Raw genomic sequence first — 48,491 nt, forward strand, 5'->3', positions numbered from 1 at the left:
AGATTCTACATTACAGGAAAAAAGAGAAAGATGGCATAAAGATTTAAGTCGTGATGTTTATGTTGAAGAAGCTATTAATGTGCTTTCTGATATCAAAAGGAATAACATGAAGCATAAAGTAGCAGATTCAGATAAATTTAAAGACTAACACATCTGAAGCGATATTATAATAAAACGCCCAAAGTTTTTTTAACTTTGGGCGTTTTTAATTTTATAGGTTATGAAACGAAAAATTGTTTATCCTTTTTTGATTTTAATCGTTGCAGCCGCTCTTTTGATAGCCGAGCGCTGTACCATGTAAATTTTAATATTGCTTAAGAAATGCTGTGCCCTTGCCATTTTCAGCATAGGTTTTTATGATCTTGTTTCTTGCAGTAAGAAAGTCTTTAAGGTACCTTTTCAGGAATAAGAAGTCGGCCAATTTTCCTAAAAAACTTAGTGGAGCTTCGTAAACTAGAATATCTATTACCAGTGTTTTTTCTTCGGAAATTACTTTGAAATGATGCTCGAGTCTAAAGGATTTAAATATTCCTTTTTGCATTTGGTCGACAAATAAAAATGGAGGCTGAAATTCGATAATTTTGGATGTGAATTTCTGTCTTAATCCAAGATGTGTAGCCTGCCAGGTAACTTGTTCACCTAATTCAATTAAACCTTTAGTTTTGCCAGCAATTGCTTTTTCTTTGGTGTTTTCCGTAGAAATAAGATGAAGTTCTATACTTCTGGAAAGATCGAAGACTAGCTCGATTTTAGCATTAATTTCAGTAGTGATTTTTATTTTCGGCATTAGAAGGAGAGTCGGTCAGAATCCAATCTTATAAAGATAAATAATAAGATCGTAAATCCCCATAATCCCGAGCCTCCATAGCTAAAAAACGGCAACGGAATTCCTACCGTTGGGAAAATACCAATCACCATCCCAATATTCACCATAAAGTGAAGAAAGATAATACCCACAACACTGTAACCATAAATTCTATTGAACTGTGATTTTTGCCGTTCTGCAAGAAAAATTAACCTGAGCAATAGGCAAACAAATAAAAATACTACAAGACCGCTGCCTACAAAGCCCCATTCTTCTCCAACAGTGCTAAAAATATAATCGGTGTGCTGCTCTGGTACAAAATGACCTTTGGTTTGAGTGCCCTCTGTCCAACCTTTACCTGTCCATCCACCACTGCCGATAGCAATTTCACTTTGGTTAGTGTTATAACCAATTCCGCGGCTATCTACTTCTTTGCCAAGAACAATATTAAAACGGTCGCGGTGGCGCTGTTCAAAAACATTATTGAAAATATAGTTTACCGAGAAGGATAAGCCTATGCAAGCCACAACAATAAAAAGTAACAAAGGGATTCCCGGGCGTTTCTTTTTCTTTATTAGAAAACTTAATGCTGCTAAAGTGACTACTGCAATACTTACCCAGGCCGGGCCAATTAATAAGGTACCAACAAAAATTAGAACGCCGGTTAAAGCCAAGACCAGGTACAGCGCAGAAATCCCTTCTCTGTAAAGGGGGAAAAAGAATGCAGCATAAACCATAGCGCTTCCTGGATCTGGTTGAGGTACGATTAATAATGCGGGCAAAGCGATTATAATAAAGGCTTTAAACTGATGCGAGATAAGCTTAATATTAGTTTGTATATCGCTTACATATTTTGCGAGCGCGAGAGCTGTTGCTATTTTTGCAAATTCTGAAGGCTGTAATCTAAAAGATCCAATGGCATACCAGGATGTAGCACCAGAAATGGTTTTACCAAAAACAAAAAGCCCTGCAAGCAGGAAGAGAGCGGTAAGGTAAATGACACTTGAAAACCGCTGGTAAAATTTTACTTCGATGGCAAGGATTACAACGATTAGAAAAATACTAAGGCCAATCCATAAGGCTTGTTTTCCGTAAACTTCGTTAAGATCGAAATAGCTTCCAGAAGGATCAGAGCCAAGTGAGGCTGAATAAATATTAGCCCAACCAAAACATACCAGTAAAAAATAAATTAAAATCGTTAGCCAATCATAGCCAGCCGTTTTTCTTGCCATCATTGATTAAGAAAGGTTCTCCACTATAGGGTTTTTCGTATTCGTCTTCTAAACTGTTCTTAGGATCCATTACAAAGTCTTCAAGATCCTTACGTGTAATTTTTCCTTTTAGGTATTTTTCGATCATTAGAGTGGCAATTTTCCCACCGTAACGGCCTCCCCAATATCCATTTTCAACAAAAACTGCGATAGCTATTTTAGGGTCGTCTACAGGTGCAAAAGCAACAAAAATTGAATGATCTGTTAGTTGCATTCTTCTACCATCAACTTTTACAAAGTTTTCTGCGGTTCCAGTTTTCCCGGCAATTTCAATTCCTTCTACCTGCATAGAGCTTGCTGTACCATTTTTATACACCTGATGCATTCCTTCTATCACCGGTTCGAAATTTTTAGTATCGATTGTGGTGTGATGTTTTTTAGTAAAGCGTTCGTCTTTTATAGGTTTGCCATCAATCTCTTTTATCATATGCGGAGTATAATACCAGCCTTTATTGGCGATAGTAGCCGTCATATTTGCAAGTTGTATTGGAGTTAGAAGAACTTCTCCCTGGCCAATGGCATTAGATAATGTGGCTGTAGCATACCATCTATAAGTTGGGTAATCGTAAATTTGATTATAGTATTCTGAAGTTGGTATTTTTCCTGGTCTACCCGTGCTTAGATCATTTCCTAAATAATCGCCAAGACCAAAACTTCTTACATGTTTGTTCCAGGCGTCCATTCCTTCTTGCGGAGTAGGATATTTTTCGATGATCTTACGATAAACCTGAGCAAAATAAGAGTTGCAGGATTGTGCGATTCCCTGATTCATATTTACAGGGCTAGAATGTGCGTGGCATCCCATTTTACGTCCACGACCATAGCTATAACCATGATGGCAAGAGAAAGTATCGTCGGTATCAACAACGCCTTCTTGCAGCGCGATCAATGCATTCATTGTTTTGAATGGAGATCCCGGTGGATATTGCGCTAAAATACTACGATCGTAAAGCGGCCTTGCGGTCGAATCCAACCACATTTTACTGAAATTAGATGATCTTTTTCTTCCTACTAAATCGGCAGGATCGTAGGTTGGTGCAGTAACCATAGATAGAATTTCACCAGAAGAAGGTTCGATAGCGATTATTCCTCCGCGTTTGTTGGTCATGAGATACTCACCATAAGCCTGTAAATCTGAATCTACCGAAATAGTAACGTCTTTACCACGTTCTGGTAAAGTATCATAAATTCCGTCCTTATAAGGGCCAATATCACGATTCAGTTTATCTTTCTGAATATATTTTACACCTTTTACACCACGTAAAGTATCTTCGTAAACGCTCTCAACACCTTTTCTTCCTATTAAATCTCCACTGTTATAGTAAGGATTCTTTTTAACCGTTGCAGGAGCAACTTCAGCAATAAAACCTAAAACATTAGCGCTATGATCTACATGATAATCTCTTAAAGATCGTTTTTGAATATAAAAACCTTCGTAATTACGCATTTTCTCCTGTAAGAAAGCATATTCACTTTTGGTAAGTTGGGGCACAATTACTGAAGGTAAAAATGGAGAATAGATCTTAGCTTTATCTAATCTACGTTCTAATTCTTTACGTTCTAAGCTTACAATTTCACAAAGTTCTGTAGTGTCGAATGGCTTAAGATTACGCGGAATTACCATAACGTCATAAGACGGTTGGTTAGAAACCATAAGTTCACCATCACGATCGTAAATATAACCGCGTTGTGGATAATCGTAGATTACTTTTACCGCATTGTCATTAGATCGAACGGCAAAACTGTCGTCTACCACCTGAAGGTAAAACAGCCTGCCCAGAAAAACGAATCCGGTGGTAAGTATGATTACATATAATAATATTCTCCTCATCGATATTTTTTGCTGAAAAGTGCGATACTCAGTAAAATTACAAGTACAGTAAATATACCTGAAAATAACGTCTTCTTAAGTACTAGTATTATATGACTAAAGCTAAACATTTCCAAAGAAAATAATACTAAATGATGTATCGCTACCATAAGTACCACATAGCTTATCCTGGCTCCAAGCGGAGTGGCCGATAAACGAAGTGTTTGATGGTCGTAACTTATACCAAAAGAAAACCGAAGTAAATTAGGCCTTACAAAAGCAGCAACTAAACAGGCAGCAGCATGTATGCCACCACTATCTTCAAAAATATCTACAGATAATCCTAGTAAGAAAGCAAGGAATAAAAATAAACTTTGGTTTGTATTAAAAGGATATAAAAGTAAAAAGAGAATATAAAGGTATGGATTTACATACCCTATAAAATTAATGTTGTTAAGTACAAGAACCTGAATTAAAATTAGGCCCACAAAACGTAGAATATTAGATATTAGGCTGCTATTCATTTTCGTCTCCTTCTTCTAAAGAAAGAATTTCTTCCTTGTTCTTATTCTCAATTACATAAACATAACCAATATTGGTCATATCGTTGAATAGCTTTACGTTTATCGTAAAATAACTCTCTGTATTATCTAATTTGAAATCCTGAATGGTGCCAATTTGTATGCCTTTTGGGAAAATCAAACTTTTCCCGCCAGTAATAATAGTGTCACCTTTTGCAACAGGAGCTTGTTTAGGAACATCTGTAAGTTGCATTAAATTAGGATCTTTACCATCCCATATCAAACTACCAAAATGATTAGATTTTTTAAGCTGAGCGTTAATTTTAGATTGGGAGTTTAAAATAGAAATAACACGGGAGTAATTTCTATTTGTTCTATCAATTATTCCAATAATACCTTTACTGGTTACCACACCATTCTCTGCAGCGATACTATCTTTTTCACCTTTATCCAGGGTGATGTAGTTGTCTCTTTTAGAGAAATTATTATTAATCACATCTGCACTTCTAAATATATAATCTGAAGCAAATGTGGTGTCGGTATAATTCGGGATGGTATCTTCTCCGCTTAATTGCCTTATGATGTTTCGAAGATTTTTATTCTCTTCTACCAAACGCTGGTTATATTCATCTAAATAAAAGTAATCCTGGATGTTATTATTCCAGGAATATATGCCGCCGGTTACCCAATTGGCAGAACTTATAAATTTACTTTTATGAAATGAATGGGTTTGGATCGTAAGGAAAATAGAAAACGCCAGCAATGCCAAGAACAAAATATTATTCTTGTTCCGAATCAGAAAATTGAATATCTGCTGCATAAGCTACTGCTTCTCCTACTTGATCAATATTCCTTTATATCTATTTAGCGTTTTTAAAGTAATACCAGTTCCTCTTACCACCGCTCTTAAAGGATCTTCAGCAATATAAACCGGTAGATCTGTTTTGGTAGATAAACGCTTATCTAAACCTCTTAACATCGATCCACCACCGGCAAGATAAATACCAGTATTGTAAATATCTGCTGCTAATTCTGGCGGAGTTTGAGATAAGGTTTCCATAACCGCATCTTCAATCCTAAGAATAGATTTGTCCAGTGCTTTGGCAATTTCTCGATAAGAAATATTTACCTGTTTTGGTTTTCCTGTTAAAAGATCACGCCCCTGTACGCTCATTTCTTCTGGCGGAACTTCTAAATCTTCAGTAGCGGCACCAATTTGGATTTTAATTTTTTCCGCAGTACGTTCACCCACATAAAGGTTATGCTGTGTACGCATATAATATACGATATCGTTGGTAAAAACATCCCCGGCAATTTTGATAGATTTGTCACAAACAATTCCGCCAAGTGCGATCACCGCGATCTCTGTAGTACCACCACCTATATCTACGATCATGTTCCCTTTTGGCTGCATGATGTCTACACCAATACCAATAGCAGCAGCCATAGGTTCATGAATAAGGTAAACTTCTTTACCATTAACACGCTCGGCACTTTCTTTAACCGCACGCATTTCAACTTCTGTAATTCCAGATGGGATACAAATAACCATTCTTAGAGCCGGCGTAAACATTTTACGTTTAAGTGCGGGAATCTCTTTAATGAACATGGTAAGCATCTTCTCACTGGCATCAAAATCTGCAATTACACCGTCTTTTAACGGCCTAATAGTTTTGATATTCTCATGTGTTTTTCCCTGCATCATTGCCGCTTCTTTTCCAACAGCCGTAATTTTTCCAGAGGTACGATCACGGGCTACTATTGAAGGGCTATCCACCACCACCTTATCATTATGTATGATAAGAGTGTTGGCAGTTCCTAAATCTATCGCTATTTCTTCAATGAGAAAATCAAAAAATCCCATAGGTTATTTTATGTATTGGTAAAAGTATTCTATTAGTGTTTAAAATGGCGGGTTCCTGTCATCACCATTGCAATATCATTTTCATTACAATAATCGATACTTAATTGATCTTTTATAGAACCACCTGGTTGGATTACTGCTGTAATCCCTGCATTTCCGGCAATTTCTACGCAATCTGGGAATGGGAAAAAGGCATCACTTGCCATTACCGCTCCTTTAAGATCGAAATTAAAAGAACCTGCTTTTTCAATACTTTGTCTTAGAGCATCTACACGTGAGGTTTGTCCCGTTCCGCTAGAACAAAGTTGTTTGTTTTTTGCCAGAACAATAGTATTAGATTTTGTGTGCTTACAAATTTTTGAAGCAAACAAAAGATCTTCGATTTCCCGTTCTGTAGGTTTATTATTTGTTGCGTAGGATAAATCGTCTAAAACATCTGTTTTATTGTCTTTATCCTGAACTAAAACTCCGTTTAAACAGGTGCGAACCTGATTTTCTGGAAGTTCTGTTTCTTTTTGAATTAAAATAATTCTGTTTTTCTTTCCTTTTAAAATTTCTAAAGCCTCTTCAGAAAAAGAAGGAGCGATAACTACTTCACAAAATAAAGAATGAATTTCTTCAGCAGTAGCCTTATCAATTTCAGTATTAGCAATTAAAATTCCGCCGAAAGCAGAAACTGGATCACCAGCCAAAGCATCTACATAAGCTTGCTTTATTGTATCACGTTGAGCAAGACCACAAGCATTGTTATGTTTTAAGATTGCAAATGTTGGTGCTTCTCCTTTAAACTCGTTCATAAGAACTACTGCGGCATCAACATCTAAAAGGTTGTTGTAAGATAGTTCTTTTCCGTGGAGCTTATCAAACATTGCATCAAAATCTCCAAAAAATGTTCCTTTTTGATGTGGATTTTCACCATATCGTAAAGATTTTCCTTCCTGAATACTTTGCTTAAAAGCAGGAATTTCTTCTGAAGTATTAAAATAGTTAAAAATAGCAGTATCGTAATGCGAAGAGATATTGAATGATTTTGCCGCGAAATTTTTACGTTGCGCTAAGCTGGTTTCACCATTTCCTTCGTTTAAAATATCCAAGAAATCTGCATAATCGTTTACAGAAGATACACAAAGTACATCTTTAAAGTTCTTAGCAGCTGCACGAATAAGTGAAATACCACCTATATCTATTTTCTCGATAATATCCTGTTCAGAAGCTCCAGAAGCTACTGTTTTTTCGAAAGGATAAAGATCTACAATTACGATGTCTATTTGTGGAATCTCGTATTGAGCAATTTCTTTAACGTCACTCTCGTTATCCTGGCGGTTTAATATTCCTCCAAAAACTTTTGGGTGTAATGTTTTTACACGTCCGCCTAAAATAGAAGGGTAAGAAGTAACGTCTTCTACAGGAACAACATCGATTCCTAGATCTTTAATAAATTTCTCTGTTCCTCCGGTAGAATAAATTGTAATTCCCAGATCGTTAAGCTTTTCAACGATGGGAGCCAAACCATCTTTACTAAAAACTGAAATTAATGCAGATTTGGCTTGTTTTAAATTGCTCATTATGTTGTGTTTGTTAAAGAGGCAAAAGTAAGTATTTAAGGCAAAAACTTAAAAGTGTTTTTGCTTATTTATAAATAAATTTTGTAACGAATATTTAAGCTGTGCGTCATATAAATAATTCTGTTTAAAAAAGCAGCCGTTTTATTATGCTTATATTTCTAAGAGTACTTGGTGAGAGCTTTAATTTTGCGATTAATGCATTAAAAAATAACCTGTTGCGTACATTCCTTTCGTTGCTAGGAGTAACTATTGGAATTTTCTCTATTATAGGTGTACTTGCTGCTGTAGATTCATTAAAGAACGAAATTTCTGGATCTTTAAGCAGTTTGGATAATAGTACAACGATCGTGATGCGTTTTAACTTTGGCCCTACAGATATTCCGCGTTGGAAATGGCAACAATTTCCAGATGTTACTTACGACGAATATCAGTTCTTAAAACGAAATCTTCCAGATGCCAAAGCAGTCACTTTTACTCAAAACGTGCCTGCTGAAACTATAAAATATCAGGATGCCAGTAGCCTTGGAGTGACAGTTCAGGCTGTGGGAAGTGAGTATTACGATATTGAAGCGATTAATATTGAAGAAGGTCGATTTTTTAACGAATCTGAGGCTGCCAGCGGTTCACCTGTTATCGTAATGGGGAGCGAGATCGCAGAAAATCTCTTCGGAAGCATAGATCCAATGGGGAAACAGGTGAGAATGTACGGTAGAAAATTCACCGTAATAGGTTTGCTTAAAAAAGAAGGTTCATCGATGTTTGGACCTAGTAAAGACAGTCAGGTTTTTGTGCCCGTAAATGTTACCAGAAGAATTTATGGAGAAAATAATAGAAGCATTTTTCCTCAAATAATGATAAAACCAGAAGCAGATGTCGACAATGCAGAATTCCTTGCGGTTTTAGAACAACGCCTAAGAACTTTCCGCGGAATAAAACCCGGCGAGGTAAGTACCTTTTTTGTTAATCAGTTAAAAGGTTTTACAGAAATGATTGATAATATAACAGGAACACTAAACGTCATTGGGTTGGTTATTAGTGGATTTTCCTTGTTAGTTGGTGGTTTTGGGATTGCCAACATCATGTTTGTAAGTGTAAAAGAGCGAACAAATCTTATCGGAATTCAAAAATCACTGGGAGCGAAAAATAAATTTATTCTTTTCCAATTTCTTTTCGAAGCAATAATTCTGGCCATTATTGGTGGAGCTGCAGGTTTGTTTTTAGTGTGGATAGCCACACTTATTGCTTCTAATTTTACAGGAGATTTCGATTTTGTTCTTTCTTTCGGAAATATTATGTTGGGAACAACAGTTTCAGCATTAATTGGATTAATTTCCGGGATAATCCCGGCGATTTCAGCATCCAGATTAGATCCTGTTGAAGCTATTAGAACCGGAATGTAACATTTAGACCGCTACGCTTTGAGAGAATAGATTTTAGAGTTTAGACAAGAGAATTTTGCACTCTGAAAATATAAAAACCTCATAATCTCGATAAATATCAGGATTATGAGGTTTTAATTTTTTAAATCTATTTTACTCGATAATCGAGATTAAATGCGCCGAGGCTTGCCTCTATACAAGACGATTTTCAACAAAATGCTTCACGGGCTTGCCCTGAGGTAGTTTACTGCGCCAACTGCGACTGCAATTTTCTTACTGTAAACTGTCTACTAAATTACTGCTCCAGTATCTCGGCTACCTTTTCGTTTACAAATTCTAAGAACAATTCGTCTTCTTTAGAAAATGGATCTGGCGTATGAGAGTCGATATCAATCTGACCAATATTTTCACCATTTACGAATAATGGCACTACGATTTCAGCTTTCACGTGAATGCTACATGCGATATAGTTGTTCTGTGCTTTTACATCTGGCACCACAAAATTCTCGTTAGAAACAGCAACCTGCCCGCAAATTCCTTTTCCGAAGGGAATAATTTCATGATCGGTTGGTTCACCGGCAAAAGAGCGAAGTTTTAATTCCTCTTTATCACCATTTTTAAAATAAAATCCAACCCAGTTATAATAAGGAATGTTTTCCATCAATAACTCACAAACCTGCGTTAATCGATGATCTACAGATAATTCTTTGGTATTTAGAATGTCTTCAACCTGTGGTCTTAATTTGTCAAATGGCATAATTTCTAATTTTTAAGCAAAAGTATTTAAAATCTAAGTGCTGTTACAGCCATTTGTCTAAATTTGTTGAAACTCATTACAATTGCTTCAGCTTTTTAAAAAATATAGCGTTGTTATTCGGTTTATAGCCGTTTTCCTGGGAAGTTACTTTCTGCTTTCTGTGCTATATAATTCCTATTTAATTTATTCTGAAGCTCAAACTGAATTTTACCCCGATTTTTTCACCAATATCGTTAGCAGGCAAAGTGCTGCGATCATGGAATTTATGGGATACTCGATAAAACTTGAAGCTCACGAAACCGAAAGTGCCATAAAGGTTTTTATTGAAGATGCTTTTTTAGTCCGCGTGGTAGAAGGCTGTAATAGCATAAGTGTGATCATACTTTTTGTATCTTTTATTCTGTCTTTCTTTGCGAAAAAAAGAACCACGATTTTATATATTTTGGGCGGGAGTGTACTTATTTATGCTATGAATTTAATTCGAATCGCATTGCTTACCATTGGTGTCTATGAGTATCTAGAATACACTAATTTAATGCACGAAATTATTTTTCCGCTAATTATCTACGGTACCGTTATCATTTTATGGATTTCCTGGGTGCGGGTATATGCAAATTTAGAAAAGAATGAAGACCAGGTATAGAATCATTTTAATCGGGATCTTAGTGATCGTACTGGCGGCCATTCGGTTTTACGAAGGCAGTATTTTCTACGATCCGTTAATGCGTTTTTTTAAATCTTCAGATTACCTGCGCGATAAGATTCCAGAGTTTAAGCCTGGATTATTAATTCTGAATACATTTTTTAGATATACACTAAACAGTCTCATCTCCGTAGGGATCATCGCGATAGCGTTCGTAGATCGCAATATTGTAAAGTTTTCAGCCGTTTTATTCCTCTTGCTTTTTGGGATTGCCGGGAGCGTGTTTAGCTATTTAGTTTTTACTATTGAAAATGAACATTTTCTCGCTCTGTTTTATGTTCGTCGTTTTTTAATTCATCCGGTATTCATTTTGGTGCTTTTACCGGCCTTTTATTATTACCGAATGCACAATCGAAGAATTAAGAATTCAAATTGAAAGAATTTTCCTGAATTTTGAAATTCCAAGATTTGGTTTTCTATTATTTTTGCTGAATAAGTTGCTATTTGTCTTGTTCTAAGCTAGTTTGCTATTTTTTTGTTGTAAATTATTGATTATCGACTACTTTTGTAATAAATGAAAGAGGTTTTTGCTAAAATATTCGCTTCCACTTTAGCCGTTTTAGTGCTTTTTTCTACCTTATCTTTTACGGTAGATCAGCATTTCTGCGGAAATTTTCTTGTGGATAGTGCCGTTTTTACAAAAGCAAAGACCTGCGGAATGGAAATGAATTCAGCAACTTCAACTGAAGCTTCCGTAACAAAAGAACCTTGCTGTACCAATAAGAAAGTAGAAGTTAAAGGTCAGGACGAACTGAAGCAAAACTTCAATAATCTCGATTTTCAGCAGCAATTATTTATCACTGGTTTTGTCTATTCTTACCTTCAGGTTTTCGAGGTTTCAGAGCCAGATTTTATTCCTTTTAAAGATTATTCCCCGCCAAAACTGGTCTGCGATATTCAGTTGCAGGATCAGGTGTTCCTTATTTGATCTAAACATATTTCAATGTCGAAGCTTTATTGAGTTTCGATGATTTTGCTATGCCTTTTTTTAGGTTAGGCTCAAAGCTGAAATTATGTGTTTTTAAGATCAAATATTTCTTTTTATGCTGAATAAAAGCATTAAATTTTTAATAGAAAATAAACTGGTTGCCGTAATCCTACTTGTGGTTTTAGTAGGTTGGGGAGTCGTAAATGCGCCTTTTAATTGGGATGCAGGGTGGTTGCCACGTGATCCGGTGGCGGTAGATGCGATTCCCGATATTGGCGAAAATCAGCAAATCGTTTTTACAAAGTGGGAAGGTCGTTCGCCGCAAGATATCGAAGACCAAATCACTTATCCGCTTACCACTTCTTTGCTGGGAATCCCAGGGGTAAAAACCATTCGGAGTTCTTCGATGTTTGGTTTCTCGAGTATCTATATCATTTTTGAAGAGGATATTGAATTCTATTGGGGTCGAAGCCGAATCCTGGAAAAATTGAACTCATTACCAGGCGGATTGCTACCCGATGGCGTAAATACTTCTTTAGGGCCAGATGCTACGGCTTTAGGCCAGATTTACTGGTATACTTTAGAAGGTCGCGATAAAGATGGGAATGTAACCGGTGGCTGGGATCTTCAGGAATTGCGAAGCATTCAGGATTTTTACGTGAAATACGCCCTTTCTGGCGCCGGTGGCGTTTCAGAAGTTGCTTCCATTGGTGGTTATGTTCAGGAATATCAAATCGATGTAGATCCTGAAAAAATGCGCCAGTATAACGTCAGTTTGCAAGATGTCGTTAAAGCGGTAAAAGAAAGTAATCGTGAAATTGGAGCGCAAACTTTAGAGATCAATCAGGCCGAATATTTAGTGCGTGGTCTTGGCTACGTAAAATCTATTGAAGATATCGAGAAAGCCGTTGTTTCTTCCAAAGATTTTGCTGCACTAAAAGTTAGCGATGTAGCAAAAGTTTCGTTAGGCCCTGCAGCCAGACGCGGAATTTTGGATAAAGAAGGCGCTGAGGTTGTAGGCGGAGTAGTGGTTGCTCGTGATGGCGCTAACCCAATGGAGGTGATTAATAATGTAAAAGATAAAATTGCTTCTATAATTGGTGGTTTACCTTCTAAAGAACTATCCGATGGCACCACTTCACAACTTACGATTGTGCCTTTTTATGATCGATCTGAACTAATTCATGAAACTCTAGGGACTTTAAACGAAGCACTGAGTTTAGAGATTTTGATCACCGTTTTTGTAATTGTGATCATGGTGTTTAATCTTCGAGCTTCTATTCTTATCTCAGGATTGCTTCCGGTTGCGGTGTTGATGGTATTTATCGGGATGAAATTCTTTAATGTCGATGCTAATATTGTGGCACTTTCAGGAATTGCAATTGCCATTGGGACGATGGTCGATGTTGGGGTGATCCTTTCAGAAAATATTATTCGGCATTTAGATGAAAACGAAGCAGATCTGCCAACAAACACGGTGGTTTATAATGCTACGGCTGAAGTTTCTGGAGCCATCATCACGGCAGTATTAACAACGATTATCAGTTTTATTCCGGTGTTTACTATGGTGGGTGCTGAAGGAAAATTATTCCGCCCGCTGGCTTTTACCAAAACCATGGCGCTCACCGCTTCGATCATTGTTGCACTGTTCTTAATTCCGCCATTTGCTGCAAGTATTTTCAGAAAAAGAACACTTCGAAAAAACTTCAATTTAGCCATTCAGGGATTATTGATATTGGTCGGAATTGCAATGATTTTTTACGGATTTTGGATAGGATTAGTTTTGATAGGTTTAGGAGTAGCCGGAATTTTAAAAGCGCAAAAAATCACTTCAGAAAAGCAACATAACTGGCTTGTGGTTGGCATTATTGCGACCGCTATTGTATTTATGCTGGCTGTTTTTTGGAGACCGCTTGGCTTAGATACTTCGATCTTTTGGAATGTGATCATGGTGGCGATCATTTGTTTTGGTTTATTATTCGTTTTCAATCTTTTCAAGAGCAATTATACCCGAATCTTACATTGGGCATTAGCAAATAAGATTTTATTCCTTGTTTTTCCATTAGCGATCATCATTGCTGGATTTGCAATTATGCGAAATACAGGCGAAGAATTTATGCCTTCGCTTAATGAAGGTTCATTTTTGCTGATGCCAACATCGATGCCTCATGCAGGAGTTGCTGAAAATAAGAGAATCTTACAGCAATTGGATATGGCGGTGGCCAGTATTCCTGAAGTCGAAACAGTAGTAGGAAAAGCAGGTAGAACCGAGTCGGCTTTAGATCCTGCGCCGCTCAGTATGTACGAAAATATCATTCAGTATAAATCTGAATATATGCTGAATGAAAACGGGGAACGTCAACGCTACAAGGTTGATGACGATGGTTTTTTTATGCTGAAAAATAATAGGCTGGCTATTGATGGAAGTGCGCGTTTCACTGAAAATGAGATCCCAGATTCGATAAATTCAAGCTATAAAATTAATCGAGAACAATTAATTCCAGATGATGATGGTGAGTATTTTAGAAATTGGCGTCCTGCGATAAGCTCACCAGATGATATTTGGAATGAAATTTCAGCAGCTACAAAATTACCGGGAATTACCTCTGCGCCAAAACTGCAACCTATCGAAACACGATTGGTGATGCTGCAAACCGGGATGCGTGCGCCAATGGGAATAAAAGTAAGCGGACAGGATTTAAAGCAAATTGAAGCTTTTGGAATGAAGCTGGAAGAAATCCTAAAACAAGCTGAAGGCGTTAAAGCTGAAGCTGTTTTCGCCGATCGTATCGTAGGGAAACCTTATTTGCTAATGGATATTAAACGCGATCGATTAGCGAGATATGGAATTTCAGTAAGTGATGTTCAGGAAGTTTTGGAAGTTGCCGTTGGTGGAAAAATGTTGAGTCAGACGGTTGAAGGTCGCGAGCGATATTCGGTTAGAGTTCGTTATCCAAGAGAGCTTCGCGATTCGCCGGAAGACTTGAAAGATATTTATGTTCCGGTAGAAAATGGAAAACCGGTTCCTTTAAATGAGCTGGTTGAAATTCGCTACGAACAAGGGCCGCAGGTAATAAAAAGTGAGGATACTTTTTTAATTAGCTATGTGCTTTTTGATAAAATGGATGGTTTTGCTGAAGTTGATGTGGTTGAAAATGCACAGCGAACTATTCAGCATAAAATAGATTCAGGTGAATTAGAAGTTCCGCAGGGCATTAATTATGAATTTACTGGGAATTACGAAAATCAGCTTCGAGCAGCGAAAACTTTATCGATCGTCGTTCCACTGGCGCTGCTCATCATTTTTATGATTCTTTATTTTCAGTTTAAATCGGTTACTACGTCTTTTATCGTGTTTACGGGGATTGCGGTAGCTTTTGGAGGAGGATTTATTATGATCTGGCTTTATGGGCAGGATTGGTTTTTTAATTTCAGCTTGTTTGGTGAAAATCTTCGAGATCTATTCCAAATGCATACGATCAATTTAAGTGTTGCAGTTTGGGTTGGGTTTATTGCACTTTTTGGGGTTGCGACAGATGATGGTGTGGTAATGGCGACATATCTAACACAAACTTTTGGTAAAAATGAACCCAACACGGTAAAAGCCATTCGAGCTTCTGTGATTGAAGCCGGAGAGAAAAGGATTAGACCCTGTTTAATGACCACAGCAACGACCATTTTAGCATTATTGCCGGTGCTAACAAGTACAGGACGTGGAAGTGATATTATGATCCCAATGGCAATACCAAGTTTCGGCGGAATGCTAATCGCGTTAATTACGCTTTTTGTAGTTCCGGTGTTATTTTGTTGGAAAAAGGAATTGAAGTTGAAAAAGGTAATGAGAAGTTAGATTTGAGACCGCTTCGCTGTTAGAAAATAGAAGATAGACAAGGAAATGACGACAGGTTTGAGATACGTTTTTATGATTGGAATAGGAAACAAAACTTTAAATGAAAAATTAAAACAAGCTAATCGCTGAAAGCTGTCAGCTAATAGCAAAAAAACTGTAAACCGTGAACTGTAAACTATTAAAAAAGAAAACATATAAAATATTACCAATTTGGGTGATGTTATTTTCTTTTGCTACGAATGCTCAGCAACTAGAAAACTACATTCTGGAAGCGCAGGATAATAGTCCGGCGATTGATGCTTTAAGGACGAAATACGATATTTCCAAAGAGCAGATCAATGCAGTAAATACGTTGCCTAATACCGAATTTGCTGCGGGTTATTTTGTGAGTGAACCCGAAACCAGAACCGGGCCACAGCAAGCGAAATTCTCCGTGAAGCAAATGTTTCCGTGGTTTGGGACGATTTCAGCGAGACAGAATTATGCCAGCGCATTAGCCGAAGAAGATAATATTGAAGTCGGTATCGCTTTGCGTAAGCTAAGATTATCGGTTTCTAAGAGCTATTTTCAGTTGTATGAAATTCAGGAGAAAATTAAAGTGATTCAGGAGAATATTGAGTTATTGAAAGTGTATGAGGAATTGGCGCTTAACGGAGTAGAAGTAGGGAAAGCCAGCGCTGTAGATGTGCTTCAGCTGCAAATGCGTCAAAATAAGCTCAGAGATCAGCAGGTAACTCTGGAAAGTCAATTAAATGCCGGGAAAGTAGCTTTTAATCGATTGCTGAATAGAGAAAATAATGCTTCAGTTGAACTTGTAGATACCTTGGAGTTGCCTTCAGAAGAAATAAATATTTCAGAAATAAAAGTTCATCCAGAATTATCCAAATTCGATGAAAGTCTGGAAAGTGTTGATTTTGCTGAAGCTATTAATCAAAAAGAGTCGGCTCCGAAATTTGGTTTAGGTGTAGATTATATCAATGTTGGGACGCGTACCGATATGGCAATTCCAGATAATGGGAAAGATATTGTGATGCCAATGGTATCGCTTTCGGTCCCGATTTTTAATAATAAATATTCTTCGGTTTCTGCACAGAATGAATTGCGAAAAAAGCAAATTTCAGCAAATAAAAATCAATGTTTAAATGAACTGGAAAGCAGTTTGTCGAATGCGATTGAAATGCGGAATTCAGCTCGTAATTCCGTAGAAATTCAACTTCGTAATATTGGGTTGACAAAAGATGCGGAAGATATTTTGATGCGCAGTTACGAAAGTGAAAGTTTAGATTTTAGAGATGTACTGGATATTCAGGAAATGCAATTAGATTATCAGATGAGATTGGCCGAAGCGGTAAGTATTTATTTTCAGCAAACGGCGATGATTCAGTATTTGGTGGAATAGTAGGGAGTAGTTAGAATTGAGTATTTAGCAGGTAGAAAAGAGAATATAGAGAATAGAAAATAGATTTTGATTTTTTTTTAAGCTAATGGCTGAAAGCTGATAGCTAAAAGCTACAAAAACGATTATGAAAAAAACAATTATATACACAGGTTTGGCTTTGATCATTGGCCTTTTTGTTGGCTATTTGGTTTTTAGCGGAAGTGAAAATAAAACCGAAGAGCAGCACGCTGAACACGATGCTGCAGAAGATACGATGTGGACTTGTTCTATGCATCCACAGATCATGCAGCCTGAACCTGGCGATTGCCCGATTTGCGGTATGGAGTTGATCCCGGCAGATCAAAGTGATGCTACTATTGCAGGTTTTACGATGACAGAAAATGCGATGAAACTTGCGAATATTCAAACAAGCATTGTTGGAACTTCTAACGCTGATAAATCAATCAATCTCTCTGGAACTTTAGAAGCTAATGAAAAATTAAATGCGGTGCAATCGTCGTATTTCGCCGGGAGAATCGAACAGCTTTTTATCAATACCACGGGTGAGCAGGTTAAGATTGGTCAAATTCTGGCAACAATTTATTCACCTGAATTGGTTGCGGCGCAGCAGGAACTGTTAACGGCTTTAAAACTAAAAGAATCTCAGCCTAAATTATATCAGGCGGTGCGAAACAAGCTTAAAAATTGGAAGTTGAGTGATTCGCAGATCAATTCGATCGAAGAAAGCGGAAAAGTAAAAGAGAATTTCCCTGTTTTTGCTTCAAATTCAGGCACGGTGACTAAAAAAATGGTTAACGAAGGTGATTATGTAAATCGTGGAGAAGCTTTGTATAAAGTCGCAAATCTTACTAAAGTATGGGCGGTTTTTGATGCTTACGAGCAGCAATTGTCTAATTTAAAAGAAGGTCAAAAACTTCAAATCTTGGTAAATGCTTTTTCAGATGAAAGTTTTAGCGGAACCATAGATTTTATAGATCCTATTTTAGATAATTCGGCCAGAACTACAGAGGTTCGCGTGGTTTTAGATAATCGAGACGGAAAATTAAAACCGGGAATGTTCGTGCAGGCTGAGGTTGAGATGGAAGCTATGGAAGATTCGCAAATAAGTATCCCAAAATCTGCGGTGATGTGGACGGGTGAGCGATCTGTGGTGTATCTAAAAACAGATCCCAATACACCGCAATTTGAAATGAAAGAAGTGAAATTAGGCAGCGAAATAGGCGATTCTTATCAAATTTTAGAAGGTTTGGAAAAAGGCGATGAGGTGGTAACCAACGGAACTTTTACCGTAGATGCTGCTGCGCAATTGCAAGGAAAAAAATCGATGATGAACCGCAATGCGGTTGATAATAAAAATGAATCTATGAAGATGGAAATGAGTTTACCGAAAAGTTTCCAGACGGCACTTCAACCGCTGCTTCAGGATTATTTACAATTGAAAGATGATCTTGTGGCTAGCGATGCGACTTCAGCAATGCAGGCTGCAAAAAAAGCTTCAGCAAAAATCAGCAGTATTGAGACTGCGGAATTGGATAAAATGCTAACATCTCATTTCAAAGTGATTCAGGATAAATTTAAAGCGATAAGTGCTTCAGAAGAAATTGCAGCGCAACGAGAGAATTTTATTGCGCTTTCACAAAATATGATCGCGTTGGTATCGAATTTCGATGAAATTGAAGAGATTTATATTCAGCGTTGCCCAATGGCGAATAACAACAAAGGCGCAACCTGGCTAAGTAGAAATAAGGAAATTAGAAATCCATATTTTGGAGAGCAGATGTTAGGCTGTGGTGAAACGATACAATCCTTACCTAATTAAAAAATAAATAAGTAAACAATTAAATTAAATAGCAAGCAATTATGAAACGTATACACAGAAATCTATTTTTTATCGCTCTTTCAGTAGGGATCGTAAGTTTTACCAGCTGTAAGGAAAACAAAGAAACTTCTACTGAAACTTCACATGAAGAAATGGACATGTCTCACGACGAAGAGATGGGCGAAGAGTCTGCTATGGAAATGAGCGGGGCCGAATTTAATGATGAAAAAGTTGCAGCGAATTACGAAGCGTATCTAGATTTGAAAGACGCTCTAGTAGCTACAGATGCTGAAGCAGCCCAAACAGCAGCTAAAGAATTATCTGAAAACACAGAAGCTGAGATCATGGAAGTGGCAACTAAAATTGCAGAAGCTTCAGATATCGAAGCGCAACGTAAAGCATTTTCAGAATTAACAGCTATGATGGAGCCGGTATTGGAAAATGCGATTGCCTCTGGAGCGATCTACAAGCAATTTTGCCCAATGGCCTTCGAAGGTAAGGGCGATTACTGGTTTGCAAGTTCAGAAGAAATTAATAATCCTTATTTTGGGGATAAAATGTTGCATTGCGGTAGAGTAGAAAAAACTATTCAGTAAAATATTGTAGTCTCTCGCTCTGTTTTTGGAGCGAGAGATCTTTTAAAAACTATTGTTTTGGCAGAGAATATTGTTCATATAAAAAATGTGGTTTGTGGTCGTTGTATCGCAACGGTAGAGGATATTCTGTCTAAACTTGAGATTCCGTATAAAAATGTGAGTCTCGGAGAAGCAATTTTGCTAAAAGATCTTTCTGCGGAAGAAAACGATCTCCTAAAATTAGAATTAGAGAAAGTAGGTTTCGAACTTATTGAAACTAAAAATAAACGCATCGTAAATCATATAAAATCGGTTTTAATAGACGAGGTTTCTAATAGCACCGATCATAAAAAACTTTCTGAGATCTTAAGTGCTCAGCTTCATTACGATTACAGCCACATTACCAACTTATTTACTGCGGAAGAAGGGCAAAGCATTCAGTCATATTTCAATAAATTAAAGATCGAAAAGGCTAAAGAGCTTTTAGAATACGATGAACTTAGTATTGCTGAAATTGCGTATCAGCTTGGGTTTTCGACGGCAGCCTATTTATCTACTTCCTTTAAAAAACAAACCGGAATCACACCTTCAGAATATAAAAAAATGCAAATAAAAGGTCGAAAGGGGCTGGATTCTGTTTAAGCTTTTATAAAACTGAAATAACTTACCATAATTTTAAAAGTACTTCTGCTACTTCTCGTTTAATTTTGATAAAGAACCAAAAAATCAAAAATGATGAGAAGTGAGAAATTAGTAAATGCTTTAGTAGATTGTGTGAATCACTGTAATTATTGTGCAGATGCCTGTCTGGATACAGATGATATCGGGATGATGAAAGATTGTATTCGTACAGATAAAGTTTGTGCAGAAGTTTGTAGTGCACTCGCTAAAGTTGCTGTGATCGAAAGAGCAAATATTACCGATCTTGTAAAATATTGCGCGGCAATTTGCCAGCAATGCGCAGACGAATGTAAAAAACACGATCACAAACATTGCCAGGATTGCGCAACCGCATGTGAAACCTGTGTAGAAGCCTGTAATTCTTACTTGGCTTAAAATTGAATTAAATAATATACCGAAAACCTGAAATTGTAGGTTTTCGGTTTCTTTTCTTATGATGAAGCATAAATACCATGTAAGCGGAATGAGTTGCCAGGGCTGCAAATCTCATGTGACTAAGGCGCTCGAGAATATTCCTGAAGTAGAACAAGTTGAAGTAGATCTTGAAAAAGAAACTGCTCAAATTTCTATGAAACAACATATTAAAATTGAAGAATTTCAGCAGGCTTTAAAAAATGCTGGTGGAAATTATCAAATCTCGATGTCTTCAGAAACAAATTCTTCTGAGGATCATTTGATGACGCATAATTATCATGTAAGTGGAATGTCTTGCAATGGTTGTCGCTCTCACGTAGAAAAAACTTTAAATAAAGTTGATGGTGTCGAGAAAGCTGAAGTGGATCTTGAAAAAGCCGAAGCGAAAATCAGCATGCATCATCATATCGGAATTGAAAAGTTTCAGGATGCCTTGAAAAATACCGGTGGAAATTATCAAATCTCGATGCCCTTAGAAACAAATTCTTCTGAAGATCATTTGATGACGCATCATTATCATGTAAGTGGAATGTCTTGTAATGGTTGCCGCTCTCACGTAGAAAAAACTTTAAATAAAGTTGATGGTGTCGAGAAAGCTGAAGTGGATCTTGAAAAAGCCGAAGCAAAAATCAGCATGCATCGTCATATCGAAATTTCAGCATTTCAGGAAGCTTTAAAGAATGCAGGTGGTGGATATGAAATTCATCCGGCAGATCATAAGCATCTTCATTCAGAAAAAAGCAAAAAGAAAAAGAAGCCTAAAGCTAAAGGAAAGGGTAAGTGGTATTGCCCTATGCATTGCGAAGGGGATAAAATGTATGATGAACCGGGAGATTGTACGGTATGCGGAATGGATTTGGTGCAGGAGCAAAGTTTAAGTGCATCAAGTACCACATACACCTGCCCCATGCATCCAGAGATTGAAGAAGACGAACCTGGGGATTGCCCAATTTGCGGGATGGATCTGGTAGCTAAGGATCCCGAGCCGGATGCGGAAAATTCAACGTATCTAAAATTGCGTAAAAAGTTCTGGCTTTCTGTAGCTTTTACATTGCCAGTTTTCTTAATCGCGATGTCTGATATGCTGAATAGCAATCCGCTTTACCAGATTATGGATTTGCAATATTGGAACTGGGTACAGTTTGGTTTATCGATTCCGGTAGTTTTTTATACGGCCTGGATGTTCTTTGAGCGTGCATGGAAATCCATAGTTAACTGGAATTTGAATATGTTCACGCTAATTGGAATTGGTGCGGGTGTTGCGTGGGTTTTCAGTATTTTAGGTCTGCTTTTCCCGGATCTGTTTCCAGATCAATTTAAGACCGAAGCAGGAACGGTACACGTTTATTTTGAAGCTGCAACGGTGATTTTAACGCTGGTGCTGCTTGGGCAAATGCTAGAAGCCAGGGCGCACGATCGTACGAATTCGGCTATAAAAGAATTATTGAAACTGGCGCCTAATAAAGCTACTCGAATTAAAGATGGAAAAGAAGAAGTAGTTAACATCGATAAGATCGAAGAGGGGGATATTTTAAAGGTAAAACCTGGAGAAAAAATCCCGGTAGACGGAATTATAAAAGAAGGAAAATCGTCGATAGATGAAAGTATGATTACTGGAGAACCTGTTCCTGTAGAGAAATCGGCTGACGATAAAGTAACTTCGGGAACTATAAACGGCAACTCTGCGTTTACCATGATCGCCGAGCAGGTGGGTGATGAAACTTTACTTTCGCAAATTATCCAAATGGTAAACGATGCCAGCAGATCACAAGCGCCAATTCAGCGTTTGGCCGATAAGATTTCAGGATATTTTGTTCCCATCGTTGTACTTATTTCGGTGATCACTTTTGTGATTTGGGCAATTGTTGGTCCGTCGCCATCTTATGTTTATGCTTTTGTAAATGCTATCGCGGTGCTCATTATCGCCTGTCCTTGTGCGCTTGGTTTAGCCACACCAATGTCGGTGATGGTTGGAGTAGGGAAAGGTGCTCAAAATGGTGTACTCATCAAAAATGCGCAGGCTTTAGAGCAGATGAATGAGATTGATACTTTGATCATCGATAAAACCGGAACGATCACTGAAGGAAAACCTTCCGTAGAAAAAATAGTGAGTGTTGGTGAGTATGCTGAAGCTGAAATTGCAGGATTTATTGCTGCTTTAAATACGCATAGCGAACATCCGCTGGCCACTGCAACGATAAAATACGCGAAAGATAAAGAAGTGAAGATCGAGGAAGCTTCAAATTTTGATTCGGTTACCGGGAAAGGTGTGATTGGCGAACTTCAGCAGAAAAAATTAGCACTGGGGAATAAGGCGCTTTTGGATGAAAAAGGAATCAATTCTTCAGAAAAAATCGATCGCGAAATTGAACAATTTCAGCAACAGGGAAAAACCGTTTCTTATTTAAGTGTAGATGCTAAGGTTGAAGGCTTTGTGGTAATCTCAGATCCCGTGAAGAAAACCAGTAAAGAAGCACTTACAAAATTAAAAGAAGACGGCGTTGAGGTAATTATGCTTACCGGTGATAACGAACGTACGGCAAAGGCGGTAGCCGATGAAATGGGAATTGCTTTTAAAGCCGGAATGTTACCACAGGATAAAATGAGTGAGGTTGAAAAACTTCAGCAACAAGGACGAAAAGTAGCTGCAGCGGGAGACGGAATTAACGACGCGCCGGCGTTGGCCAAAGCCGATATTGGGATTGCCATGGGAACCGGAACCGATGTGGCTATCGAAAGTGCAGAGATTACGCTGGTAAAAGGCGATCTAAAAGCAGTGCTAAAAGCACGAAAACTGAGTGATAAAGTAATGGCGAATATCAAACAAAACCTATTTTTTGCTTTGATCTATAATAGTATTGGTGTACCAATTGCCGCCGGTATTCTTTATCCATTCTTCGGAATTTTATTGTCGCCAATGATCGCTGCTTTGGCGATGAGTTTTAGCTCGGTTTCTGTGATTGCTAATGCGCTGAGGTTGCGAGCCGCAAAACTATCTTGAGATTTTATAGAAACGGAATAACCAAAACATCGATTTATGAACGATTTTTTAAGCAAATGGGGAGAAGCTGCTAATACCAGCCTGGGGTTTTTTTGGATGGCATTATGGGCTTTTGCTTTGGGATATGTGATTAGTAGTTGTATTCAGGTTTTTGTGACTGAAAAACGAATGCAAAAAACAATGGGCGAAAAGGAATCTAAGGGAGTGTTATTAGGAACTTTTTTTGGATTTATTAGTAGCTCATGTAGTTTCGCTGCTTTGGCATCTACCAAAAGTTTGTTTAAAAAAGGAGCAAGTTTTGTTTCGAGTATCGCGTTTTTACTCGCTTCGACGAATTTGGTGATCGAGCTTGGAATTATCATTTCGATCTTTTTAGGTTGGCAATTTGTGGTAGGAGAATATTTAGGCGGAATTTTACTGATCTTGATCAGTTGGTTGCTTATTAGATTATTTCATCCTAAGGGCCTTATCAAAAAAGCACGAGAGCGACTTCAGGATGACAACGATGATGATACGGGCGACCAGAAATCCTGGAAGAAAAGAATTAAAACCGAAAAAAGCTGGGCGAAAGTCTCACAGCAATATGGGATGGAGTGGAAAATGGTCTGGAAAGATGTTACGCTTGGTTTTACTATTGCCGGGATCGTAGCAGCTTTTATCCCAGATTCGTTTTTTCAGACGCTGTTTATCAATAGTGGACAGGGAAATACAGATTTCTCATTTTTTACGATTCTGGAGCATATTATTGTTGGGCCGGTGGTTGCTTTTATCACCTTTATTGGTTCGATGGGGAATATTCCGTTGGCTGCCTTATTGTTTGGTAAGGGAGTGAGTTTTGCCGGAGTGATCGCTTTTATTTTTAGCGATCTGGTCGTATTCCCGGTACTTAGAATCAATGCTAAATATTATGGCTGGAAAATGTCGTTTTTCATATTAATGCTGCTTTTTATTTCTTTAGTTGGCGCTTCACTTTTATTACATTATGGATTTTTAAGTTTCGATTTAATTCCGGATCCTTCGAGTGTGCAGGTTCAGGATCAAACATTTTTCAAAATAGATTATACCTTTTTTCTGAATATTGCTTTCTTACTGATTTCAGGATATTTGATCTACTTAGGTTTCTTTAAACGAACCGATGTTATGCAGATGAAAGAAATGGCACCCAAAAGTAAGCTGATGGAAAAAAGCCTGAAGTATATCGCTTTTATCTGTTATGCCTGGTTAGCTGGTGGGATGATCGTAAAATATTTTATTCAGTAATTATAAAAAATAAAAAGAGAAGCTGTTAGGCTTCTCTTTTTTGCAATTGAACAATTATAAAATTGAAATTTATTTGGGGTTTTTGTGTTTATCTCTAAAATCTCTGTGATGATCTTTAAAAGCCATCATTCGATTTCTTTTTTCAGCTCTTTGAGCATTTTTCCAAAGCTGGTATTGTTCTGGGCTTAGTACTTTCTGGATAGATTGCTGAAAGGCAATTTCTTTATCTAAACGAGCATTCATTCTTTCGAAAGCTTCTTCTTTTAGTTTGCTGTCTTCAGCAGCATCTTTCATTTCCTCTCGCATTTTCATTCTGTCTTCAGCACGATCTACATATAATTTCTGAAATTCTTCCTGTTGTTTTTCAGTAAGATCCAAGGCTAAAGTTAATTGCTTCGATTTTAGAATAGCTTTTTCTTCAGCAGTCATATTCATTCCTGCACGTTCCTTCATTGGCTTTCTACGATCTTCTTTTTGCTGAGCAAATGAAGATACTGCTACAAGCATCATCATAATAAAACATAATCTTTTCATATTGAAGAATTTTAAAGTGAATTCTATAATAGGACTGTTAAAAAGGATAAAGGTTTAATGCTATTTTGGATTGCAGTTTTTAATTTAAATAGAAAATACTTTAAAAACGTATAAAATCGATATATAATTTGAAGATAGATAAGTAAAGTTAGAACAATAAAAAACCTGCCTCGTGGGGGAGGCAGGTCTTAAAAAACTAATAAATCAAATATAGTCTATCGCTAGACTAGTCGTTAGGATTAAGGATCTGATCTATTCTTTCTGATGCATCCTGAAGGTGATATCTTGTTAAAGTATCTCCTGAGCGGTACATAGAATTTCTAATTTGTCTTTGTAGTGTTTGTAATTCACCTCTAACGATTGGTCGAATATCACTTTGTGCTACATTAACATTAGTTCTGCTAACCCAACGGCGGTAAGCGCTAGGAATAGCATCCTGGCTCTCTGTCATTAAATAAGCCATGCGGTCGATATACGCTCTTTGAAGGTTTCTGCGGTATCTGTCAGTTTTTTGACCAGAATTTAATTCACTCCAGATTCCTTTACGTAAATCTTCCATCATTTCAAGAAGCGTATAAGCTTCTTTCCCGTTTATTTCTTCGTTTTCTAATAAACGTTGCATTCTTCCGAAGTCTAAAACATTAGAAAGCGTGCTGCTTTGCATACCTCTAATTCTTTCGATATTTCCGTCGAATTCAATTTTATTAAAAATGTTCTGATCAATTAACCAATTTGGAGTTTCAAACAATTGTTCCTGTAAGAATTCCATTGCTCTTTCCTGCTTTTCTTTAGCAACATGAGTATAAACTGCACCTTCTTGATCGTAGGTTTTAGTATTTTCGTAAACACCACCAATATTAGCAGTTACGTGGCCCATGTAACGGTTAAGCTGAGCAAGTACCTGGCCATAAAGATCATCTAGATCTTCGTAATCTTTACCATCTTCAGCAGTCCATTCGATTAAGTTTGGAACAATACGCTTCAGGTTTTTAATACCATATTCACTGGCAAGCATTGCATCGTCACCAAGATCTTCAGTTTGAGAAGAAGGATCGATTACACCTCCACTTTGTTGACTTCCGAAGCGATATAAAGGATCACCTGCATGTTCTAAGATCCACTCATCTAAAACAGGCTTTTCTTCTTTACCTTCTTTTTCTGGGATTGGTTTGTAACCCCACATAATTGCATACTTATCGTAAGTACCAATATTTGGCATTAAAGCTACATCACCATCACCAGGTTGTGCTACGTAGTTAAAACGAGCGTAATCCATAATAGAAGGAGCTGTGCTGTGTTTAGCAGTGAATTCTGGGTCACGTAGATCTTCTACTGCGTAAGCCGGGCTACTACCCATGTTGTGAGGAAGACCTAAAGTGTGACCAACTTCGTGAGAAGAAACGAAACGAATTAAACGTCCCATAATCTCATCTTTAAATTCTACTCCGCGAGCTTCTTCGTTGATAGCCGCAGTTTGTACAAAATACCAGTTACGTAATAATGTCATTACATTGTGGTACCAATTGATATCTGATTCTAGGATCTCTCCTGAACGTGGATCACTTACGTGAGGTCCATTTGCGTTAGGAATTGGAGATGCTAAATAACGTACAACCGAATAACGAACATCTTCTGGGCTCCAGTCTGGATCTTCTTCAGGAGTTGGAGCGTCTTTTGCGATAATAGCGTTTTTGAAACCCGCAGCTTCAAAAGCTACCTGCCAGTCTTCGATACCTTGCTTAATATAAGGCACCCATTTGTCTGGTGTGGCACGGTCGATATAATAAACGATTTGTTTTTTAGGTTCAACTAACTCACCGTTCTTAAACTTTTCCATGTCTTCATCTTTAACCTCTAATCTCCAGCGGTCAAGATATTCTACAGTTTTACTCTTTTGAGCTTCTAAACCATAATCTGTTTGGCTGGTAGTAAACCATCCTACACGCTCGTCGAAGTAACGACGCTCCATTGGTACTTTAGGAAGAAGAATCATAGAGTTACTAAACTCTAAAGAGATTGATCCTGTAGTAGCGTTTGATGGTGGATCACCAGCATTATAGGTTTTTATATGGCGAATTTCGATGTTTTGAGGATAACTTCTAATCGTATCGATAAGCGAACGACTATCGTCTAATCTTGAAACTTTGTATTGTTTACGGTATCTGTCACCAAGTCCTAAAGCCTGAACATCTTTCTTGTAAAGATCTGTAACATCAATAACGTAAGACTTATTGATAGAATCTTTACCTACAGTTTCGATTTCGAAAGAGCTAAGAATTGGCTCGAAGTTAGAGTTGGTTACAGCTTCGTGAATAGGAAGAGAATCTGCAGCATAAATATCGTGAGAAACTACTCTAAGTAATACCTGGTCACCTTTCTTTTCCCAACGATGAACCTGGGTGTTTTGTTTTCCTCCACCAAAACCAATACCAGAAGCAGTTTTTGCGATTCTTGTTACAGTTAACATTTCTCTATTAAAGAGACTGTCTGGAATTTCGTAATAGTACTTGTTTTTTACTTTGTGAACGGTAAAAAGACCTTCGTCTGATTTTGCATCTTTAGTGATGACTTTTGCGTAAGGTTTTAATCCGTCTTTAGATTGTTCTTTTTGTGCAGTAGCAGATTGGCTTTTCTTGTTTTTTTGAAAAACGGCACAAGATGCCATTAAAAAAGAAAGCCCCACAGCACAAATCCTGATCGGTAGTTTGTTTGTCATAAGGTTTAATTAATTTTAGCCGAATTTGGATTTAATTTTTTCAGAAAAAAAGTTCCTGTAGAAATCCAAAATCGATTGTTTGACTTTGAAACTTTAAAAAGGTTTAAAGAGAAGTTAATAAAAATGTAAATTTTAAGAAAAAAGATACAAAAAAAGGTCACATTTTAGTGTGACCTTTCTAATATTTTAACGCTAAATGATTGGTTATGCAACGCTTATTTTCATTTCGTCCCCTTCTTTAAAAACCTCAATCATTTTATGTTTTCTTAGAGATTTTAAAGCTTTATCCCATTTTTTGTTACTTAAACCAGACTTTTCTTTTATAAGATTCATGTCGTGATTTTGGTCATCTTTTAGTAATTGATAAACTGCTTTTTCTTCCTCGGTAAGTTCAACCTGTTTCTTTTCTGGTTTCATTTGAGGGAAGAATAATACTTCCTGGATGGATTGATTATTGGTTAAGAACATAATTAAACGATCCATTCCAATTCCTAATCCAGATGTTGGAGGCATACCATACTCTAAAGCGCGTAAGAAATCCTGGTCTATAAACTGTGTTGCTTCATCATCACCTTTTTCAGATAATCTTAATTGCTCTTCGAAACGCTCGCGTTGGTCTATAGGATCATTAAGTTCAGAATATGCATTAGCGATTTCTTTTCCACAAACCATAAGTTCGAAACGCTCGGTTAGCTCTGGATTCTCTCTGTGCTCCTTACAAAGCGGACTCATTTCTTTTGGATAGTCTGTAATGAATGTTGGTTGAATGTAGTTTCCTTCACATTTATCACCAAAGATTTCATCGATAAGTTTTCCTTTCCCCATGGTTTCATCAACCTCGATGCCCATTCCTTTCGCTGCTTCAAATAATTCAGCTTCAGATTTACCGGTAATATCAAATCCTGTAAATTCGATAATTGCATCGGTCATTGTTACACGCTTGTATGGAGCTTTAAAATCTACGTTGTGTTTTCCGAAGGTAGCTTCAGTAGTTCCATTAACCGCCATGGCGCAATGCTCCAGAAGTTTTTCGGTAAAATCCATCATCCAGTTATAGTCTTTATAAGATACATAGATTTCCATCGCAGTAAACTCTGGATTGTGAGTTCTATCCATACCTTCATTTCTGAAGTTTTTAGAGAATTCATATACTCCGTCGAAACCACCTACAATAAGTCTTTTTAAGTAAAGCTCGTTTGCGATTCTTAGATATAAAGGAATATCTAAAGCATTATGATGCGTGATGAAAGGACGTGCCGCCGCTCCACCTGGGATCGATTGAAGGATTGGTGTTTCAACTTCAAAATAACCAGCCTCGTTAAAGAAATTACGCATCGCACTAAAAAGTTTAGTACGTTTTACAAAAATCTCTTTCACTTTTGGATTTACAGCAAGATCTGCATATCGCTGGCGGTAGCGATGTTCTGGATCTGTAAAACCATCGTATGTATTTCCTTCTTTATCTGTTTTTGGTAAAGGTAAAGGTCTAATAGATTTACTTAATAGGCTAAAATCTTTCACCATAACGGTTTTTTCGCCCACTTGAGTTTTAAATAATTCCCCTTCAATCCCTATAAAATCACCTATATCCAGCAGCTTTTTATAAATATCGTTATATTTCGATTTATCCTCTCCAGTACAAATCTCATCGCGATTAAAGTAAACCTGAATCTTTCCTTTTGAGTCCTGAAGTTCAGCAAAAGATGCTTTACCCTGAATTCTACGAGACATTAATCTACCCGCGATAACAACTTTTTTACCCTCTTCGAAATTTGCCTTGATATCGGCAGATGTGTGATCTAATGGAAATAAATCGGCCGGATATGGGTTAATTCCTTTCTCCCTTAATGTAGCCAGTTTTTCTCTTCTTACAATTTCCTGTTCAGATAGCTGCATGGTGTAATTTTAAAATTTAGTGACTTCCCGTTTTAGGAAGCAGCTGCAAATATAATGACAATCAGAGTACCAACCAATGTTATACTTAAGATTAGATTCTAATCTGGTTTAGAAATTCTATCTTTGTTTTTGGTTTTAGATAATATCGAGATTATGAGTATTTGGCGTGTTATTTTATCGATTATTTTTCCGCCTTTAGCAGTGTTTGATAAAGGTTGTGGTTCTATTTTGATTGTGCTTATTCTTACCTTACTTGGTTGGATTCCGGGTGTAATAGCAGCGCTTATAATTTTGAATAACCCTAATAGATGATGGAAGTGAAGCAAAACAAGAAAATAGAGATTAAGGAATTAGGATTTAAAGATTATAAAGAGACTTGGGATTATCAAGAGCAGCTTTTTAAGGAGATACTTGATATAAAAGTAAAAAACAGGAGAGAAAATACACAAATAGAGACACCTAATTATTTACTCTCTGTAGAGCATCCCCATGTATATACTTTAGGTAAAAGTGGTGATGTTTCTAACCTTTTAATTAACGAAAATCAGCTTGAAGAAAAAGGGGCTAAATTCTATAAAATTAATCGTGGGGGAGATATTACTTATCATGGCCCCGGCCAAATGGTGATTTACCCAATTTTAGATCTGGATAATTTTTTTACAGATATACATAAATATCTTAGGCTTTTAGAAGAAACGGTGATTTTAGTTTTAAGGGATTACGGAGTTAAAGCTGAACGTAGCGAGGGTGAAACTGGAGTTTGGCTAGATGTAGGAACTCCTTTTGCTAGAAAGATTTGTGCGATGGGTGTGCGGGCAAGTAGATGGGTTACAATGCATGGTTTAGCTTTAAATGTAAATGCAGATCTAGGTTATTTTGATAATATTGTTCCCTGCGGAATTAAAGAAAAAGCCGTTACTTCTTTGAACGTTGAGTTAGGTGAAAATTACGTTGATATGGAAGAGGTGAAACAGAAGTTTCTGGATTATTTTAATGAGTTATTTGATGCAGAGTTTTAATGTTAATTTCAGATTTATTCAACTATTTTTCCTTTTCAGGTGACAACTCAGGATGGTTCCAACAACTTAATTACTCATTACGCCGATCAGGATAATGGAGGGCGTGATAATGATATAAGTGTTAATGATGAATATTTAGCAATGTTTGATTCTGAAGACGATGTACGTAGTGAGTTTTTCTATGCTAGTGCACAAAGTGAAGATCTATTAACAGCTAAATATACCAACCAGTTTGGTAATGTTATGGTACTTAGGCTGGCAGAGATGTATTTGATTAGAGCTGAAGCAAATTTACGTCTGGGTAGTTCTGTTGTAGCAACGCCTGTAACAGATGTAAACGCAATTAGAGAACGATCTAATGCAAATGCGTTAAGTACAGTAAATTTAGACGGTATTATGTTAGAGAGAGAATTAGAGTTAGCTTTTGAAGGATTCTTAATTTACGATCTAAAGAGAACAATGCAGGATGTAGGAAATATTCCTTACAATGATAGTTCATTGTTATTTCCAATACCACAAAGAGAAATAGATGTTAACTCATTGTTAACTCAGAACCCTGGTTATGGTTCTTAATTAACTTATAATTCGATTTTAGATAAAAAGGAGGTGTATTTTACACCTCCTTTTTTTATTGAAAAATCTTTGTTTTAAGATTTTGATTAAACGTTTTAACATTAGTATTGATGGGAAGTTGTTAAATTCTTTATAATGCTGTTTTTTCTAAAATAACTCGTGTTTCAGTTAAAAAAATGATTTTTTGTTATTTGAATTTATTTTTTAGTGATTATTAACTCTTAAAAAGGTTAAAAAATATAAATAAAATCATTGTATTTTTAAGTTTTACTAACATTTTTTCATGAAAATGAACTTTTCACTTTTGATTATTAAGTTTTTATTATGATTTTTGGGCAGAGCTAATTCAAATTAACATTAATAATGAAAAAAACTTTACATGGATTGCTAACACTATTTATGGTGTTAGTTGTGCAATTAGCTTTTGCACAGGAAAAATTAATTACTGGGACAGTAATAGACGAAGAAGGTCTTCCGCTACCTGGGGTTAATGTAATTGAGAAAGGAACAAGCAACGGAGTTCAAACAGACTTTGATGGAAATTACAGCATTAGAGTAGAAGAAGGATCTGTTATTGTTTTTAGTTATGTGGGCTTCACTAAGCAGGAAAAAACTGTAGGAAGTTCAAATACCATTAATGTCACTCTTGCTGTAGATGCTGCGGCTTTAGATGAAGTTGTGGTTGTTGGTTATGGTACTAGAGATAAAACCGATGTAGTGGGATCTGTTGCACAGGTTTCTGGAGAGGTTTTACAGGATAGGCCAGCGGCTAACATTATGGATGCTATGCAGGGACAGGTAGCAGGCTTGCAAATTTTCACTTCTTCGGGAGAGCCTAATGCAGTACCTTCTATTCGTCTTAGAGGTGTAGGATCTTTAGGGGCAGGATCAACTCCTTTGATCTTATTAGATGGATTTCAGGTTTCTGCTGAAATTTTCACTCGTTTAAACCCTAACGATATTGAAGATATTACTGTTCTTAAAGATGCTTCTGAAACTGCTATTTATGGTTCTAGAGCGGCAAACGGAGTTGTGATTATTACTACTAAAGGAGGTCGTAAAGAACAAGAGCCTTCTATTAATGTTGGTGTTCAGCATGGATTTTCAGAAATAGCTAATAAAGATTATTTTGAGAGCTTAATGAATACTGAGCAGTTTAGCAATTTTAGAGTTGCAACTGGCCAGATCTCTCGTGAAAATATGGATGCTATTTTGGCTGAAAATAACGCAGATACTCAGTGGTATAAATACTATTACAAAGATGATGCACCTACAACACAAATTAATGTTAGTGCATCAGGTGGTAGTGAAAAAACTCGTTATTTTATTTCGGGTGGTTATTTTGAGCAGGAAGGTCTTGCTTATAGATCAGATTTTAATAGATATAACTTAAGAAGTAACTTAACTACAGAAATTAACGACTGGTTAAGTGCAGGTTTAAATATTGGGTTCGCTTACAGTACAGATCAGGAAAACCCTTATGGGTCAAATAGTACAAACAGAGGTTTAGGATTATTAGCACAGCCATATTACTCTCCTATCAATCCTGAAACAGGAAATAGATACGAAGGAGTTATTCCTGGTTGGAATAGATATGACCCGGTGTATTTAGCAGAAAAGAATCCTTTTGATAGAAATCGTTTCCAAATTAACCCTTCAGGTTATATAGAATTAAATCCTATTAAAGGACTTACTCTAAGATCTGCTGTTGGTTTAAATGCTTTTGATGAAAGAACTACTTTAAGAAGATTGCCATCATATTTAGGTTCTTTAAATAACGGAAGTAGCGAAGAGAGATTTAGAAGAGATAAGCAAATTACTGTTTCTAATACTGCATCATATAGTTTTAGTGTTGCAGATGTTCATAATGTTACTGTATTTGCAGGTCATGAGTATCAGGATTATGATTTCGAAGACTTTAGAGGATTATCAACTGGGCAAACAGATGATCGTTTAATTATGCTTGGTCAGGGACCAAACAACAGAGATGTTGTTCAATCAATGTCAGAGTGGAGTTTAGAGTCTTATTTTGGACGTTTTGAGTATAATTTTGATAAAAAGTACTACGCAAACTTTACCTTAAGACAAGATGGTTCTTCTCGTTTTGGTAGAGATAATAGAGAGGCAACTTTCTGGGCTGTTGGAGCTAGATGGACTGCTAAAAAAGAAGCTTTCCTTGCTGATGTAGAATGGTTAGATGATTTAGTGATTAGAGCTAACGTTGGTACTTCTGGGAACTCTGATATCGGAAACTATAATAGTTATGCATTAGTTGGTACAAACCAATATCAAGGTCAAACTGGTTGGTATTTAGCTTCACCAGGAAACCCAGCTTTACAATGGGAAAGTCAGCGATCTGCTTCTGTAGGTGTTGAAGTTAGTTTAATAGATAGAGTTCGTTTAGGAGTAGAGTACTACGATAGATTAACTGAAGATATGTTAATTGATGTACCTTATCCTTTTACAAGTGGTTTCTCTGAGGTAACTGAAAATACTGGTTCATTAAAAAATTATGGTTTTGATGTTAGTTTAGAAGTGGATGTGCTTAGAGGAAATGACTTTAAAGTAACTCCTTATGTTGCATTTAACTACAATCAAAATAAGGTTACTGAGTTATTCCAGGGTAGAGATTACTGGATTATTCCAAACACTGGAGTATCTTGGGTAGTTGGAGAGCCTGTATCTTATTTTTATCCTGTTTTTGCAGGTGTGAATCCAGAAAATGGAGATGCACAATGGTACCTTCCTAATGAAAATCCAGATGAGATTGTTTACAATAGAGAAGATCCTAATGCTGTAACTAATCAATTTAATACAGCTGCTTTACAACAAAATACAGGTATCGATAGATATCCACCACTAAATGGAGGTTTTGGTTTGAATGCAGATTATAAAGGTTTCTACTTCCAAACGCATTTTGCATTTAGTGTAGGTAAAAACTTAATTAATAACGATAGATATTTCTTTGAGAACCCAAATCAGTTCCCAGGATTTAACCAAACAACAAGAGTATTAGATTACTGGCAAGAGCCTGGGGATCAAACTTTATTCCCAAGAGCAGATGTTCAGTTTACTCAATTTGATTCAAGGTTAATTGAAGATGCTTCATTTTTACGTATGAAGACATTAACTATCGGTTACAACTTACCTTCATCTCTTTTAGATAATACTGGGTTTATGAAAGGAGCTAAAGTTTACTTAACTGGAAGAAACTTGCTTACGTGGACAGATTATTTAGGTCCAGATCCAGAGGTAGATTCAAATATTGGTTTAGGAACTAACCCTAATACGAAGCAGTTTACATTCGGGATAGATCTTCAATTCTAAAAATTAATTAAAAGATGAATACATTGAATATAAAGAAAATATTTATAGGGTTGTTTCTGTCGATTATTTTTGTTGGCTGTGATGACCTGGAAAGATTTCCCTATGATGCTATAGAGCAGTCGCAATCTTTTCAAACAATTAATGACGCTGCGACCTGGAATAATGGTTTATACGCTAACTTAAGAGGAGTTGTATACGGAGAATTTATGTTTCCTACAGATGTACAGGCAGATCAATTGAATGCTACCTTAGATTACGGAAACAGAAATGGTAACCCACACAGATGGGAAGGTTTTCTTGCAGATGATTATACGTTAAGAAATTTATGGTCTGCATACTATAGTTTAATAAGTGATGTTAATGTTGCATTAGAAGGTTTACCTACAATTGCAACAAATTCTCCAGAGGAAGCTGCAGAACTAGAAAGATACATTGCAGAAGCACATTTAGCTAGAGCATTTTATTATCATAATTTAGTGGTGCGTTATGCTTCAGATTACGATGCTTCGTCTGCATCTTCAGATTTAGGAGTTCCATTAATGTTAGAATTCAATATAGCTGAAAGACCGGCACGTAGTACTGTTGCTGAAGTTTATGCTCAGATTCTTTCTGATATTGAAGCTGCAAGACCAGCTTTGTCACAAGTTGATGGAGAGCAAGGAGCACAAAGATTTAATGCTGATGTTTTATTAGCACTTGAAGCTCGTGTAAGATTATATATGGAAGATTGGGCTGGAGCAAAAGCTGCTGCAGATCAATTAATCAACTCTGGTAACTATCCTCTAATCGATAATGAGGGAGATTTTAGTGACATGTGGGTTAATGATTACGATCAAGAAGTAATTATGCAGTTATTTGTAGAAGCTCCAAATGAAATGGCTAATACAAACAGTATTTACCTTGGTTACAATGGAGCTACAGATCGTTTTACGCCAGATTTTTTACCATCTCAGTGGGTAATCGATATGTATGAAGATGATGATATTCGTAAGGATGTTTACTTTACCACAGATACAATTGTAATTAGTGGTTTAGAATATACAGATCTTTATATGGTAAATAAGTATCCTGGTAATCCTGCTCTTTTCACAGGAGCTAATACTAATTACCAGCATGCACCAAAAGTATTTAGAGTGGCAGAGATGTATCTGATTTCAGCTGAAGCAGCTCTTAATACTTCAGCATCAGATGCTTTAGCTCCGTTAAATGCTTTACGTCAAGCAAGAGGTCTTGCAGCGGTTAATGTAGGTGGAGACGCCTTAGTTAATGCTGTTCGTGAAGAAAGAGCTAGAGAATTAGCTTTTGAAGGATTTAGACTTGATGATTTAAGAAGATGGGATTTAGGTTTCACTCGAAGAGATCCTCAAGACGAAAGTGCTTTAGTGCCTGGAGATAATTATTATACAAAATCTGTAGAGGCTACTAATCCAAAGTTTATTTGGGGTATACCTACTAATGATGTTATTGTGAATTCTAACATGGTACAAAACCCAGGTTGGTAAGAAGATAATTTCTTTACATATAAAAAGCCACTCCATATTTTGAGTGGCTTTTTTATTGGAATAGTTTAAAACCTTTATGATGCTGATATTCGATAAAATCAGGGTCTTTTTTTAAAAATCTATTTCAAGTTGTTCCGGTAGTAGTTTAAAGCTTTTACGGTGATATTTTGTGATTCCATACTTTCTTATAGCATCTCTATGCTCTTTTGTAGGGTATCCTTTGTTCTTTTTCCAGTTATACATAGGGAATTCTTCATGAATTTTGGCCATATATTCGTCTCTGTACGTTTTTGCGAGTATCGAAGCTGCTGCAATACTCAAAAATTTATCATCTCCTTTAATTATACATTCAAAAGGTATGTTTTTGAAAGGTTTAAACCTATTTCCATCAACAATTATATGTTCTGGAACTGGGTTTAGCTTTTCGATAGATTGATGCATAGCTAAAATTGATGAATTTAAGATATTAATTTCATCAATTGTTTCCATATATACATGCGTCACTCCGTATGAAGTGCATTCAGATTCTAAAATTTCTCTTAAAATATCTCGATTCTTAGCTGTGATTTTTTTGGAATCTCTTAAAGTTTTGTTTTTGAATGTTTTAGGTAGAATAACTGCAGCAGCGGTAACAGGCCCGGCTATACAACCCCTTCCTGCTTCATCTGTACCGCATTCTATGCAATCCTTTAGTTGATTTCTTAACATAGTATTAAAGTTAAGTTAAAGTTAAAATATCAAACGTTTTCCTGGGAAACCTGTTAAGAACTATTCAACGATTTTCATTGCTTCATAGTGAATAATACAGAATTTTGGTGTTTGATGTACAAATTAAATAATAATGAAAACAAAATTAAATGGAATTCTAACACTTTTTATGGTGTTAGTTGTGCAATTATCCTTCGCACAAGAAAAAACTGTTACGGGAACAGTGAAGGATGAAGATGGCATGCCTTTACCAGGTGTTAATGTTATCGAGCAAGGCACCAATAATGGTGTACAAACAGATTTTGACGGGATTTATAAGATCGATGTTGAAGAAGGAGCTGTGTTAAGTTTTAGCTATGTTGGTTTTGGTACTAAAACTGCCCAAGTTGGTAGTACTTCTGAAATCAATATAACTATGATTGTAGATGCTGCTGCTTTAGATGAAGTTGTGGTAACTGGTTACGGTTCTACCTCAAAAAGAAATGTAACTACTGCTATATCCCAAGTAGATGCAGATGATGCTCAAAAAATATCTGTAGCGAACATTTCTGCTGCTTTACAGGGGAATTCTACTGGGGTGCAGGTAACCCAATCTTCTGGAGCTCCAGGTGGTGAGGTTCGTTTAAGAGTTAGAGGAGCTACATCTGTTAATGGATCTAACAGTCCGCTTTACATTGTAGATGGTGTTCAAATCGAATCTGGTTCAACAATATCAGATTCTTATGGAGGTCAGCAAAATAGTGCGCTTTCAAGTATCAGTTCTTCAGATATTGAATCTATCGAAGTTTTAAAGGATGCCGCAGCTGCGGCAATTTATGGTTCTAGAGCTTCAAATGGTGTTGTAATTATTACCACTAAAAGAGGAAAATCAGGTAAGCCAAAAGTTTCTATTAATTCTTACGTAGGTATTCAAAATCCTATCGAGAAATATGAAACAATGAACTATGGCCAGTGGTTAAACTTTAGTGACGATTATTACGAAGCTTCGCAAGGGTCTGGATATACTTCAGCAAGCCGTTCAGGAAATAGTGAGTTATTAGGAGCGAGTGATGCAGAGCTTCAACAATTTTATAACTCGGTTACTGGAGTTGGAGATAACTACATGGATGCTATTTATAGAGATGATGCTGTAGTTAGAAATATTACTGGAAGTATTTCAGGAGGAACAGATGGAACTCAATATTATTTATCTGGTTCATCTTACGATCAAGAAGGTGTAATTTTAGGTCAGGATTATCACCGTGATAATTTCACTATGAACCTTAATCAGGATATTACTGATAAATTTAGATTTACTGGAGGAGCAACTATTAGTAGTGAAGAGCAAATCGTTTCTAACGGGGATAATAATATCTACGGAGTTTTATCTACTGCTATTCTAGAATCTCCTGGTAATAATATTTATAATGAAGACGGAACTTATAATAGTTCTACCTGGCAGTTCTCTAACCCGGTTCAAAATGCATTGTTAGATCAGGGGAATTTAGAGACATTTAGATTACTTGCCAATGCTGAATTTACATATGATTTTACAGATTGGTTAAGTTTTAGCTCTAAATACGGTCTTGATAATATGAATCTAGACGAAAAGCAATACAATCCTTCAACTTCTGCACAGGGAGCTGGAACTAATGGTTATGCTTACGAGCGTATGGCTAGAATTAGAAGATTTACTACTACTCAGGCTTTAAATTTTGACGTTGATATTAACGATGATATTTCTTTTACAGGTTTATTGGCGGGAGAATATAATGGTAGAAAATATAATTTTGTAAGTGCTGAAAGATCAAATTTTGCATCACCAGAATTACAAGAAGTATCTCAGGGAGCTACTGTTTTAGGAGCTGATGGAAGTTATAACGAATCAAAACTTTACTCTTTAATAAGTAGGGCTTCTTTCAATTTGTATGGTAAATATATCATTACAGGTAGTTTAAGAGCAGATGGTTCTTCTAAATTTGGAGAGAATGAAAAATGGGGTTACTTCCCATCTATCTCTGGAGGATATATTTTATCTGAAGAAGATTGGTTTGATAGCGAAGCTTTCAACTTTGTAAAGTTAAGAGCTTCTTACGGTGTTACCGGTAACGATACAGGTATTGGGGCTTATGATGCTCTTGCAGGAGTAAGTTCAACTCCATATGCTGGTTCTGCAGGAACAGCAATCACAGAAATTGGTAACCCAGATGTTAAGTGGGAGGTTACCAGTCAGTTTGATATAGGTTTCTCTTTAGGCTTATTTAATAATGTAATTTCTGTAGAATACGATTATTTCGATAAGAAAACAGATGACCTTCTTTTAAACATACCTTTGGCCTATTCTTCTGGGTTTAGTTCCTTCTATGGGAATGTAGGGGAAATGTCTAACCGTGGGCATGAAGTTTCTTTAGATGTTCAGGTTTTTGATCGTGAAGATTTTAGCTGGAAATCTAGTTTAGGTTTTAGTACTCTAGATAACAAAGTTACTTCTCTTGATGGTAATTCTCCATTTACAAGAGGATTTGCAAGTAGAGTTCAGGAAGGTGAAGAATTAGGAGCTTTTTATGTTTTAGAATCTGATGGTTTATATCAAGAAGGAGACGAAATTCCAGCTGCACTTGCTGCTGATGGCGTAGGAGCAGGGGATGTAAAATACATCGATCAAAACGGCGATGGAATTATTAATGATTCAGATTATATTATAGGAGGATCACCTTGGGCAGATTTTACTGCTTCTTGGACAAACAATATTCAGTACAAAAATTTCGATCTTTATTTCTTATGGGCATGGTCTGAAGGTAATGATGTATTTAATTCTACGCTTCAGTATACAGGATCTGCAGCAAACCCAGTTTATGGTAAGTTTACCAATCAATTAAATTACTGGACTCCAGAGAATACAAATACAAATACTCCTAGGCCAAATTACTCAACTTCAGCTTATAATAATTATGATTCCACTCGATTAGTAGAGGATGGCTCATTTATTAAGTTAAGAAACGTAACCTTAGGATATACACTTCCAAAGGATCTATTAGGATTTGGTAGTATTAGATTCTATGCTTCTGCAGATAACTTATTAATGTTTACAGATTATTCTGGTATTGATCCAGAGGTTAACTATTCAGGAGACTCTGCAGTAACAAGTGGTACAGATTTCTTAACTCAGGGAGGAAATAAGGTTTATAAGTTTGGAGTTAACATCAACTTCTAAAAAAATAAGAATGAGAAATTATCTATATATATATGTATTGTTAACAACCTTGATTTTTACAGGTTGTGACGACGAACTTCAGGTTTCAGATCCTACTACGATAGGAACAGATCAGTTTATTACAGATTTGGCCACTGCCCAACAGGCAATGGACGGAGTTTATGATGCTATGCAGAGTGTTTATGTTCAGGGCGCATATCCAATTATGTCACTTGGTTTGTATGCTGATGAATTTTCACATAGTGGTTCTTACACTTTGTTTGATGAAATGGTTTTAAATAATGTGCCTGCAACAAACTTAGCAGTTACTTATTTTTGGTCTTATCGATATATTGTAATCTTTAGAGCAAATTCAGTTATAAATGCTACACAAGCACTTGCCGATGTAGATGAAGCGGCTAGAAATTCTATTATTGCAGAAGCAAAAGGAATTAGAGCTTTAATGTATTTTGATTTAGTTAGAATGTTTGGTGGTGTTCCACTTCCTAGTGAAGATGATTTAGTTTCTAATAATGGAGCTGCATCAGCAAATGTTGCTAGATCAACAGAAGCAGAAGTTTACCAGTATATTTTAAATGATATTAGTGATGCACAAGGAGAAATTTTAGAAAATGATGTTTATCATTTCTCTGATGATGCTTTAAATGTTTTATTAGCTGAAGTTCAAATGACTCTTGGAAATTATGAAGAGGCTACAGCTGCTTTAGAAAATATAATTGGTAGCTATTCTTTGGTAGAATCTTATGATGCTGTTTTTACATCAAGTTCCAATACCGAGGAAATCTTTAGAATTAGATATTCCACAGATGATTCTAATAATTTAGCTTTCTATTTTTACCCATCTGCTTTAGGAGGTAGAAGGGAGGTTGCACCTGAAGCAAGTTTTCTAGAAGCTTTTGAAGATGGAGATCAGAGAATAAATCTTGTGACTAATAGTGATGACTTTTCTTCTTCGTATATAAGTAAGTACTCAAATGTTTCTACGGGGACAGATCAACCTTATGTTTACAGATATGCAGAAGTTGAGTTGCTTTATGCTGAATTATTAGCGAGATCTGGTGATTTTGATGGAGCTTCAGATTATTTAAACAATGTTCGCAATAGAGCAGGTTTAGGAGATTTAAGCTTAACGTCAGAGAATTATATTGATCTAATATCACAAGAAAGAAGAATTGAACTTTTTGCTGAAGGTAAAAGATGGTATGATACGGTAAGATTAGATATTTTAGATGAAGTTGTTGCAAATAAAAGCTCATCTTCTCTAAATGAAAATCGTATTTTATGGCCTATTCCTCAGGATGAAATTAATGCCAATCAGGCACTTTCTCAGGAGGATCAGAATCCAGGGTACTAAAAAAGTTTTCTAGCATAAATTAAAAAAAACCGGCTATCAGCCGGTTTTTTCATTTCTACGAATTTAGTGGGTTTTGCTCCTAGAAACATAGCTGTGAAATATTTGGACATTATTTTAAATATGATTTAGTTAATCGAAATCGTTTTATGTGATTAAATAGTTAAAAAATACATGGTGTTTGGAGTTGTTAGGTGTGTAATGTTACTTTTTATTTTTAATCAAATAAATAATATTTGATTAAAAATGTAATCAATAACTATGTGCTAAAACGTTTTTATTGAAAATAATGTAATTTTTTTATAAATTTTAGAACTCAATTATTTTGTTTATTAAGTTTTTATTATGATTTTTGGCTCAGGCTAATTCAAATTAACGAAATAATGAAAAAAACATTACATGGAATGCTAACACTATTTATGGTGTTAGTTGTGCAATTAGTTTTTGCACAAGAAAAAAATGTTTCTGGTACCGTTGTTGACGAAGGAGGTCTTCCTCTACCAGGAGTAAATGTTATTGAAAAAGGTACGAACAATGGTGTTCAAACTAATTTCGATGGAGAGTACAATATTAGTGTGACAGAAGGTTCCACTATTGTATTTAGTTACGTTGGGTATTCAAAGCAGGAGTTTGTTGTTGGTAACTCAAATACTATCGATGTGACTTTAGAAGTAGATGCAGCTGCTTTAGGTGAAGTCGTTGTGCTTGGTTATAGTACAAAAGGGGTTGAAGAAGTTACTGGTGCTTCTGTTCAGGTAGCTGGAGAGGAGTTAGCATCTAATCCTACAGTGACCGTAGATCAAGCTTTACAAGGTAAAGTTCCTGGTCTACAAATTTCTCAATCTTCTGGTACTCCTGGTTCTGTCCAGGATATCAGAATTCGTGGTGTGAGTTCTATTGGAGCAGGTAACGATCCGTTGTATGTTATTGATGGTGTTCCTGTTATAAATTCAAATGCAACAGGAAGCACTGCAAGGAGTTCTTTGAGTCCTATTGCGTCATTAAATAGTCAGGATATTGAGACGATTACAGTCTTAAAGGATGCATCAGCTACTGCCCAGTATGGAGCTAGAGGTTCAAATGGGGTAATTGTAATTACAACAAAAAAAGGGAAGTCAGGAGAAGCTCAATTCACTTTTAATTCTAGGGTTGGGTTCCAAAATGATGCTTACAATAAAAGAACAGTTTTAACCGGTCCACAAAGGTATGAGTTGTTAGGAGAAGCTCTTTTAAATTCATATGGGCCAAATGGTTCTGTGCAGGATTATGGTGTAACTACCCCAGCTGAGGCAATAGGTTTAATTCCATCTGTTGATGCAAACTATGATGGGACGTCTGTTTATAACTGGTCAGATTTAATCAAAAATGAAGATGCGCTAACTCAAGATTATAATTTTTCAGCTACTGGAGGGGATGAAAAAGGTTCTTTCTATGCTTCTTTAGGTTATAATAAAACTGAGGCAACGGTAATTGGTTCAACTTTCGAAAGATTGAACGGAGTAATGAACTTTTCTAGAAAACTAAGAGATAATATTAATTTCTCTACAAACATGAATGTATCTAGAATTACTCAAAACCCGATATTAGAACAGGGATCTTACTTTTCAAATCCGTTTATAACAAGGTTTTTAATGAATCCATTTAATAATCCATATAATGAGGATGGTTCACAAAATATCGACCTTGCTTTTGGTTCTTTGCACAATACTTTATATGTATTAGATAATAATATAACAAGAAATGAATTGATAAGAGGTATATCTAATTCAACTCTAGATTGGGAGTTGTTTGATGGATTTACTTTCTCGAATAAGCTTGCTTTAGATTATCAAATTGCTAATTATAGAGATTATCAAAACAGGTATGAGGGTGATTCAGCTCCTGTAAATGGTGCTTCTACTGCTAGTGATAATAAAAATTATAACTGGGTATACCAAGGATCTTTCAATTATGGCTTCACACTGGGTGATGTGCACAACTTTGATTTCACTACCTTATTTGAATATCAAAAGAATCAGGGGTACTATATGTATGCTTATGGTGAGAATTTTCCAGCAGATGGTTTGACATATATTACTTCTGCTAGTGCGAATTACGATGCAAGTTCTTCTTTCTCAGACTGGTATAATGTTTCGTATTTAGGGATTGTGAATTATAACTATGATGGTCGTTATGTAATTGATGGTTCTATTAGACGTGAAGGATCTTCAAGATTTGCTCCAGAACAACGTTTTGGGACATTTGGTGCGGTAGGTGCTGCCTGGAATATCCATAGAGAAAACTTTATGAAAGGCTCTGTTTTTAATTCATTGCGATTAAGAACTTCATATGGTATCACCGGTAATAATGCTATTGGAATTAATAACTATCAGGCATTATTATCTTATGGAGCTACATACGGAGGAAACGGAGGAGCAACTCCTTCTCAATTCGGTAACGCAGATCTAACTTGGGAAAAAGCGGAAAATTTTGATGTAGGTTTAATTTTCGGGTTATTCAATAATAGATTGTCTGGTTCAGTAACGTACTTTAATAGAAGAAACTATGATCTTCTACAAGGTGTGCCGCTTTCCTTAACAACAGCTTTTAGTAATCAGAGTCAGAACTTAGGAGAGATGACAAACTCTGGTATAGAAGCAGAATTATCTTTCGATGTAATTAGTACAGAGGATTTTAATTGGAATATTTACGGTAATTATGCTTCAGTAGATAATGAAGTTACTAAGTTAGCATTAGGTGCTGATGGAGAACCAATTGATCCTAATGGAGGTAGCTCATATAAGAGCACAGAAGTTGGAAGACCAGTTGGTGGTTGGTATATGAGAACTTGGGCAGGTGTAGATCCTGAAACCGGAGAGCCAACTTGGTATGAAAACGGAGTTGATGGTGAAACCACATCTAATTATAATACTGCAGAGGCGGTTTATCAGGGAGCTAGTGCTTTGCCAACCTATTCAGGGGGCTTAGGGACAAGAGTTTCATTTAAAGGATTTTTTGCTGAAGCAGATCTTTATTTTGCTGGAGGACATAAAATTTATGAGCAGTATGCACAGTTTTATTTAAGAACAAATTCTTTCTCTCTAGGTTCTTACAATGGTGCTACTGAATTATTAGATAGGTGGCAACAACCGGGAGATATTACAGATGTTCCAAAAGTTGACTATGGGGTTAATAATAATTTTCATGCAACTTCTTCTAGACATTTATTCGATGGTGATTACGTAAGGTTGAAAAATGTTGCGTTTGGTTATAATTTACCTTCTTCATGGGCTAATTCAATAGGAATTGATGGTTTAATGCTTACGTTGAGAGGTACCAATGTTGCTACTTGGTTAAAAGATGATGGATTGCTATTAGATCCTGAGGTAAGAGCGGATGGTTATACAAGATTAACAACTCCGCCTGTAGAATCTTATACTTTAGGTGTTAACGTTAAATTTTAGAAAATGAAAAAGAATTTTAAAATATTATTATTAGCTGCACTAAGTCTTGGTATGTTTTCCTCTTGTTCAGATGAAGATCTTGATCCAACTTTAGCGCAGGATAAAAGTATAGAGACCAGTATTAATACAACCAATGATCTTCAGGCTATTTTGGTTGGAGCTTATGATAGGCTTTCAAGTACTTCCGCTTATGGGCGTGATTATATAATTTTGGGTGAAGTATTTTCTGCTAATGCGGGTTCTAATGGGAACTCTAACAGATTTGTAACTGAATCACAAATGTCTTTGACTGAAAATTCAGGAATTTCAAATTCTTTATGGTCTCAATTTTATAGCGTAATTGGCTCAGCAAATATTATTATAAATGCAGAAGGGATTGAAGGTGATCAGGCTACCATTGATCATATAGTAGGTCAAGCATACGCTATTAGAGCTTTAGCTCATTTTGATCTATTACAATATTTTGGGCAGCATAATGTCAATGGAGGCGGAGAATCAGCTTTAGGAGTACCTTATGTAACAACTTTTAGAGATAATGATGCTTTATTTCCAAGTAGAAATACTGTTGGAGAAGTAAAAAGTATGGCTTATGCAGATATAGATATGGCTGCAAGTTTAATGAGTGCAGATTTAAATGATGGGTCGAAGGAGTATATTACTACATTTGCGGTAGACGCTATTAATGCTAGAATGGCAAATTATTTTGGTGACTGGCAAAGATCTTTGACTGCTTCACAATCAGTTGTGAGTTCTGGAGCTTTTTCAGTAGCTTCTAGTGATAATTTTTTAAGTACTTTTTCTGCAGATGGCGGTAGTAATGTTATTTTTGAAATAGCTTTTACAGATATTGATAATCCAGGAATCAATGGTTTGACAAATATCTACCAACAAGGTTCTTATGGAGATGTGATTGTTGCTCCTAATCTGGCTGCTGTTTATGATGATGGTGATGTGAGAGGTGTTACAGAATACGTGCCTACAGATCGTGCTCCTGCTCAAACTGTAATAGGTTTGGATGCTGATGGCACTTACCGTAATATTGGTAAATATCCTTCTTTTCCTGCTTTTAGTGACAATGTTCCTGTGATTAGATACGAAGAAGTTGTACTGTTATATGCGGAAGCATTACTCGAAACAGGTGATTCTGCATCAGCATTATCTCAATTAAATACCATTCCTTCTAACAGAGGGGCAAGTACATATAATGTAGCTACAAAAGATAATATATTGTTAGAAAGAAGAAAGGAATTGGCTTTTGAAGGATTTCGTTTCCATGATATAGCAAGAACTGGTATGGACATTAGTGCGCCAGATCCTTTAGTAATAACACATGGTGTTGTTCCTTATGGAGATTTCAGATTTGCATTACCAATTCCTGCTGCTGAGACTGGGGCAAATGCTAATGTTGTTCAAAACACTGGTTATTAAGATTTGATTTAATATTTTATAAAACCACCCAATTTGGGTGGTTTTTTTGTTTTATACCAATTCTGTTCTGCTTACGTTATTTTTATACTTTTGTTTCATATTTAGAACAATGAAGAAAATAATTTTCCTTTTATCGTTTTTATCTTTTCATTTCGGTTTTGGGCAAGAACAAAACATGTCTGGTAGACCAAAGTCTGAGAAGTCAAAAGATACTGTCAAGGAGCCAACCATAGATCTTTTTAAAATAATTTCAGTAGATAATGATACTACGCAGGTAGATACTTCTCTAACAATTCAAAAAGATTATAAATTTAATTATTTAAGGAGAGATCTTTTTGGGCTTTTGCCATTTGCTAATACTGGCCAAACGTATAATAGGCTTACCGAGTTTAGAGATTTTAAAAGTGTAATTCCAAAGTTTGGAGCTCGAGCAAGGCATTATAATTTCATGGAATCATCAGATGTTTATTATTATCATGTTCCTACTCCATTAACCGAATTATATTTTAAAACAGTTCCCGAGCAAGGTCAGCAATTGGATGCTTTCTTTACTGTGAATACTTCAGAACGTTTAAATTTCAGTGTAGCTTACAAAGGTGTTAGGGCTCTCGGTAGATATAGGCATATACTTACAAGCAGCGGTAATTTCAGGACTACACTAAATTATCAAACAAAAAATAAAAGATACAGGGCTAAAGCACATTTCATAAGTCAGGATTTACTTAATGAAGAAAATGGAGGTTTAACAGATGATGCTGTGGGTTCCTATATAAGTAAAGTGCCAGAATTTGATGATCGCTCTGTTTTAGATGTGAATTTCGAAAATGCAGAGAGTACATTATATGGTAAAGGATTTTTTCTAGATCACGAATATTACCTTATAGGGGCACAGGATACAATTCAGAATAAATTATTCTTTAGTCATCGATTAGATTATTCTTACAAGAAATTTCAATACCTGCAGTCGGCTGCTGCAAATAATATTTTAGGTGAATCTTTTCAAAGTACAAATCTAAATGACGAGACAAGGTTCAGAAATCTTGATAATACCTTTGCGGTAAACTTTGATAATGATGTATTAGGTAAGCTTACTGGTAGAGCCGGGTATTCTTTCTTCGATTACTGGTATGATTCTGTTTTTGTAGGAGAAGATGGGGTGGCTGAAGATCGATTAGAGGGTAGGTTGGTTAATGTAGGAGGGAGCTACGATAATTATATAGGCGGTTTCAATTTGCATGGCGATGTGTCTTTTAATTTTGGAGATGATTTTTCTGGAAATCATATTTTGGCATCTGCAGGATATCAACTAGATCAAAATAATTATTTAAACTTCGGATTAAAGCAGAGTAGTAGAGCTCCTAATTTAAATTTCTTGCTGTATCAAAGTAATTATGTGAATTACAATTGGCAAAATAATTTTGATAATGAGAATGCGCAAAGCTTATTTTTTGAACTCTCCGCTAAGATGATTGCCAAATTTAGTGGTGAAATTACCCAAATTCAGAATTATACCTATTTTTCATTAGATTATAACGCTGCGGTTAAGCCTTTCCAATTTGGTGGTGATGTGCGATATTATAAGGTGAAGGCAGAAAGGGAGTTTAGCTTTGGGAAGTTTGCTTTAGATAATACTGTTCTGTATCAAAATGTTTCAGATGGAGCTGATGTTCTTAATTTACCAGAATTGGTGACCAGAAATACCTTTTATTATAAAGACTTTTGGTTTGATAAAGCCTTGTATCTACAAACAGGACTAAGTTTACGATATTTTTCTTCTTATCAAATGGATGCTTACGATCCTGTTCTGGCAGAATTTTATGTTCAGAATGAAACTGAATTTGGTAATTATCCTGTGGTTGACTTCTTTTTTAACGGAAAAGTAGATCAGGCAAGAATATTTTTTAAGCTTGAAAATTTAAATTTTCTGATTGACGGGAATAATAACTTTTCTGCGCCAAGATATCCGCACAATGATTTTATGGTTCGATTTGGCCTAGTTTGGAACTTTTTTCTATAAAATTTCCTGTATCATCTCTGAATTATTCTGAATGCTTTTCTTTTTTAGGAATGTTAATCTAATGTTAAGCGTGTTTTGCTTATTGAAATGCTGAGAATCGATGAAAATTGATGTGATTTTCGTAAAAATGAAACAATTTTTTAAAAGGCTTGGTAGTCCAAAAAAGCTGCTTATATTTGCAC

The 48,491-nt window shown here is 36.2% G+C and carries 35 protein-coding genes (1 of these 35 only partly in view); 23 read left to right on the forward strand and 12 right to left on the reverse strand.

What is annotated here, in order from left to right:
• Window positions 1-148: the 3' end of a carboxy terminal-processing peptidase gene (locus tag IIF7_RS15235; protein ID WP_176218973.1), read on the forward strand. The gene continues 1,994 nt to the left of window position 1, outside the view; 148 of the gene's 2,142 nt are visible here — the last part of the coding sequence; its start codon lies off the left edge, out of view; it ends in the stop codon at window positions 146-148.
• A gap of 156 nt (window positions 149-304) precedes the next feature.
• On the opposite strand, the gene IIF7_RS15240 is transcribed toward IIF7_RS15235, so the two are convergent.
• The 7 genes from IIF7_RS15240 to purH are packed head-to-tail and all read right to left on the reverse strand — an operon-like array spanning window position 305 to window position 7,836.
• Window positions 305-787, reverse strand: coding sequence for an SRPBCC family protein (locus tag IIF7_RS15240; RefSeq protein WP_084842560.1), 483 nt, complete (start codon window positions 785-787; stop codon window positions 305-307).
• The gene (gene rodA, locus IIF7_RS15245) at window positions 787-2,037 is read right to left on the reverse strand and encodes a rod shape-determining protein RodA (protein ID WP_084842598.1); all 1,251 of its coding nucleotides are present in this window, start codon (window positions 2,035-2,037) and stop codon (window positions 787-789) included. Before rodA ends, IIF7_RS15240 begins: the two co-directional genes overlap by 1 nt.
• Window positions 2,012-3,907, reverse strand: coding sequence for a penicillin-binding protein 2 (gene mrdA, locus IIF7_RS15250; protein WP_084842561.1), 1,896 nt, complete (start codon window positions 3,905-3,907; stop codon window positions 2,012-2,014). Before mrdA ends, rodA begins: the two co-directional genes overlap by 26 nt.
• Window positions 3,904-4,410, reverse strand: a complete 507-nt coding sequence (locus IIF7_RS15255) for a rod shape-determining protein MreD (protein ID WP_084842562.1) — start codon at window positions 4,408-4,410, stop codon at window positions 3,904-3,906. Before IIF7_RS15255 ends, mrdA begins: the two co-directional genes overlap by 4 nt.
• Complete coding sequence (gene mreC, locus IIF7_RS15260; RefSeq protein ID WP_084842563.1) at window positions 4,403-5,227, reverse strand: rod shape-determining protein MreC; 825 nt, start codon at window positions 5,225-5,227, stop codon at window positions 4,403-4,405. The genes IIF7_RS15255 and mreC overlap by 8 nt, the downstream gene beginning before the upstream one ends.
• Window positions 5,228-5,242: 15 nt before the next feature.
• Window positions 5,243-6,271 carry a rod shape-determining protein gene (locus IIF7_RS15265; RefSeq protein WP_084842564.1) on the reverse strand — a complete coding sequence of 343 codons (1,029 nt, stop codon included), beginning with the start codon at window positions 6,269-6,271 and terminating at the stop codon, window positions 5,243-5,245.
• Between the two features lie 32 nt (window positions 6,272-6,303).
• A complete protein-coding gene (gene purH / locus IIF7_RS15270) occupies window positions 6,304-7,836 on the reverse strand; it encodes a bifunctional phosphoribosylaminoimidazolecarboxamide formyltransferase/IMP cyclohydrolase (RefSeq protein ID WP_084842565.1) in 1,533 nt (510 codons plus the stop codon).
• 146 nt (window positions 7,837-7,982) lie between these two features.
• Here purH and IIF7_RS15275 point away from each other — a divergent pair, with 146 nt between their 5' ends.
• The gene (locus IIF7_RS15275; RefSeq protein WP_084842566.1) at window positions 7,983-9,236 is read left to right on the forward strand and encodes an ABC transporter permease; all 1,254 of its coding nucleotides are present in this window, start codon (window positions 7,983-7,985) and stop codon (window positions 9,234-9,236) included.
• A gap of 274 nt (window positions 9,237-9,510) precedes the next feature.
• Here the strand turns inward: IIF7_RS15275 and IIF7_RS15280 are convergent, their stop codons facing one another.
• Window positions 9,511-9,972, reverse strand: a complete 462-nt coding sequence (locus IIF7_RS15280; protein ID WP_084842567.1) for a GAF domain-containing protein — start codon at window positions 9,970-9,972, stop codon at window positions 9,511-9,513.
• 82 nt (window positions 9,973-10,054) lie between these two features.
• Here IIF7_RS15280 and xrtF point away from each other — a divergent pair, with 82 nt between their 5' ends.
• From xrtF to IIF7_RS15335, 11 genes are all read left to right on the forward strand, one after another.
• Entirely contained in the window at window positions 10,055-10,615 is a 561-nt protein-coding gene (gene xrtF / locus IIF7_RS15285) for an exosortase family protein XrtF (RefSeq protein ID WP_084842568.1), read from the forward strand.
• Window positions 10,599-11,051, forward strand: a complete 453-nt coding sequence (locus tag IIF7_RS15290) for an exosortase F system-associated membrane protein (RefSeq protein ID WP_084842569.1) — start codon at window positions 10,599-10,601, stop codon at window positions 11,049-11,051. The genes xrtF and IIF7_RS15290 overlap by 17 nt, the downstream gene beginning before the upstream one ends.
• 138 nt (window positions 11,052-11,189) lie before the next feature.
• Window positions 11,190-11,603 carry an HYC_CC_PP family protein gene (locus tag IIF7_RS15295; RefSeq protein WP_084842570.1) on the forward strand — a complete coding sequence of 138 codons (414 nt, stop codon included), beginning with the start codon at window positions 11,190-11,192 and terminating at the stop codon, window positions 11,601-11,603.
• Window positions 11,604-11,718: 115 nt separating this feature from the next.
• Window positions 11,719-15,453, forward strand: coding sequence for an efflux RND transporter permease subunit (locus IIF7_RS15300; protein ID WP_084842571.1), 3,735 nt, complete (start codon window positions 11,719-11,721; stop codon window positions 15,451-15,453).
• A gap of 163 nt (window positions 15,454-15,616) precedes the next feature.
• Window positions 15,617-16,852, forward strand: a complete 1,236-nt coding sequence (locus IIF7_RS15305) for a TolC family protein (RefSeq protein ID WP_317041876.1) — start codon at window positions 15,617-15,619, stop codon at window positions 16,850-16,852.
• Window positions 16,853-16,976: 124 nt separating this feature from the next.
• Entirely contained in the window at window positions 16,977-18,671 is a 1,695-nt protein-coding gene (locus IIF7_RS15310; protein ID WP_084842573.1) for an efflux RND transporter periplasmic adaptor subunit, read from the forward strand.
• Window positions 18,672-18,712: 41 nt separating this feature from the next.
• A complete protein-coding gene (locus IIF7_RS15315; protein ID WP_084842574.1) occupies window positions 18,713-19,267 on the forward strand; it encodes a DUF3347 domain-containing protein in 555 nt (184 codons plus the stop codon).
• Between the two features lie 57 nt (window positions 19,268-19,324).
• Complete coding sequence (locus IIF7_RS15320; protein WP_176218974.1) at window positions 19,325-19,888, forward strand: helix-turn-helix domain-containing protein; 564 nt, start codon at window positions 19,325-19,327, stop codon at window positions 19,886-19,888.
• Window positions 19,889-19,978: 90 nt separating this feature from the next.
• Window positions 19,979-20,302: a four-helix bundle copper-binding protein gene (locus tag IIF7_RS15325; RefSeq protein WP_317041877.1), complete on the forward strand. Its 324-nt coding sequence runs from the start codon at window positions 19,979-19,981 to the stop codon at window positions 20,300-20,302.
• Between the two features lie 58 nt (window positions 20,303-20,360).
• Entirely contained in the window at window positions 20,361-23,342 is a 2,982-nt protein-coding gene (locus tag IIF7_RS15330) for a heavy metal translocating P-type ATPase (RefSeq protein ID WP_084842577.1), read from the forward strand.
• Between the two features lie 36 nt (window positions 23,343-23,378).
• Window positions 23,379-24,602, forward strand: coding sequence for a permease (locus tag IIF7_RS15335; RefSeq protein WP_084842578.1), 1,224 nt, complete (start codon window positions 23,379-23,381; stop codon window positions 24,600-24,602).
• 69 nt (window positions 24,603-24,671) lie between these two features.
• Here the strand turns inward: IIF7_RS15335 and IIF7_RS15340 are convergent, their stop codons facing one another.
• The 3 genes from IIF7_RS15340 to lysS form a co-directional block, all read right to left on the reverse strand.
• Entirely contained in the window at window positions 24,672-25,136 is a 465-nt protein-coding gene (locus tag IIF7_RS15340) for a hypothetical protein (RefSeq protein ID WP_084842579.1), read from the reverse strand.
• Between the two features lie 226 nt (window positions 25,137-25,362).
• Window positions 25,363-27,852: a zinc-dependent metalloprotease gene (locus IIF7_RS15345; protein ID WP_084842580.1), complete on the reverse strand. Its 2,490-nt coding sequence runs from the start codon at window positions 27,850-27,852 to the stop codon at window positions 25,363-25,365.
• A gap of 204 nt (window positions 27,853-28,056) precedes the next feature.
• Window positions 28,057-29,748 (reverse strand): lysine--tRNA ligase, encoded by a 1,692-nt coding sequence (gene lysS / locus IIF7_RS15350; RefSeq protein ID WP_084842581.1) that lies wholly within the window; start codon window positions 29,746-29,748, stop codon window positions 28,057-28,059.
• A gap of 153 nt (window positions 29,749-29,901) precedes the next feature.
• Here lysS and IIF7_RS15355 point away from each other — a divergent pair, with 153 nt between their 5' ends.
• From IIF7_RS15355 to IIF7_RS15375, 5 genes are all read left to right on the forward strand, one after another.
• A complete protein-coding gene (locus tag IIF7_RS15355; RefSeq protein WP_084842599.1) occupies window positions 29,902-30,060 on the forward strand; it encodes a YqaE/Pmp3 family membrane protein in 159 nt (52 codons plus the stop codon).
• Entirely contained in the window at window positions 30,057-30,767 is a 711-nt protein-coding gene (gene lipB / locus IIF7_RS15360; RefSeq protein ID WP_084842582.1) for a lipoyl(octanoyl) transferase LipB, read from the forward strand. Before IIF7_RS15355 ends, lipB begins: the two co-directional genes overlap by 4 nt.
• Window positions 30,768-30,806: 39 nt before the next feature.
• Window positions 30,807-31,340, forward strand: coding sequence for a RagB/SusD family nutrient uptake outer membrane protein (locus IIF7_RS15365; RefSeq protein WP_245801656.1), 534 nt, complete (start codon window positions 30,807-30,809; stop codon window positions 31,338-31,340).
• 363 nt (window positions 31,341-31,703) lie between these two features.
• Window positions 31,704-34,667: a SusC/RagA family TonB-linked outer membrane protein gene (locus tag IIF7_RS15370; protein ID WP_084842583.1), complete on the forward strand. Its 2,964-nt coding sequence runs from the start codon at window positions 31,704-31,706 to the stop codon at window positions 34,665-34,667.
• 14 nt (window positions 34,668-34,681) lie between these two features.
• Complete coding sequence (locus IIF7_RS15375; protein WP_084842584.1) at window positions 34,682-36,169, forward strand: RagB/SusD family nutrient uptake outer membrane protein; 1,488 nt, start codon at window positions 34,682-34,684, stop codon at window positions 36,167-36,169.
• A 111-nt stretch (window positions 36,170-36,280) separates the two neighbouring features.
• Here the strand turns inward: IIF7_RS15375 and IIF7_RS15380 are convergent, their stop codons facing one another.
• Complete coding sequence (locus tag IIF7_RS15380) at window positions 36,281-36,877, reverse strand: ribonuclease HII (protein WP_084842585.1); 597 nt, start codon at window positions 36,875-36,877, stop codon at window positions 36,281-36,283.
• Between the two features lie 133 nt (window positions 36,878-37,010).
• Between IIF7_RS15380 and IIF7_RS15385 the strand changes: the two genes are divergently transcribed.
• The 5 genes from IIF7_RS15385 (at window position 37,011) to IIF7_RS15405 (ending at window position 48,309) form a co-directional block, all read left to right on the forward strand.
• Entirely contained in the window at window positions 37,011-40,070 is a 3,060-nt protein-coding gene (locus tag IIF7_RS15385; RefSeq protein WP_084842586.1) for a SusC/RagA family TonB-linked outer membrane protein, read from the forward strand.
• A gap of 10 nt (window positions 40,071-40,080) precedes the next feature.
• Window positions 40,081-41,424 carry a RagB/SusD family nutrient uptake outer membrane protein gene (locus tag IIF7_RS15390; protein ID WP_084842587.1) on the forward strand — a complete coding sequence of 448 codons (1,344 nt, stop codon included), beginning with the start codon at window positions 40,081-40,083 and terminating at the stop codon, window positions 41,422-41,424.
• A 380-nt stretch (window positions 41,425-41,804) separates the two neighbouring features.
• Window positions 41,805-44,864 carry a SusC/RagA family TonB-linked outer membrane protein gene (locus IIF7_RS15395; protein ID WP_084842588.1) on the forward strand — a complete coding sequence of 1,020 codons (3,060 nt, stop codon included), beginning with the start codon at window positions 41,805-41,807 and terminating at the stop codon, window positions 44,862-44,864.
• A gap of 3 nt (window positions 44,865-44,867) precedes the next feature.
• On the forward strand, window positions 44,868-46,292 hold the full coding sequence (locus IIF7_RS15400; RefSeq protein ID WP_084842589.1) for a RagB/SusD family nutrient uptake outer membrane protein: 1,425 nt from the start codon (window positions 44,868-44,870) through the stop codon (window positions 46,290-46,292).
• Between the two features lie 109 nt (window positions 46,293-46,401).
• Window positions 46,402-48,309 (forward strand): putative porin, encoded by a 1,908-nt coding sequence (locus IIF7_RS15405; RefSeq protein WP_084842590.1) that lies wholly within the window; start codon window positions 46,402-46,404, stop codon window positions 48,307-48,309.
• Window positions 48,310-48,491: the final 182 nt, after the last annotated feature.

Source organism: Zunongwangia atlantica 22II14-10F7 (genome assembly GCF_002094855.1).
Lineage (GTDB): Bacteria > Bacteroidota > Bacteroidia > Flavobacteriales > Flavobacteriaceae > Zunongwangia > Zunongwangia atlantica.

Coding starts and splice junctions, on each gene's coding strand:
- IIF7_RS15240 (WP_084842560.1), bottom strand. CDS start 787: ATGCCGAAAATAAAAATCACTACTGAAATTAATGCTAAAATCGAGCTA.
- rodA (WP_084842598.1), bottom strand. CDS start 2,037: ATGGCAAGAAAAACGGCTGGCTATGATTGGCTAACGATTTTAATTTAT.
- mrdA (WP_084842561.1), bottom strand. CDS start 3,907: ATGAGGAGAATATTATTATATGTAATCATACTTACCACCGGATTCGTT.
- IIF7_RS15255 (WP_084842562.1), bottom strand. CDS start 4,410: ATGAATAGCAGCCTAATATCTAATATTCTACGTTTTGTGGGCCTAATT.
- mreC (WP_084842563.1), bottom strand. CDS start 5,227: ATGCAGCAGATATTCAATTTTCTGATTCGGAACAAGAATAATATTTTG.
- IIF7_RS15265 (WP_084842564.1), bottom strand. CDS start 6,271: ATGGGATTTTTTGATTTTCTCATTGAAGAAATAGCGATAGATTTAGGA.
- purH (WP_084842565.1), bottom strand. CDS start 7,836: ATGAGCAATTTAAAACAAGCCAAATCTGCATTAATTTCAGTTTTTAGT.
- IIF7_RS15275 (WP_084842566.1), top strand. CDS start 7,983: ATGCTTATATTTCTAAGAGTACTTGGTGAGAGCTTTAATTTTGCGATT.
- IIF7_RS15280 (WP_084842567.1), bottom strand. CDS start 9,972: ATGCCATTTGACAAATTAAGACCACAGGTTGAAGACATTCTAAATACC.
- IIF7_RS15290 (WP_084842569.1), top strand. CDS start 10,599: ATGAAGACCAGGTATAGAATCATTTTAATCGGGATCTTAGTGATCGTA.
- IIF7_RS15295 (WP_084842570.1), top strand. CDS start 11,190: ATGAAAGAGGTTTTTGCTAAAATATTCGCTTCCACTTTAGCCGTTTTA.
- IIF7_RS15300 (WP_084842571.1), top strand. CDS start 11,719: ATGCTGAATAAAAGCATTAAATTTTTAATAGAAAATAAACTGGTTGCC.
- IIF7_RS15310 (WP_084842573.1), top strand. CDS start 16,977: ATGAAAAAAACAATTATATACACAGGTTTGGCTTTGATCATTGGCCTT.
- IIF7_RS15315 (WP_084842574.1), top strand. CDS start 18,713: ATGAAACGTATACACAGAAATCTATTTTTTATCGCTCTTTCAGTAGGG.
- IIF7_RS15325 (WP_317041877.1), top strand. CDS start 19,979: ATGATGAGAAGTGAGAAATTAGTAAATGCTTTAGTAGATTGTGTGAAT.
- IIF7_RS15330 (WP_084842577.1), top strand. CDS start 20,361: ATGATGAAGCATAAATACCATGTAAGCGGAATGAGTTGCCAGGGCTGC.
- IIF7_RS15335 (WP_084842578.1), top strand. CDS start 23,379: ATGAACGATTTTTTAAGCAAATGGGGAGAAGCTGCTAATACCAGCCTG.
- IIF7_RS15340 (WP_084842579.1), bottom strand. CDS start 25,136: ATGAAAAGATTATGTTTTATTATGATGATGCTTGTAGCAGTATCTTCA.
- IIF7_RS15345 (WP_084842580.1), bottom strand. CDS start 27,852: ATGACAAACAAACTACCGATCAGGATTTGTGCTGTGGGGCTTTCTTTT.
- lysS (WP_084842581.1), bottom strand. CDS start 29,748: ATGCAGCTATCTGAACAGGAAATTGTAAGAAGAGAAAAACTGGCTACA.
- IIF7_RS15355 (WP_084842599.1), top strand. CDS start 29,902: ATGAGTATTTGGCGTGTTATTTTATCGATTATTTTTCCGCCTTTAGCA.
- lipB (WP_084842582.1), top strand. CDS start 30,057: ATGATGGAAGTGAAGCAAAACAAGAAAATAGAGATTAAGGAATTAGGA.
- IIF7_RS15370 (WP_084842583.1), top strand. CDS start 31,704: ATGAAAAAAACTTTACATGGATTGCTAACACTATTTATGGTGTTAGTT.
- IIF7_RS15375 (WP_084842584.1), top strand. CDS start 34,682: ATGAATACATTGAATATAAAGAAAATATTTATAGGGTTGTTTCTGTCG.
- IIF7_RS15380 (WP_084842585.1), bottom strand. CDS start 36,877: ATGTTAAGAAATCAACTAAAGGATTGCATAGAATGCGGTACAGATGAA.
- IIF7_RS15385 (WP_084842586.1), top strand. CDS start 37,011: ATGAAAACAAAATTAAATGGAATTCTAACACTTTTTATGGTGTTAGTT.
- IIF7_RS15390 (WP_084842587.1), top strand. CDS start 40,081: ATGAGAAATTATCTATATATATATGTATTGTTAACAACCTTGATTTTT.
- IIF7_RS15395 (WP_084842588.1), top strand. CDS start 41,805: ATGAAAAAAACATTACATGGAATGCTAACACTATTTATGGTGTTAGTT.
- IIF7_RS15400 (WP_084842589.1), top strand. CDS start 44,868: ATGAAAAAGAATTTTAAAATATTATTATTAGCTGCACTAAGTCTTGGT.
- IIF7_RS15405 (WP_084842590.1), top strand. CDS start 46,402: ATGAAGAAAATAATTTTCCTTTTATCGTTTTTATCTTTTCATTTCGGT.